This is a genomic window from Flagellimonas flava (assembly GCF_900129665.1).
GTDB lineage: Bacteria > Bacteroidota > Bacteroidia > Flavobacteriales > Flavobacteriaceae > Flagellimonas > Flagellimonas flava.
The window spans coordinates 519,045-575,754 of record NZ_FQWL01000001.1 but is presented as its reverse complement, the minus strand read 5'-3'; the positions used below and the strand labels follow the sequence as shown (position 1 = coordinate 575,754).

General features: G+C 42.2%; 60 protein-coding genes (2 of these 60 only partly in view). 31 read left to right on the top strand and 29 right to left on the bottom strand.

Annotated features, from left to right (window positions below):
* The 3 genes in view from BUC10_RS02625 to BUC10_RS02615 are tightly spaced (each overlapping or abutting the next) and all read left to right on the top strand, a layout consistent with a single transcriptional unit that may run on beyond the window.
* Window positions 1–521 carry the 3' portion of an HAD family hydrolase gene (locus tag BUC10_RS02625; RefSeq protein ID WP_073176342.1) on the top strand. Its footprint begins 82 nt before the window's first position, so 521 of the gene's 603 nt are visible here — the last part of the coding sequence; its start codon lies beyond the left edge, outside the window; the stop codon is at window positions 519–521.
* Window positions 522–1,385 carry an EamA family transporter gene (locus BUC10_RS02620; protein ID WP_073176341.1) on the top strand — a complete coding sequence of 288 codons (864 nt, stop codon included), beginning with the start codon at window positions 522–524 and terminating at the stop codon, window positions 1,383–1,385.
* Window positions 1,385–1,996 carry an IMPACT family protein gene (locus tag BUC10_RS02615; RefSeq protein WP_073176340.1) on the top strand — a complete coding sequence of 204 codons (612 nt, stop codon included), beginning with the start codon at window positions 1,385–1,387 and terminating at the stop codon, window positions 1,994–1,996. The genes BUC10_RS02620 and BUC10_RS02615 overlap by 1 nt, the downstream gene beginning before the upstream one ends.
* Here the strand turns inward: BUC10_RS02615 and BUC10_RS02610 are convergent.
* Window positions 1,993–2,391: an acyl-CoA thioesterase gene (locus BUC10_RS02610; protein ID WP_073176339.1), complete on the bottom strand. Its 399-nt coding sequence runs from the start codon at window positions 2,389–2,391 to the stop codon at window positions 1,993–1,995. The two genes, BUC10_RS02615 and BUC10_RS02610, sit on opposite strands and share 4 nt — an antisense overlap.
* A 204-nt stretch (window positions 2,392–2,595) precedes the next feature.
* Here BUC10_RS02610 and dnaA point away from each other — a divergent pair, with 204 nt between their 5' ends.
* From dnaA to BUC10_RS02595, 3 genes are read left to right on the top strand one after another with little or no spacing between them, the layout of a single operon-like run.
* Window positions 2,596–4,020 (top strand): chromosomal replication initiator protein DnaA, encoded by a 1,425-nt coding sequence (dnaA, locus tag BUC10_RS02605; RefSeq protein WP_073176338.1) that lies wholly within the window; start codon window positions 2,596–2,598, stop codon window positions 4,018–4,020.
* A 13-nt stretch (window positions 4,021–4,033) separates the two neighbouring features.
* The gene (locus BUC10_RS02600) at window positions 4,034–4,486 is read left to right on the top strand and encodes a low molecular weight protein-tyrosine-phosphatase (protein WP_073176337.1); all 453 of its coding nucleotides are present in this window, start codon (window positions 4,034–4,036) and stop codon (window positions 4,484–4,486) included.
* 31 nt (window positions 4,487–4,517) lie between these two features.
* Complete coding sequence (locus tag BUC10_RS02595; protein WP_417935123.1) at window positions 4,518–5,219, top strand: SAM-dependent methyltransferase; 702 nt, start codon at window positions 4,518–4,520, stop codon at window positions 5,217–5,219.
* Window positions 5,220–5,272: 53 nt separating this feature from the next.
* Here BUC10_RS02595 and BUC10_RS02590 read toward each other — a convergent pair whose 3' ends face one another.
* The 4 genes from BUC10_RS02590 to dapF all read right to left on the bottom strand — a co-directional run bounded on the left by BUC10_RS02590 (window position 5,273) and on the right by dapF (window position 8,411).
* Entirely contained in the window at window positions 5,273–5,917 is a 645-nt protein-coding gene (locus BUC10_RS02590) for a lysozyme family protein (protein WP_073176335.1), read from the bottom strand.
* 160 nt (window positions 5,918–6,077) lie between these two features.
* Window positions 6,078–7,121: an endolytic transglycosylase MltG gene (gene mltG, locus BUC10_RS02585; protein WP_073176334.1), complete on the bottom strand. Its 1,044-nt coding sequence runs from the start codon at window positions 7,119–7,121 to the stop codon at window positions 6,078–6,080.
* The gene (locus BUC10_RS02580; RefSeq protein WP_073176333.1) at window positions 7,111–7,644 is read right to left on the bottom strand and encodes a GNAT family N-acetyltransferase; all 534 of its coding nucleotides are present in this window, start codon (window positions 7,642–7,644) and stop codon (window positions 7,111–7,113) included. Before BUC10_RS02580 ends, mltG begins: the two co-directional genes overlap by 11 nt.
* Window positions 7,638–8,411: a diaminopimelate epimerase gene (gene dapF, locus BUC10_RS02575; protein WP_073176332.1), complete on the bottom strand. Its 774-nt coding sequence runs from the start codon at window positions 8,409–8,411 to the stop codon at window positions 7,638–7,640. Before dapF ends, BUC10_RS02580 begins: the two co-directional genes overlap by 7 nt.
* 133 nt (window positions 8,412–8,544) lie before the next feature.
* Here dapF and BUC10_RS02570 point away from each other — a divergent pair, with 133 nt between their 5' ends.
* From BUC10_RS02570 to BUC10_RS02515, 12 genes are all read left to right on the top strand, one after another.
* Window positions 8,545–9,936 carry a S1C family serine protease gene (locus BUC10_RS02570; RefSeq protein ID WP_073176331.1) on the top strand — a complete coding sequence of 464 codons (1,392 nt, stop codon included), beginning with the start codon at window positions 8,545–8,547 and terminating at the stop codon, window positions 9,934–9,936.
* A gap of 128 nt (window positions 9,937–10,064) precedes the next feature.
* A complete protein-coding gene (locus BUC10_RS02565; RefSeq protein WP_073176330.1) occupies window positions 10,065–11,513 on the top strand; it encodes a glyceraldehyde-3-phosphate dehydrogenase in 1,449 nt (482 codons plus the stop codon).
* A 105-nt stretch (window positions 11,514–11,618) separates the two neighbouring features.
* A complete protein-coding gene (locus BUC10_RS02560; RefSeq protein WP_073176329.1) occupies window positions 11,619–12,221 on the top strand; it encodes a tRNA (guanine-N1)-methyltransferase in 603 nt (200 codons plus the stop codon).
* 38 nt (window positions 12,222–12,259) lie between these two features.
* The gene (locus BUC10_RS02555) at window positions 12,260–12,700 is read left to right on the top strand and encodes a GNAT family N-acetyltransferase (protein WP_073176328.1); all 441 of its coding nucleotides are present in this window, start codon (window positions 12,260–12,262) and stop codon (window positions 12,698–12,700) included.
* Window positions 12,701–12,733: 33 nt separating this feature from the next.
* Entirely contained in the window at window positions 12,734–13,408 is a 675-nt protein-coding gene (gene trmD, locus BUC10_RS02550; protein WP_073176327.1) for a tRNA (guanosine(37)-N1)-methyltransferase TrmD, read from the top strand.
* Window positions 13,409–13,412: 4 nt separating this feature from the next.
* Window positions 13,413–13,733, top strand: a complete 321-nt coding sequence (locus BUC10_RS02545) for a hypothetical protein (RefSeq protein WP_073176326.1) — start codon at window positions 13,413–13,415, stop codon at window positions 13,731–13,733.
* A gap of 127 nt (window positions 13,734–13,860) precedes the next feature.
* Window positions 13,861–14,211, top strand: a complete 351-nt coding sequence (rplS, locus tag BUC10_RS02540; RefSeq protein WP_073176325.1) for a 50S ribosomal protein L19 — start codon at window positions 13,861–13,863, stop codon at window positions 14,209–14,211.
* A gap of 629 nt (window positions 14,212–14,840) precedes the next feature.
* Window positions 14,841–17,063: an NADP-dependent isocitrate dehydrogenase gene (locus BUC10_RS02535; protein WP_073176324.1), complete on the top strand. Its 2,223-nt coding sequence runs from the start codon at window positions 14,841–14,843 to the stop codon at window positions 17,061–17,063.
* An 89-nt stretch (window positions 17,064–17,152) separates the two neighbouring features.
* On the top strand, window positions 17,153–17,965 hold the full coding sequence (locus tag BUC10_RS02530; protein WP_073177078.1) for a DUF4249 family protein: 813 nt from the start codon (window positions 17,153–17,155) through the stop codon (window positions 17,963–17,965).
* Between the two features lie 60 nt (window positions 17,966–18,025).
* A complete protein-coding gene (locus BUC10_RS02525; protein ID WP_073176323.1) occupies window positions 18,026–20,425 on the top strand; it encodes a TonB-dependent receptor in 2,400 nt (799 codons plus the stop codon).
* 9 nt (window positions 20,426–20,434) lie between these two features.
* Window positions 20,435–21,298 (top strand): DUF4249 family protein, encoded by an 864-nt coding sequence (locus BUC10_RS02520; protein ID WP_073176322.1) that lies wholly within the window; start codon window positions 20,435–20,437, stop codon window positions 21,296–21,298.
* Window positions 21,299–21,312: 14 nt separating this feature from the next.
* Window positions 21,313–22,149: a DUF4249 family protein gene (locus BUC10_RS02515; RefSeq protein WP_073176321.1), complete on the top strand. Its 837-nt coding sequence runs from the start codon at window positions 21,313–21,315 to the stop codon at window positions 22,147–22,149.
* On the opposite strand, the gene BUC10_RS02510 is transcribed toward BUC10_RS02515, so the two are convergent.
* On the bottom strand, window positions 22,150–23,472 hold the full coding sequence (locus BUC10_RS02510; RefSeq protein WP_073176320.1) for a GntP family permease: 1,323 nt from the start codon (window positions 23,470–23,472) through the stop codon (window positions 22,150–22,152).
* Between the two features lie 58 nt (window positions 23,473–23,530).
* Between BUC10_RS02510 and BUC10_RS02505 the strand changes: the two genes are divergently transcribed.
* Window positions 23,531–23,764: a DUF6095 family protein gene (locus BUC10_RS02505; protein WP_073176319.1), complete on the top strand. Its 234-nt coding sequence runs from the start codon at window positions 23,531–23,533 to the stop codon at window positions 23,762–23,764.
* On the opposite strand, the gene BUC10_RS02500 is transcribed toward BUC10_RS02505, so the two are convergent.
* A complete protein-coding gene (locus BUC10_RS02500) occupies window positions 23,761–24,444 on the bottom strand; it encodes a DUF4294 domain-containing protein (protein WP_073177077.1) in 684 nt (227 codons plus the stop codon). The two genes, BUC10_RS02505 and BUC10_RS02500, sit on opposite strands and share 4 nt — an antisense overlap.
* A gap of 101 nt (window positions 24,445–24,545) precedes the next feature.
* On the opposite strand from BUC10_RS02500, the gene BUC10_RS02495 reads away from it, so the two are divergent.
* Window positions 24,546–25,634 (top strand): M42 family metallopeptidase, encoded by a 1,089-nt coding sequence (locus BUC10_RS02495; protein ID WP_073176318.1) that lies wholly within the window; start codon window positions 24,546–24,548, stop codon window positions 25,632–25,634.
* 50 nt (window positions 25,635–25,684) lie between these two features.
* Complete coding sequence (locus tag BUC10_RS02490; protein WP_073176317.1) at window positions 25,685–26,230, top strand: NUDIX hydrolase; 546 nt, start codon at window positions 25,685–25,687, stop codon at window positions 26,228–26,230.
* Here BUC10_RS02490 and hisS read toward each other — a convergent pair.
* Window positions 26,225–27,601 (bottom strand): histidine--tRNA ligase, encoded by a 1,377-nt coding sequence (hisS, locus tag BUC10_RS02485; RefSeq protein WP_073176316.1) that lies wholly within the window; start codon window positions 27,599–27,601, stop codon window positions 26,225–26,227. The genes BUC10_RS02490 and hisS overlap by 6 nt on opposite strands.
* Before the next feature lie 271 nt (window positions 27,602–27,872).
* On the opposite strand from hisS, the gene BUC10_RS02480 reads away from it, so the two are divergent.
* Window positions 27,873–28,643 carry a hypothetical protein gene (locus BUC10_RS02480; protein ID WP_073176315.1) on the top strand — a complete coding sequence of 257 codons (771 nt, stop codon included), beginning with the start codon at window positions 27,873–27,875 and terminating at the stop codon, window positions 28,641–28,643.
* 181 nt (window positions 28,644–28,824) lie between these two features.
* Here BUC10_RS02480 and BUC10_RS02475 read toward each other — a convergent pair whose 3' ends face one another.
* The 5 genes from BUC10_RS02475 to rpsF form a co-directional block, all read right to left on the bottom strand.
* Entirely contained in the window at window positions 28,825–29,295 is a 471-nt protein-coding gene (locus tag BUC10_RS02475) for a DUF6495 family protein (RefSeq protein WP_073176314.1), read from the bottom strand.
* A gap of 61 nt (window positions 29,296–29,356) precedes the next feature.
* Window positions 29,357–32,563, bottom strand: coding sequence for a TonB-dependent receptor (locus tag BUC10_RS02470; RefSeq protein WP_073177076.1), 3,207 nt, complete (start codon window positions 32,561–32,563; stop codon window positions 29,357–29,359).
* A 98-nt stretch (window positions 32,564–32,661) separates the two neighbouring features.
* Entirely contained in the window at window positions 32,662–33,114 is a 453-nt protein-coding gene (rplI, locus tag BUC10_RS02465; protein WP_073176313.1) for a 50S ribosomal protein L9, read from the bottom strand.
* Window positions 33,115–33,127: 13 nt separating this feature from the next.
* On the bottom strand, window positions 33,128–33,424 hold the full coding sequence (rpsR, locus tag BUC10_RS02460) for a 30S ribosomal protein S18 (RefSeq protein ID WP_055392375.1): 297 nt from the start codon (window positions 33,422–33,424) through the stop codon (window positions 33,128–33,130).
* Window positions 33,425–33,427: 3 nt separating this feature from the next.
* Window positions 33,428–33,766, bottom strand: a complete 339-nt coding sequence (rpsF, locus tag BUC10_RS02455) for a 30S ribosomal protein S6 (protein WP_073176312.1) — start codon at window positions 33,764–33,766, stop codon at window positions 33,428–33,430.
* Window positions 33,767–34,002: 236 nt separating this feature from the next.
* Between rpsF and BUC10_RS02450 the strand changes: the two genes are divergently transcribed.
* Window positions 34,003–34,695, top strand: coding sequence for a LytR/AlgR family response regulator transcription factor (locus BUC10_RS02450; protein ID WP_073176311.1), 693 nt, complete (start codon window positions 34,003–34,005; stop codon window positions 34,693–34,695).
* 6 nt (window positions 34,696–34,701) lie between these two features.
* On the opposite strand, the gene priA is transcribed toward BUC10_RS02450, so the two are convergent.
* Genes priA through nadC form a run of 4 tightly spaced genes read right to left on the bottom strand, consistent with a single transcriptional unit; the run spans window position 34,702 to window position 39,424 of the window.
* Window positions 34,702–37,158, bottom strand: coding sequence for a replication restart helicase PriA (gene priA, locus BUC10_RS02445; RefSeq protein ID WP_073176310.1), 2,457 nt, complete (start codon window positions 37,156–37,158; stop codon window positions 34,702–34,704).
* A gap of 2 nt (window positions 37,159–37,160) precedes the next feature.
* Entirely contained in the window at window positions 37,161–37,607 is a 447-nt protein-coding gene (locus BUC10_RS02440) for a DUF2147 domain-containing protein (RefSeq protein ID WP_073176309.1), read from the bottom strand.
* Entirely contained in the window at window positions 37,585–38,562 is a 978-nt protein-coding gene (locus BUC10_RS02435; RefSeq protein WP_073176308.1) for a YihY/virulence factor BrkB family protein, read from the bottom strand. The genes BUC10_RS02440 and BUC10_RS02435 overlap by 23 nt, the downstream gene beginning before the upstream one ends.
* A gap of 4 nt (window positions 38,563–38,566) precedes the next feature.
* Window positions 38,567–39,424 carry a carboxylating nicotinate-nucleotide diphosphorylase gene (nadC, locus tag BUC10_RS02430; protein ID WP_073176307.1) on the bottom strand — a complete coding sequence of 286 codons (858 nt, stop codon included), beginning with the start codon at window positions 39,422–39,424 and terminating at the stop codon, window positions 38,567–38,569.
* A gap of 90 nt (window positions 39,425–39,514) precedes the next feature.
* Here nadC and rlmH point away from each other — a divergent pair, with 90 nt between their 5' ends.
* Window positions 39,515–39,988, top strand: coding sequence for a 23S rRNA (pseudouridine(1915)-N(3))-methyltransferase RlmH (gene rlmH / locus BUC10_RS02425; RefSeq protein ID WP_073176306.1), 474 nt, complete (start codon window positions 39,515–39,517; stop codon window positions 39,986–39,988).
* Here rlmH and BUC10_RS02420 read toward each other — a convergent pair.
* From BUC10_RS02420 to BUC10_RS02405, 4 genes are all read right to left on the bottom strand, one after another.
* Window positions 39,954–40,883 carry a type IV pili methyl-accepting chemotaxis transducer N-terminal domain-containing protein gene (locus BUC10_RS02420; RefSeq protein WP_073176305.1) on the bottom strand — a complete coding sequence of 310 codons (930 nt, stop codon included), beginning with the start codon at window positions 40,881–40,883 and terminating at the stop codon, window positions 39,954–39,956. The genes rlmH and BUC10_RS02420 overlap by 35 nt on opposite strands.
* Before the next feature lie 124 nt (window positions 40,884–41,007).
* Window positions 41,008–42,900 carry a phosphoglycerate dehydrogenase gene (serA, locus tag BUC10_RS02415; protein WP_073176304.1) on the bottom strand — a complete coding sequence of 631 codons (1,893 nt, stop codon included), beginning with the start codon at window positions 42,898–42,900 and terminating at the stop codon, window positions 41,008–41,010.
* 130 nt (window positions 42,901–43,030) lie between these two features.
* On the bottom strand, window positions 43,031–43,810 hold the full coding sequence (locus BUC10_RS02410; protein WP_073176303.1) for an alpha/beta fold hydrolase: 780 nt from the start codon (window positions 43,808–43,810) through the stop codon (window positions 43,031–43,033).
* Between the two features lie 11 nt (window positions 43,811–43,821).
* Window positions 43,822–44,274, bottom strand: coding sequence for a methyltransferase family protein (locus BUC10_RS02405; protein WP_073176302.1), 453 nt, complete (start codon window positions 44,272–44,274; stop codon window positions 43,822–43,824).
* A gap of 62 nt (window positions 44,275–44,336) precedes the next feature.
* Here BUC10_RS02405 and BUC10_RS02400 point away from each other — a divergent pair, with 62 nt between their 5' ends.
* The 4 genes from BUC10_RS02400 (at window position 44,337) to BUC10_RS02385 (ending at window position 49,452) form a co-directional block, all read left to right on the top strand.
* Window positions 44,337–44,918, top strand: coding sequence for a non-canonical purine NTP diphosphatase (locus tag BUC10_RS02400; RefSeq protein ID WP_073176301.1), 582 nt, complete (start codon window positions 44,337–44,339; stop codon window positions 44,916–44,918).
* 140 nt (window positions 44,919–45,058) lie between these two features.
* Entirely contained in the window at window positions 45,059–46,816 is a 1,758-nt protein-coding gene (locus BUC10_RS02395) for a DEAD/DEAH box helicase (RefSeq protein WP_073176300.1), read from the top strand.
* 75 nt (window positions 46,817–46,891) lie between these two features.
* Complete coding sequence (locus tag BUC10_RS02390; protein WP_073176299.1) at window positions 46,892–47,668, top strand: carboxypeptidase-like regulatory domain-containing protein; 777 nt, start codon at window positions 46,892–46,894, stop codon at window positions 47,666–47,668.
* A 98-nt stretch (window positions 47,669–47,766) separates the two neighbouring features.
* Window positions 47,767–49,452 (top strand): alpha-amylase family glycosyl hydrolase, encoded by a 1,686-nt coding sequence (locus BUC10_RS02385; protein ID WP_073176298.1) that lies wholly within the window; start codon window positions 47,767–47,769, stop codon window positions 49,450–49,452.
* Between the two features lie 7 nt (window positions 49,453–49,459).
* Here BUC10_RS02385 and BUC10_RS02380 read toward each other — a convergent pair whose 3' ends face one another.
* The 3 genes from BUC10_RS02380 to BUC10_RS02370 are packed head-to-tail and all read right to left on the bottom strand — an operon-like array spanning window position 49,460 to window position 51,066.
* Window positions 49,460–49,840: a VOC family protein gene (locus BUC10_RS02380; RefSeq protein ID WP_073176297.1), complete on the bottom strand. Its 381-nt coding sequence runs from the start codon at window positions 49,838–49,840 to the stop codon at window positions 49,460–49,462.
* 2 nt (window positions 49,841–49,842) lie between these two features.
* On the bottom strand, window positions 49,843–50,373 hold the full coding sequence (locus BUC10_RS02375; RefSeq protein ID WP_073176296.1) for an SRPBCC family protein: 531 nt from the start codon (window positions 50,371–50,373) through the stop codon (window positions 49,843–49,845).
* Between the two features lie 39 nt (window positions 50,374–50,412).
* Window positions 50,413–51,066 (bottom strand): TrmH family RNA methyltransferase, encoded by a 654-nt coding sequence (locus BUC10_RS02370; RefSeq protein ID WP_073176295.1) that lies wholly within the window; start codon window positions 51,064–51,066, stop codon window positions 50,413–50,415.
* Window positions 51,067–51,111: 45 nt separating this feature from the next.
* On the opposite strand from BUC10_RS02370, the gene BUC10_RS02365 reads away from it, so the two are divergent.
* Window positions 51,112–51,813: an SIR2 family NAD-dependent protein deacylase gene (locus BUC10_RS02365; RefSeq protein WP_073176294.1), complete on the top strand. Its 702-nt coding sequence runs from the start codon at window positions 51,112–51,114 to the stop codon at window positions 51,811–51,813.
* On the opposite strand, the gene BUC10_RS02360 is transcribed toward BUC10_RS02365, so the two are convergent.
* Window positions 51,776–52,249, bottom strand: a complete 474-nt coding sequence (locus BUC10_RS02360) for a heme-binding domain-containing protein (RefSeq protein ID WP_073176293.1) — start codon at window positions 52,247–52,249, stop codon at window positions 51,776–51,778. The two genes, BUC10_RS02365 and BUC10_RS02360, sit on opposite strands and share 38 nt — an antisense overlap.
* Window positions 52,250–52,281: 32 nt before the next feature.
* Here BUC10_RS02360 and BUC10_RS02355 point away from each other — a divergent pair, with 32 nt between their 5' ends.
* Both BUC10_RS02355 and purB read left to right on the top strand, forming a co-directional pair.
* Window positions 52,282–52,854, top strand: a complete 573-nt coding sequence (locus BUC10_RS02355; RefSeq protein ID WP_073176292.1) for a hypothetical protein — start codon at window positions 52,282–52,284, stop codon at window positions 52,852–52,854.
* Between the two features lie 43 nt (window positions 52,855–52,897).
* Window positions 52,898–54,241: an adenylosuccinate lyase gene (gene purB / locus BUC10_RS02350; protein ID WP_073176291.1), complete on the top strand. Its 1,344-nt coding sequence runs from the start codon at window positions 52,898–52,900 to the stop codon at window positions 54,239–54,241.
* 21 nt (window positions 54,242–54,262) lie between these two features.
* Here purB and BUC10_RS02345 read toward each other — a convergent pair whose 3' ends face one another.
* The 4 genes from BUC10_RS02345 to BUC10_RS02330 all read right to left on the bottom strand — a co-directional run.
* A complete protein-coding gene (locus BUC10_RS02345; protein ID WP_073176290.1) occupies window positions 54,263–55,078 on the bottom strand; it encodes a mechanosensitive ion channel family protein in 816 nt (271 codons plus the stop codon).
* Between the two features lie 146 nt (window positions 55,079–55,224).
* The gene (locus tag BUC10_RS02340; RefSeq protein WP_073177075.1) at window positions 55,225–55,764 is read right to left on the bottom strand and encodes a DUF4252 domain-containing protein; all 540 of its coding nucleotides are present in this window, start codon (window positions 55,762–55,764) and stop codon (window positions 55,225–55,227) included.
* A 36-nt stretch (window positions 55,765–55,800) separates the two neighbouring features.
* Window positions 55,801–56,346: a DUF4252 domain-containing protein gene (locus BUC10_RS02335; protein WP_073176289.1), complete on the bottom strand. Its 546-nt coding sequence runs from the start codon at window positions 56,344–56,346 to the stop codon at window positions 55,801–55,803.
* A 69-nt stretch (window positions 56,347–56,415) separates the two neighbouring features.
* Window positions 56,416–56,710 carry the 3' portion of a DUF4252 domain-containing protein gene (locus BUC10_RS02330; RefSeq protein WP_073176288.1) on the bottom strand. The gene runs 245 nt beyond the window's last position, so 295 of the gene's 540 nt are visible here — the last part of the coding sequence; the start codon falls outside the window, past its right edge; its stop codon occupies window positions 56,416–56,418.

Sequence of the window (56,710 nt, the reverse complement as noted above, 5' to 3'; positions counted from 1 at the left end):
TTGGTTTTCAAGGCCTAACTCCCGAGCTGGACACTCTCTTTAAGAATTACGAAAAGGGATTGATCAGCTCTCCCAGCTTTCTAACCGAAGTAGGGCATCATTTTCCCAAAGCTAACGAACGACAATTGGTTGAAGCATGGAATGCCATCCTTAAGGACTTTCCAGACAGAAGATTGGACTTTATAGAAACCTTGGCAAAAGAAAGAACCCACAGATTGTTCCTATTAAGTAATACGAACGATATTCATATTGAGTTTGTAAAAGAACGGATGGGGAATGAGAAGTTCGGTCGCTTTAAAAACTCCTTTGAAGTGTTTTATCTTTCCTATGAAATGGGGATGCGCAAACCGGATACCGAGATTTTCGATTATGTACTACAGCAAAACAGCCTAGTTGCGGAAGAAACCCTTTTTGTGGACGACACCAAGGAAAATACGGACAGTGCCGCTGAATTGGGAATCAAAGTATGGACCTTGCAGGTAGGAAAGGAAGACATTACGCAACTTAAAACGTTTCTGTAAATGCTACACCTTCTCTTTAGCGTTCTCTGCACCACTTTGATTTTTATCATTTTTAAACTTTTTGATGTTTATAAAGTACAGACGCCTTATGCGATAGTGGTGAATTATGTGGTAGCCTTTACGGTCGGCATCTTACTCTATGGAGGTGAGGTCAATTTTACACAACTTAGCGGTTCTTCATGGTTCTTGGGGGCCATGGGCATGGGGGTGTTCTTTATCCTCATTTTTAATCTGATGGCCAAGGCTTCTCAAGTTGCCGGGGTGGCCGTAGCTTCTGTGGCCACCAAAATGTCTTTGGTCATTCCTGTAGTGATCGGGGTCATCCTTTACCAAGAGAAACTGAGTGCATTACAGATAACAGGAATTTTACTGGCACTTGCAGCTGTTTATTTTACCTCCATCAAAGAGAAATCTTTGACCATTTCCAAGAAGTCCCTGCTCCTGCCCATACTCGTTTTTATTGGTTCGGGAATTATAGACACCAGCATGAAGTACTTTGAGGAGCGTCATTTGGCGAAGGAGGAAGTCGCCATCTTCTCGGCCATGGTCTTTGTATTTGCAGCGCTTTCCGGTTTTGTTTTTATTGGCTTTAAGTCCATTCAAGGAAGATTCAAAATGAACATAAAAGACGTTTTGGCGGGGATTGTGCTGGGTGTACCCAATTACTTTTCCATCTATTTTTTGATCAAAGCATTGCAAAACGAAGGACTTAGCAGCGCAGCTATTTTTACCATTAACAATGTGGCCGTGGTTATGTTGTGCACTCTTTTGGGCATCTTGATTTTTAAGGAACGCTTGAGTCTCAAAAATTGGGGCGGCATAGCTTTGGCCGTGCTTAGTATTATTTTGGTCGCTTTGTTTTGATGGAAGGAAAGGATACCTATAAGACCATTGCCTCTCCTTCCGAGGAAGTTCTTTTTAAAGATCGGAAAAGCAAGTTTTATGGGTATGCTTTTCCAATAAGTTCCAAAGCAGAAGTGAAGTCATTGGTGGAAAAACTTCGGAAGCAATACCACACTGCCAATCATGTTTGCTATGCATGGCAAATTGGGGTCACCAGTCCTATTTATCGCGCCAATGATGATGGGGAGCCCAACAACTCGGCAGGGATGCCTATCTATGGTCAAATCCAATCCTTTGGAGTCACCAATGTCCTTGTGGCCGTAGTGCGTTTTTTCGGTGGAACCAAGCTAGGTGTGGGGGGATTGATCCAAGCCTACAAGGCAGCGGCCCAAATGGCCTTGGAGCATTCCGAAATCGTGGAGAAGGTACTTCAATCCAAGCTACAGTTGGATTTTGGTTATCCTCAAATGGACAAAGTTATGCGAGGTATCAAGCAACGTGGCCTATCCCTGGTTTCCCAAAATTTGGAATTAAATTGCTCCGTGATCATTGCCGTAAGGCAAAGTGAGGCGGACAATACTTTTGTGTTTTTTAACGAGATGGTGGACGTACAGGTCAGGCGATTGGATTAAAAGTCCAATTTCTCCAATATATAGTCCGGACATCGAGTGGGTTTGTTTTTCACTTTGTCCATAAATGCCAACACAGTTTTTGCCTCGGCTATAAGTTCTTGATTTTGATTGTAGATTTTATAGTCAAATTCTATTCGGACCATGGGCTGCTTTTTGATGGAGGTCTCTACCGTGAGAAGGTCATCGAACAAGGCAGATTTTTTATAATCGATTTGTAGGGAAATTACAGGTAGCATGATTCCATTTTCCTCCATGCTTCGATAAGACACGCCCAAAGCCCTCAACCACTCTATTCTGCCCATTTCCAAATACTGCGCATAGTTACCATGGTATACCACGCCCATCTGGTCTGTCTCACCATACCGAACCCGAAAAGAAAATGAATTTAATCGCATATTTTAACTGAAAAATTATATATTTAGAGGCTCGGTTATCGTTAGGGAAACATGCGAAAAAAAAACAAATTATTCAATGGCAAAATCATTTTTTTTTTCAAAGTTTTGTTCACATATTTGTCGCATCCAATGAGCATCCAAAAACCTTTTGATGCTTTAATCTAAAAGCTTTAAAGCTAACCATTAAACTAAGGAAAAACTTTTATGAGTGTTACTGCAAATTCCGTGTGGAACAACTGTTTGGCTTTTATCCAGGATAATATCCAACCGCAGGCATTCAAAACATGGTTTGAACCCATCAAACCCATTAAGTTGACCGATAAGGCCCTGAGCATTCAGGTGCCCAGCAAGTTTTTTTATGAATGGTTGGAGGAGCATTATGTAAAGCTTCTAAAGGTTGCCCTGACCAAAGAATTGGGGAATAATGCCAAGCTTATTTACATCATTAAGATGGAAAATAAGTACGGAAACAAAGAACCTTTTACAGAGCAAATTCCAAGTGCTAACAGAACTGCTGTTGGGCCACAAGAATTGGATGTCCCAATCACTTCAAAAAGTCCCGAGCTAAAGAACCCTTTTGTTATACCGGGTATCCGAAATATTAAGATTGAGTCCCAATTAAATCCAAACTACAATTTTGATAATTTTTTGGAGGGAGACTCGAATCGCTTGGCAAGGTCTGCCGGAATGGCCGTGGCGAACAAACCTGGAGGAACGTCCTTTAACCCGTTATTGGTCTTTGGAGGCGTTGGTTTGGGAAAGACCCACTTGGCCCATGCCATAGGAGTTGAAATCAAGGATAAGTACCCAGAAAAAACAGTACTTTACATTTCTGCAGAGAAATTCACCCAGCAGTATATAGAATCCGTAAAGAAAAACACCCGAAACGATTTTATCCATTTTTACCAACTGATTGATGTACTCATTATCGATGATGTACAATTCCTTTCCGGTAAATCTGGAACCCAGGACGTATTCTTCCATATTTTCAATCACCTGCACCAAAATGGGAAGCAGGTCATCCTCACGTCGGACAAGGCACCGGTAGACATGCAGGATATTGAACAGCGGTTGTTATCACGTTTTAAATGGGGTCTATCCGCCGAGCTTCAAAGTCCGGATTACGAAACCCGGGTATCTATATTAAAGAACAAATTGTACCGGGACGGGGTGGAAATGCCGGAGGACATCATAGACCACGTAGCCAAGAACATCAAGACGAATATCCGGGAACTTGAAGGTGCCATTATTTCGCTGATAGCACAGTCCTCATTCAACAAACGGGAGGTTACCTTGGAATTGGCGCAACAGGTCGTGGAAAAGTTTGTTAAGAATACCAAACGTGAAGTATCCATAGACTACATTCAAAAAGTGGTCTCGGATTACTTTGAGATGGATGTTGCCACCCTGCAGTCCAAAACCAGAAAGCGCCATATCGTTCAAGCAAGGCAATTGGCCATGTTCTTCGCCAAAAAATTTACCAAGGCCTCCTTGGCCAGTATTGGTTCCCAAATCGGGAAAAGGGATCACGCCACCGTTTTGCATGCCTGCAAGACCGTAGACAACTTGGCGGAAACCGATAAACAGTTCAGAAAGTATATTGAAGACCTGAACAAAAAATTCTCTTAAGCCTTAATATTTTATGAAGACCAAGGTGTTGATGGTTTGCCTGGGGAATATTTGCAGGTCACCCTTGGCAGAAGGCATCTTGCGTTCCAAAGTTGATCAAACTTCCATATTGGTGGATTCTGCTGGCACCGCTGGTTATCATATTGGCAATCCTCCTGACAAGAGATCTATATTGGTCGCCCAAAAACATGGGATAAACATCAGCCATCAACGGAGCAGACAATTCTCAACGTCCGATTTCAAGGATTTTGATCTCATCTTTGCGATGGATACTAGTAATTTTAGGAATATTTTGCGTCTTGCTACTAGTACAGATGACGAAAAAAAAGTAAAATTGCTATTGGATGAAGTGGATCTAGATACCAATGAGGTTCCCGATCCCTATTATGGCGGTACCGAAGGTTTTGAAAGGGTTTATGAAATGCTCGACAAAGCTTGTGAAGCCGTTGCCAAAAAACTGAACTAAATCCATGGAAGAAAGCAAACCTGGCCTTGTAATGGGCAAAGTTTATCTTATCCCAACAACCTTGGGCGATAGTGCTCCATTGGAGGTTCTACCCATTTCCATAAAGCGTGCTATTGAGAACATTGACTACTACGTGGTTGAGAACGAAAAGACGGCTAGACATTTCATAAAAAAAATTAGCCCGACCAAATCACAGCCCGAACTGCACATAGAATCCTTGAACAAGTTCACGGACCCGACTGTAATTCCCTCCTATTTAGATCCTTGCCTTAGCGGACACAATATCGGGGTTTTGTCCGAAGCCGGGTGCCCCGGAATTGCAGACCCTGGTGCCTCTGTGGTAAAAGTTGCTCACGAACGGAGGATACAAGTGGTTCCCTTAGTGGGTCCTTCATCCATTCTTATGGCGATGATGTCCAGCGGCATGAATGGCCAAAATTTTGCCTTCAATGGCTATTTACCAATTGATAAGGCGGAACGCAAGTCCACCCTAAAACGTTTAGAGCGTCTATCGCGCGAACAAGGGCAATCTCAAATTTTTATGGAAACCCCGTACCGCAATGATAAGCTACTGGCCGAGCTAAAACGTACCCTTCAAAAAAGTACACGTTTGTGCATTGCAGCTGACATTACCCTACCCACCGAATTCATACAGACTAAGATAGTGCACGAGTGGGGAGAAATAGCACTAGATTTGAACAAGCGTCCGGCAATATTCATTATCCAGGCATAAAAAAAGCCCAAGTCTAAAACTTGGGCCTTGGCACTTACTTATACACTTAACAACTATATTTTGGCATTTCTTTTTTGCTCAATTTCGGAAATATCAAAACCTGCAAACTTTCGCATGTAATAGGATATACTACTTCCATAAGCATCAGCAACATCGTTTTTACCATAGGAGCGTAGATATTTTTTCACGTTTCCGGCTCCTGCCAAATGCGCAGCGGCAACAATACCCGATTCGGTGATCTCCACACCTCTTATCCGCTTCCCGTTGAAACGTTTGATATCTCTACGTAAAATCCATTTATTGCGCGCCACATTGGTTTCAAAAACCTTCTCTTGTAGCACCGGGTCACTTAAGAAAGTATTGGTATTATTTACTCCCATAAGCTTAAGGGTACTTGTACCAAATTGGTATTTACCCATATATCCCAACGTATTTATCACGTTATATCTTCCTTGCGATTCCTTGAAGGCCAAAGCCTCTTTGAATCCATTATAAGCGTTCCCCAAAAAAGGAGGGGATACCATGTCATTTTCAAGAATTTTCGTTGACTCTGTGAGCACAACGAATTCCAAACTGCTCTCTACCTTTAACGAATCCGGAATCTTGATGTCCACCTTCTTATCTGAGGTATACGAAACAAAACTCGTTAAAATAACAATCATGGCAAGATGCAGTAAAAAACCTATCCATCTTTTCATAATTCACATATTTAAGGTTCCAAAGCCTCGACAGCTATGAATTTAAATTTGGCCGGCAAATATAGGGGGAGACTTTGTGATAACCGAGGTAAAGCTCATAAGATTTTCCTAAATGAGGCCCAAATTACGTTAAAGCGCTGGAAATTAACGGTAAGCAGTATTATCTGAGCACTTTTTGGGCATTTAGCCAACGTATGTATTGCACCTTATTTCGGTTGTGTTGCGCCAAAGTTTCGGCGAATTTATGGTATCCAAAGTTGGACACATCAGCAACAAAGAACAGGTAATCGTGTTTTTCGGGATTTAGTACCGCTTCAATGGAAGAAATATCGGGCATGGTTATAGGACCGGGGGGTACGCCACTGTACTTATAGGTATTATAGGGCGAATCCATCTCCAAATCCCTGTAAAGTACGCGTTTTATAATGGTATCGTAATTTCCTGTCTCCTTTTTTATGGCAAAAATCACTGTTGGGTCTGCCTGTAACAGTATCCCCTTTTTAATTCTATTAAGGTATACGCCTGCCACTCTAGGGCGCTCATCTGTTTTGGCAGTTTCCTTTTGAACAACCGCGGCCAATGAGATGACCTGATTTGGGTCTAAACCTTGATGTTTGGCCTTTTGCTTTCGCTCTGCGGTCCAAAACCTTTCATATTCCTTGTGCATGCGATCTCTGAAACCCTCTGCGTCCGTATTCCAAAAAAACTCGTAGGTGTTTGGCAAATACATGCCTAGCTTGGTATCCGAATCAAAGCCAGAATCAGAGAGAAAGGTCTTGTCGTCAAATGCATTTAATAAGGAGATACTGTCAGCTTCAATTTGCTCTGAGATCCTTCCGGCCAAAGCTGCTACCGATTCTTGATTATTAAAAGATACTTTGACCGGGATATTACCACTGCGAAGGGAATTGATTATCTCATTATTATTCATCCCTTTCTTGATACTGTATTTACCTCCCTTAATATTTGTAATGTATCCTTTGCGTTCCGCAACGGCTTCGAAAGAGGAAAGATCGGCCACAAGAGGTTCCAAATGCTCTTTTAGTTCATCAAAACCAACATCGGATGGAATAAAGACAAAGGCCTCTTCATTGTTAAAACTGGTGTTTGGGCTAAAAATCGCGCTGTAAATCTGATACGCTATAAAACCGCAGACCAAAAGACCCAAAATAGCTGTGGCCCAAAGTACTTTTTTAAGATGCATGTGAATTGATTTTTTGGAACAGGAATTCGTTTTTATAGCCAGAACTGGACCTTATCCAATCCTTTTTTAGACCCACTTTCACAAAACCAAGTTTTTCGAACAAATGGGTACTGGCCGTATTTTCCTCTAAAATATTAGCATAAAGTTGATGGAGGTTCAGCACCTTAAAGGCATAATCACAAAGTAGCTCTATGGCCTCGGCACCCCAACCTTTGTTGCGGTCTTCTGGATTCGAAATCACCAGACCCATTCCAGCTCTTTGGTTCTTAGGGTCGAAGTCAAACAAATCGATAAGTCCAACACAGCTGTCTTCTGGGGTACAGATGCACAATCGAAGTTGCTTCACGTCGTAGATATCCCGATGAGCATTTTCAAGATACCAACGAAGTACCTTTTTTGAATAGGGTTTCAGCGTTCCACTAATCTCCCATATGGAAGTATCATTCTCAAGTTTATACAGAAAATCCAGGTCTTTTGGTTCCAGGGCCCTCAAATAGATATGTTTTCCCTTGAGATTTACCATTCCACCTCTCCTGTAAACACCATTTTAGCCGGACCTGTCAGCATTACATCTGTATAAGACCCGTTTTGTTGTTGAAAACCTATTATCAGATTGCCACCAGGGGATTTAATGTGGACCTCGCTGGAATCGGTCTTGCCCAATTTGTGCATGGCAATGGCAACAGCGGTCACCCCCGTGCCACAGGAGAGGGTTTCGCCTTCCACACCTCGTTCATAGGTCCTAACACCAAATGAATTATTATCTACCTGCTCTACAAAATTGATATTGCTGCCTGTTTTTCCATAAAGCCCATAGCGAAGCTTGGCGCCCTCTTTGAGCACATCAAACCTCTCCAAATTATCCACCATCTGCACATGGTGTGGAGAACCCGTATCCAAAAAACTATAGGATGGTTTTTCCCTTACTTCGGAAACATCATGCATTTGCAGCGTCACCACATCGTCTATAATTTTTGCCTTATGCAATCCATCAATGGCTCTAAAGGTTGTTTCAGAATCTATGATTCCCAAAAACTTGGCAAATGCGACCGCACATCTTCCACCATTTCCGCACATGCTCTGACTTGCATCTGAATTGTAGTAATCCATATTGAAATCCGACATATTGTCATTTTCCAACAAAATCAACCCATCCGCTCCAACACCAAATCTTCGATCACAAAGTGTGGTTATCAATTTGGTATCGCTTTTGGGGAAAATGTCTTGGCGATTGTCAATCATCACAAAGTCATTTCCAGTACCCTGATATTTGTAAAACTGAAGTCGCATAGTTCGTTGCAAAAGAACAAAGATAGGGTATTCTTTAAGGATTTTTTTGTAGTTAAAAACGAGTTAAACCGACAAAGCCAGTACCGAATTCATTTAATTTTGTTAAAGCTTAATGTTAATTTTTTATTGAATTATGAAAAGAATAGCCGGATTATTCCTTGTTTCCCTATTTGCGGGTGCTATTACCTTGGGAGCATACAAATTATTTTTTGAAGATAATACCTATAAAGTGGTCACTGCAGAGCAGCAGGCCCCATTCTTAAGTACCAGCACACTGTCAACTTCGGCAAAAGGAGCTGGAATCAACGAAGTTGATTTTACCATTGCGGCCGAAAAAACGGTAAATGCGGTGGTGCACGTTAAAAATCTAAGCACCAATAAGGGTTCTAGCAGTCTTGCGGATTTCTTCTATGGATTTGAACGTCAGCAAACACCACAGGTGGGGACGGGTTCCGGTGTGATCATTTCTCCTGATGGATTTATTGTAACGAACAATCATGTGATTGCCAACGCCAATCAGCTTGAGGTTACCTTGAACAATAAGAAAACCTATGAGGCCAAGGTCATTGGAGCCGATGCTTCATCGGATATTGCCCTTTTAAAAATAGATGTGGATCAACCGCTACCCTATTTGGCCTTTGGCGATTCGGATAATTCCCGCGTGGGTGAGTGGGTACTAGCCGTTGGGAATCCGTTTAGCCTAACCTCTACGGTAACCGCTGGAATTGTTAGTGCAAAGGCAAGGTCTTTGGGGCGAAACCAATCCTTTATCCAAACTGATGCAGCGGTGAATCCTGGTAACAGTGGTGGGGCATTGGTAAACACTAATGGAGACCTCATCGGGATCAACACAGCTATAACCTCTCAAACGGGATCTTATGTAGGGTATTCGTTTGCGGTTCCCAGCAACATTGCAAAGAAGGTTGTGGAAGATATTATGGAATTCGGAAACGTACAGCGCGGGCTGCTCGGGATTTCTGCGGCAAACGTCAACTCCAAAGAAGCTTTAGAACTTGGGTTGGATGAGATTGAAGGGGTTTACATTTCCCAAGTATCCGAAGATTCGGGTGCTGAGGATGCAGGTCTTGCAGAAGGAGATATCATCAAACAAGTGGACAATATTGTTGTCAGCAAATTTTCCGAACTGACCGGATACCTTTCATCAAAACGCCCGGGTGATGTTGTTGATGTTACCGTAGACCGAAATGGCAAAAGACTCTCCAAGAAAGTAACCCTTAAAAAACAGCAGACCATCATTCTCCCAGCAACGGGTTTTATGGTAAAAAACCTATCTGCTGATGATAAAAAGAAATTTGGAGTGAAAAAAGGAGTGAAAATCATTGATGTCCCTGAAGGCTACGGAAGATATGACTTGAAAAACAAGGTCATAGTGGAGGTGGACGACAATGAAATCGATAATATAGAGGATGCAAGACAGCATTTCTCCGAAATCAAAAGATACGGTCGAACCAGTTTTACAATGATCAACGAAAACGGTGAAAAAGAACGTTTGATCTTACAATAAGAAACAGCTCTACAGAAAAGAAAAAAGGCACCTTATAGAGGTGCTTTTTTTATGCTGAATTTCTTTTACGAAAACGTTTGAAATATCTACTTTTGCCAAAAATTTTAAAGCAACCATAATCCATTAACATGAGCGACATTAAGTCCTACGAAAAAGAACTTGCGTTTCAAGCCGATAGAAGAAAGGCTACGACCGAATTCATTAAGATCATCAGCGATCTGTGGTACGACAAGGCCATAGAAGTGGTACTTTTCAAAAATCAAATCATAGACAAAAATGTGAGTGACATTATCAACCTGCATGAATATGCTGGGGAATTTGTCCAAAAGCCGATATCTATTTTTGATTCTGTTGAGATTCTTCGTGCCATCAATGATATCAGTCTACCTCCTGCAAAATTGGATATTGGCAAACTTACTTATGAATACCATTCCGATGATAACAACCATTTGAACGTAAAGGCCTTTGTCCTTGAAAAACTTAAAGATGCACAGTCCACCAAAGAAATCAAACCCAAGGATGTGGTGCTATATGGCTTTGGTCGCATAGGAAGGTTGGTTGCCAGGGAGCTTGTGGCCAAAACTGGTCGGGGCAGTCAGCTACGATTGCGGGCCGTTGTGGTGCGTGGCGAAATCAATGGGGATATCTTGGAGAAAAGAGCTGCACTCCTTAAAACAGATTCTGTTCACGGCCAATTCATGGGCACCGTGGATGTAGATGCGGAAAACGGTGCGCTAATTGTCAACGGAACAACCGTGAAGTTCATAAGTGCGGACAAACCTGAATCCATCGACTATACTAAATATGGTATTTTTAATGCCTTGATTATCGACAACACCGGTGCTTTTAGGGATAAAAAAGCACTATCAAGACATTTAGAGGCAAAAGGGGCCGGTCGTGTTCTACTAACAGCTCCTGGAAAGGAGGTTCCAAATATTGTTCACGGGGTCAACCATTCGGAATTTGACCCGGACAAGACCAAGATTTTTTCCGCCGCTTCTTGCACCACGAATGCCATTACACCGATATTAAAGGTAGTAGAAGATTCTCTTGGGATAAAAAAGGGGCATTTGGAAACCATTCACGCCTATACCAATGACCAGAATTTGGTAGATAATATGCATAAGAAGTATAGGAGAGGCCGAGCAGCTGCCCTAAACATGGTTATCACCGAGACAGGTGCTGGAGCAGCCGTTGCCAAAGCTTTGCCCGGACTTAAGGGCAAGTTGACATCGAATGCCATTCGTGTTCCCGTACCGAATGGTTCCTTGGCCATTCTCAACCTAGAGGTCAAAAACAAGACCACCAAGGAAAGCCTAAATACCATATTAAAGAAATATGCCTTGGAAGGCGATTTGGTGGAGCAAATCAAATATTCTTTGAGCAATGAGTTGGTCTCATCTGATATTGTTGGAGCTTCTGCCCCCTCAATATATGATAGCAAGGCTACTTTGGTTTCAGCCGATGGGAAAAGCGTTGTATTGTACATATGGTACGACAATGAATATGGGTATTCACATCAGGTCATCCGATTGGCCAAATACATCGCCAAAGTAAGAAGATATACCTATTATTAATTTTTTCTTTGCCGAATAGGGCAGCCAGACTGGATTTTCTTTTGATTTTTGGTTTATTGGTGTAATTTCGCCTTACCCTTAATCTAAATTTAAAGAACATTGACCATGAAAATTATACGAGTTTTTATCACTCTTATCGTATTGACCCCATTATTTACGCTAAACGCCCAAGACAATGCACAAGCAGAGTCTGACCAAACCTTGGTGGGCCAGTTTCAGCAATTGGAGAAAAAATCTGGAAATTATAGAGCAAACGGTATTCGCTACGAAGTAATTCGTCTGGTGGACTTAAACCGTATAAAGGGCAATGTTTTTGATTCCATCAATACCGCAAATTCATCCATAAAGGATTTAACGGCAACCATTACCAGCAACAAAGCCGAGATTGAAGGTTTAAACACCAAATTACAGGAAACCACGAACAATCTTAAAACAGTTACCAATGAAAAGGATAGTATGTCCTTTTTTGGGGTGTTGGTGAGCAAAGGCACCTACAAGCTTATCTTGTGGTCCATTATATTGGGATTGCTGCTGTTTCTATTACTGTTCATTTATAAATTTAGAAATAGCAACGTGTTGACCAATCAGGCCAAAACGGCCTTGGCCGATGTTGAAAAGGAGTTTGAGGAGCATCGCCGCAGGGCACTGGAGCGCGAGCAAAAAATCAGTCGACAATTACAAGACGAATTAAACAAGAATAAAAAATAAAGCAAGCTCCCTGATTAGGGAGCTTTTAGTTTTCGTTCATGATAAAACAAGCCACACTGCAAGATTTGGATTTAATTGCTCCGCTGTTTGACGCTTACCGTGTCTTTTATGGGCAAAATTCCGATTTGAATGCAGCTAAGGAGTTTCTAAGAGAGCGCTTTGACAAGCAGGAAAACATTGTTTTGCTTTTTTTTGAAAATGATCAACCAGTAGGGTTCACACAACTGTACACCACATTTTCCTCGGTCTCCATGGAAGCCTTCTATATTCTGAATGATTTGTTCGTGGTGCCAGAACATCGGGGAAAGGGGATTGGAGAAGCCCTTTTGAAGCACACACAAGATTTTTGTGGTAATCAGAAATTTAAGGGGCTGGCGTTGGAAACTGCCATGGACAATCCCGCGCAACGCCTTTATGAGCGATTGGGTTGGAAAAGAGATCAAGAATACTTGCATTATTTTTGGAAGAGTTCAGAATAATCCCATTGTATCGTTATAATCAGTTTTGAAATTATGCGGATAGATATCATTACGGTCCTGCCGGAACTTTTAAAAAGCCCCTTTGAAGCTTCCATTCTTAAAAGAGCCAAGGAAAAAGGCCTTGTAGAGGTGTATTTTCATAACTTGAGGGAATATACCACCGGCAACTACAAACAGGTAGACGATTACCAATTTGGAGGTGGAGCTGGTATGGTACTCATGGTGGAACCCATAGACAAATGTATTACCCAATTAAAGGCCGAACGCGATTATGATGAAGTCATATACATGACTCCAGATGGGAATACTTTAACCCAAGGCATTGCTAACGAAGTCTCACTTAAAAAGAACTTGATAATTCTTTGTGGACATTACAAAGGCGTAGACCAAAGGGTAAGGGATATGTTCGTTACCCGGGAAATCTCCATTGGGGATTATGTGCTCTCAGGAGGCGAGCTGGCTGCCGCGGTACTTTGCGACTCCGTTATCCGTCTATTGCCGGGAGTGTTGAACGATGAAACTTCTGCACTTACCGATACCTTCCAAGATAATTTGCTGGCACCTCCGGTATATACCAGGCCTTCCAATTATAAAGGAGTGGAAGTACCAGATGTTTTACTGAGCGGAGACTTTCCAAAAATTGAGAAATGGCGGGAAGAACAGGCTTTGGAACGAACTGCAAAAAAAAGACCTGATTTATTAGAATAATATTATGGACGATTCTCAGACATTGATTTTTGCACTTGGTTCCCTTTTGGGGACACTGGGTCAACTCGCTGTAATTATAGCTTGCATCATTTTGGTGAGCAAAAGAAAAAACACAGCAACCATTTTAATGCTTGTTGGAAGTGTTTTGGGTCTGGTCTTTACCGTCCTAAATCTTTCAGGGAACATATTGGCAGCCAATGGAGGCGTGGAATCCTTAATGACATGGACCAAGATTTTTGCCCTTTTAGGGCCTCTCCCCTATATTTTATTTGGAATTGGGTTATTGTTCTATGCTATTAGTTTTGTCAAAAAGGGCAATGGTTGAGCTTACTAGCTTCAAAAACCAAAAAATGCCTTGTCAATTCTAAATATTGCACTACTTTTGCAATCGCAAATTCAACCTCTGACGAAATCCGTGAAAGTTGGTTTTGTAAAACATAAAAAAACAGACCATGGAATCTTTAATAAAATTTGTTGAAGACGAATTTGTTCCTAAAAAAGAATTTCCAAAATTTTCAGCCGGTGACACCATCACTGTGTATTATGAAATTAAGGAAGGTGAAAAAACGCGTACCCAGTTCTTCAAAGGTGTAGTAATCCAACGAAGAGGAACAGGTGCTACTGAAACCTTTACTATCAGGAAAATGTCTGGAACGGTTGGAGTGGAAAGAATTTTCCCAGTCAATATGCCAGCACTTCAAAGAGTCGAGGTGAACAAAAAAGGTAAGGTACGTAGATCAAGAATTTTCTATTTCCGAGAACTTACCGGTAAGAAAGCACGAATTAAGGAAGTTAGGGGATAATCCCTCCTCCTTTTGGCAAAAAATAAAGCATCCTTGTAAAAGGGTGCTTTTTTTATGAACAATTGTTAATAACGATGGTTCATATTATGTTGATTTTTAATCGCTTACAAAATTTGCAAATCTGGATGTTTATCCTAATTTAGTCGAAGAAATAAGAAGGAGAAGCAATTCAACTTCGAATTTCGGATTTAAAGTTGACGTTCTTTAAATACTGATGTTTCCCTTTAAATTGGTAACACTACTAATCACAAAAGGAATTTCGAAGCGGGGAAAGTTTCGGCAGAACCCAGAGAGAAATAATAAATTCTATGTGCGGGCGGAAGAGCAATTTTTCGTTTTGATAGAATTTAGGAAACCATTAGGATGCTTTGCAAGATGTTGTTTAGTTGTATAATTAAAAGCATAGTGTTGAGTAAACGTCAAAGGAGCAACGGATGCAATCAATGGTTGCAATTCTGTGGCAACACAGAATAAAATCTTTTAGCTCTTTTCAGAAAGCCATATCAATGTTTCGACATAGATATGGCTTTTGTTTTTTCCATCGTATATTATCACACTTTTAGCAGAATCGCTTGGGATAGCAACAGCCATAAATTGTATATTTGCTCCGCTCAAATAAAAACACCTAGATGGCTAAGATTTTCTACACCAAGACCGATGAAGCACCCGCTTTGGCAACCCAATCTTTTTTACCAATCGTTAAAGCCTTTACAAAACCCGCGAACATTGAAATTGAAACCAAGGATATTTCCTTGGCAGGCAGAATAGCAGCGGTCTTTCCGGAATATTTGAATGACAACCAGAAAATCGAGGACGATTTGACCCTCTTAGGGGATTTGGCCAAGACTCCGGAGGCCAATATTATAAAACTACCCAACATTAGTGCTTCCATTCCACAATTGAAAGAGGCCATTGAAGAGCTTCAGCAAAAAGGATATCCACTACCGGATTATCCAGATGAACCCAAAACTGATGATGAAAAAATCATCAAAGCCAAATACGACAAAATCAAGGGAAGTGCTGTGAATCCGGTTCTTCGAGAAGGAAATTCGGACCGACGTGCCCCCAAAGCCATTAAAAACTACGCCAAGAAAAACCCACATACCATGGGAGCATGGTCATCTTCCTCCAAAACCCACGTGGCCACCATGGAGCACGGGGATTTTAGAAGCAATGAAAAATCACTTACAATAGAAAATCCTGGAAATGTCCGGATAGAGCTGGTGGACACTCAAGGATCTACTACCCTTCTCAAAGAGAAAGTCGCGCTCCAAAAGGATGAAATTATTGATGCAACCGTAATGAGCAAAAAGGCACTGGTCAACTTCCTTACAGAGGAAATTGCTGATGCCAAAAAGAACGACTTGCTGCTCTCATTACATTTCAAGGCCACCATGATGAAGGTATCAGACCCCATTATTTTCGGTCATGCCTTACAAGCATATTTTGCTGATCTATTTGAAACTTACGCCGATACGTTTGCCTCGTTGGGCATTAATCCGAATAATGGATTGGAAACCTTGTATGACAAACTTCAGGCGTTGCCAACTGAAAAAAAAGAAGAAATCGAGAAAGCCATCAAAAACGCCATCGAAAATGGCCCCGATTTAGCGATGGTCAATTCGGATAAGGGTATTACCAACTTACATGTCCCAAGTGATGTCATTATAGACGCCTCCATGCCAGCCATGATCAGGACTTCCGGTAAAATGTGGAACAAGGATGGGGAATTGCAGGATACCAAGGCCATTATTCCCGATAGTAGTTATTCCGGAATTTATCAAGCAACCATAGATTTTTGTAAGGAAAATGGTGCTTTTGACCCCACAACAATGGGAACGGTTCCCAACGTAGGCCTTATGGCCCAAAAAGCGGAGGAGTATGGTTCTCATGACAAGACTTTTGAAATTCCAACAAATGGGGTTGTAAGAGTAGTGAGTACCTCTGACAATAAAGTGCTATTGGAGCATACAGTGGAGGCAGGTGATATCTGGAGAATGTGCCAAGTCAAGGATGCTCCCGTACAGGATTGGGTAAAGCTGGCCGTTTCCCGGGCCAAGGCAACCAATACGCCCGCGGTATTCTGGCTTAACAAAAATAGGGCCCATGATGCCCAACTCATTACCAAGGTTGAGGAATATCTAAAATTACATGATACAGAAGGTTTGGATATCCGAATCCTCTCACCGGTTGAAGCCACCAAATTTACACTTCAGCGTGTAAAGGATGGAAAAGATACAATTTCAGTCTCCGGAAATGTACTCCGGGATTACCTTACGGACCTCTTCCCAATCTTGGAAGTTGGAACCAGTGCCAAAATGCTTTCCATTGTCCCCTTAATGAGCGGGGGCGGCCTGTTCGAAACAGGTGCGGGTGGTTCTGCTCCAAAACATGTAGAGCAGTTTTTGGAGGAAGGGCACTTACGATGGGATTCCTTAGGTGAATTCCTGGCCCTGGGGGTTTCCTTGGAATTCTTCGGTGAGAAGAACCAAAACAAAAAGGCCTCGGTATTAGCCGAAACACTTGACGTTGCTACGGAAAAGTTCTTGGATAACGACAAATCCCCTTCTAGAAAGGTCAATGAATTGGATACTCGCGGAAGCCACTTTTATTTGGCCTTGTATTGGGCCGAAGCTTTGGCCAAACAGGATGAGGATGCTGAATTGAAGTTGCTGTTCTCCAACATTTCCAGCCAGCTTACGGAAAATGAGGATACCATTGCCCAAGAGCTGATCGATGCCCAAGGCTCAGCGGTCGATATTGGCGGATATTACCTTCCGGTTGCAGATTTGGCTTCTTCAGCCATGCGTCCAAGTGCAACGTTTAATAGCATTCTTTCGCAATTGGCGTAGTCTACAGCTTCCGGTTTAAAAACTGTTAAACCATACCATGTTTTTGGATAATTGTCTATTTTAGATTTTTGTCCCTAACTCGCTATGGTTTGAAAAACAGCGTTTGCCTAGCTTTTCTTTTGCTCCTCTGCCTCTCGTGTGAGGATGTAATTAGCGTGGATCTTCCTACTTCAGACACTCGATTGGTTATTGATGCCCTAATTGGTTACAACGATAACAACGGGGATATACTAACGGCAGGTCAGGTTAAATTGACATTGACAGCACCCTTTTTTGAGGAAAATGTACCTCCAGCTGAAAATGCTACCGTCCACTTGGTAGATGAATTCAGCGGAAATACATACATATTATCCGAAAGTGAGCCTGGAATGTTTACCATTGGTTTTCCGGATCTGCAGTTTGGAAGGGATTACACACTGGAAATCAGTTATGAGGGCGAAACTTATAGGGCCACAGAACGGCTGATGCGTGCGCCGTTAATAGACAATTTGGAACAAGGAGATGGGTTTTTGTTCGATGAGGAGGAAGAAACCGAAGTGAAAATCACGTTTACGGATTTAGCAGGAGAAAGAAATCGATACCTTTTCTCCTTTGGATTCAACAACTTTCTTGTCATTGATGATGAGTTTTTCCAAGACCAACAACTCACCTTTTCCTATTTTTATGAGGACATTCAACCCGGAAGGTTAATTGCGGTAACAGTTTTTGGGATAGACCAACAATTTGCCAATTATGCTGAGCAAGCACTTGCGCAATCGGGTGAAAGCGATGGAGGTGGTCCATTTGCAGCGCCATCCGCGACCATCAGGGGTAATTTGGTGAATACCACAAATCCAGATAATTTCCCCTTTGGTTACTTTGCCATTAGCGAGTTTGATACGCAACTATTGACTATCGAATGATAATAGCAATACTAGTTTTTTTATTGCATCAATATATCTAAATTTAAGAAACTCAAATACATGCCAACAAGACGACTCACCTTCTTGCTACTGCTTCTTTTTCCCTTTTTTATTGTACATGCACAACAGAAATATACCCTTAGCGGAACTGTTTCCGAAGGAAAAAGTAATGAAACGCTGATTGGGGTGACCATTGCCTTCCCGGAGCTGAAGACCGGGGCCACCACTAATGAATATGGGTTCTACTCCATTACCCTACCCGCCGGTGAATACGATGTAGTGGTTAGTTACCTCGGTTTTGGTGACCTACGGGAAACCATAAACCTGAACAGGAATGTAAAAAAGGACTTCAACCTTTTTGAGGATGTGGAAGAACTGGATGAGGTGGTGGTCACCGATGACGCCGAACGTCTAGATATACGAAAACCTCAAATGAGTGTCAACACCCTTGCCGTCCAGACCATAAAGCAAATTCCTGTGGTCCTGGGAGAAGCAGATGTTATCAAATCCTTAATCCTCCTTCCCGGAGTCACCAACGCGGGAGAAGCTTCCTCTGGTTTCAACGTCCGGGGTGGTGCTGCCGACCAAAACCTTATTCTGTTGGATGAGGCTACCGTTTTTAACTCCTCGCATTTATTTGGGTTCTTCTCGGTTTTCAATCCAGATGCCATCAAGGATGTCAAGTTGTTCAAGGGAGGAATACCAGCACGATACGGTGGTAGGGTTTCCTCGGTGTTGGAAATATTTCAAAAAGAAGGGAACAGTAAGGAGTTCAAGGTAAGTGGCGGAATTGGCGCTGTTGCAAGTCGCTTACTCGTAGAGGGGCCAATTGTTCAAGATAAAACCGCTTTTTTGGCTGGAGGAAGAGCATCCTACGCCCACTTGTTTCTTCCACTCTTTGATATTGACAACAAAGCCTATTTCTTTGATTTAAATACAAAGCTCAATCACAAAATAAATGAAAGAAATAGTATTTTCCTATCCGGATACTTTGGACGCGACCTCTTTAGTATTAATGATAGTTTTGTGAACACCTATGGCAATGCTGTAGGGAATTTTAGATGGAACCATTTGTTTTCGGACAAGCTCTTTTCCAATTTGTCCCTGATCTATTCCGATTATTTCTATGGATTGGAACTGGACTTTGTGGGATTTGAATGGGATTCGGGAATCCAGAATTTCAACCTCAAGTACGACTTAAAGCACTATATCAACGACAAGGTCCAAATCAACTATGGCCTGCACAATATTTACTATGTTTTCAATCCCGGGAAGATTACACCCAATAGTCCTGAATCTGGCATTGTTGAGGAACAACTCACTAAAAAGTATGCCAATGAAAATGCCCTTTATGTTGATGTGGAACAAAAGGTATCCGAAAACCTAAGTGTAGAGTATGGTCTTCGCGTAAGTCAGTTCAATAGGTTTGGACAGGATGAGTTCTTTGTCTATGAAAACAACGACCCGGTCTTTTTTGATCCATTCACCTTGGTTTATACCGAAGCGGACCCTATTGATACCATAAGTCCGGGAAGAGGTGGAACCTTAAAGAAATTCTTCAACTTTGAGCCCAGGGTCTCCATGTCCTACAATTTCAACGGCAAAAGTTCTGTAAAGGCCAGCTACACCAGACTAGCTCAGTACCTGCACTTGTTATCCAATACCAGCTCCCCTACCCCATTAGATGTTTGGACGCCAAGCGGTCCGTTTATTGAACCTCAACTGTTAGATCAATATGCAGCAGGTTACTTCAGGAATATTAATGGGGGTGAGTATACCTTTGAAATGGAGGCATTTTATAAGGACATCCAAAATCGCATAGACTATATAGACGGAGCCAACCTTATAGCCAACAACGCTATAGAACAGGTCATATTAAATGGTGAGGCCAGAGCCTACGGACTGGAACTTTTGATTCGGAAAAATGAAGGTCGCCTAAAAGGATGGTTGGCCTATACGCTTTCCCGATCGGAACAACGAACTCCAGGTAGAACCCCAAGTTTTGACAATGGACGCTCGAATCTGGAAACTGGAATCAATTTGGGGGAATGGTATAGTACACCTTTTGACAAGACTCATGACCTGGCCTTGTATGGGAGTTATGATTTGAACGATAAATGGAATTTCAATGCAAACTTTATTTATCAGACCGGTCAGCCCACCAACTATCCAATAGGTCAATTTGAGTTTCAAGGATTGGTCATTCCGTATTACGGGCTTCGAAATGAAGAACGCCTTCCCGATTACCATCGCTTGGACGTTTCCGCAACCCTCAAACCTAAAACCAATAGGTCCAAAAGCTTCCAATCCGAATGGGTTTTCAGCATTTATAATGTTTATAGCAGGCAGAATGCGGCCTCCATCAACTTTAGGCAAAACCAGGACACCGGAAGAAACGAAGCAGTACGTACATCCATTTTTGGAATTGTACCCGCCATAACCTATAATTTTAAATTTTAAAGCAGTCATATGAGAAGGATAACCCCATACCTATGTATTCTACTTGCACTGTTTTCCTGTGAAGATGTGGTGGAAGTTGATGTCCCAGAAGAAGAGCCTCGACTTATTGTTGAAGCCTTGGTAAGAATTGATGAGAGTCAAGCCTTGTTCCGTCCAATAGTTAAGGTCTCTCTTACCAGTTCCTTTTTTGGCTCTATTCCAGTGACTGGATTGACCGATATCAGCATCCTCAACCTGGCCCTGTCAACATCAGGAGAAAATAGTTTCATAGTACTTGAAGAAATAGAAGAAGGCTCCGGGCTCTATCAAGACCCTGACCCTGTAGGGCTCGACTTTTTTGCAAATGGAGAACTTATTTTGCAGCTAACACATGAGGGGAGACTCTATTTTGCCCGGGCGGAGTATGCAAGAGCAGTCCCTATTGATAATCTACAGCAAGGTGATGAAACCCTGTTTGACGATGATGATGTGGAATTGGAAATTACCATTACCGACAGGGGTGATACAGATGATTATTATGTCATGGATTTTGGAGAGGGGGAATTTTTGGCTTTGGAAGATGAGTTTTTTAACGGACAGGAGTTCAATTTCTCCTATTTTCCTGAAAGAACGCTCGAGCCGGGAGATGAGATTACGGTAAGTATATTAGGTGCCGATCGCTCATTTTTTAACTATATGGACTTGCTTGTAGAGCAGACTTTTGACAATCAAGGCGTGTTTGAGACCCCAGTGGCTACAGTACGAGGGAATATTTTTGATGTTACCGACCTGGACAACATAGATGTTTTTGATAATGTGGAACAACCCGATCTTTTTCCCTTGGGTTATTTTGCAATTGTCCAGGAATACAAACAAACCATAACTATAGAGTAGACCAATTTTTTAAGATGGACTCATTAAAGTACATCTCGCTTTGTATCCTCATGTTTTCAGCATTGTCCTGTGAAGATGTGGTGGACGTTGATGTACCTTCTGAAGATCCAAGGCTGATAATAAACTCCTTGGTTCGCGTTGACCCCAGTGTTAACATAGTTAATATTGAAGTGGAAGTCAGCCTTACAGATTCCTTTTTTGGGGAAACTCCAGTGACCAATTTGAAGCAGATCACCTTAGCTGGCGGAGTACTTGTAGATATCGAAAATCCGGGTTCCGGCGTCTACAAAGGTGTAAGATCAAGAGAAACCCTTGCAGCAAGCGAAGAACTTTTATTGCAAATTAGTTGGGAGGACAAACGCTATTATGGAAGTACAGCCTACGTTCCAACGGTGCCTATAGATAGCCTGCAGTTGGGAACCAACACACTTTTCGATGAAGATGAGACTGAACTAATCATTACTATTACCGATGATCCAAACAGAAACGATTTCTATGTTTTTGATTTGGGCTTCGGAAATTTTGTCACTTTGGAAGACCAATTTTTTCAAGGGCAGCAGTTTAGTTTTTCCTACTTCTACGATGAAAAATTTGAGCCGGGTCAAGAACTTACGATAAGCGTCCTAGGTGCAGATCTTGAGTTTTATAACTATATGAACAAGCTACTTGAACAAACCGAGGAAGATTTTGGTGTTTTTGAAACCCCTGCAACCACAGTTCGAGGGAACATTTTTGATATTACGGAATTGGATAATATCGACTTTTTTGACAATTTGAAAATACCAAACCGATTTCCGTTGGGCTATTTTGCTGTTGTGGAAGAATACAAAAAAAGTATTGTCATTCCCTAATTAGAGAAAGGAGTACAGCAATAAAATAATCAGGATTCCTGTAAGCCCCTGAACCAAGCTTGCCATGGTATGGCCTTTTAAGGCCGTTTTCACATTGATATTTGAAAACTGGGACACGACCCAGAAATAACTATCATTTACATGAGATACGGTCATGGCCCCTGCTCCAACGGCCAATACCGCCAGTGCTTTATCCGTTAGATCGATTAGGCCAAAGGTATCCAACAAGGGGGCTAAAATCGCAGAGGTGGTAATGATGGCAACTGTGGAAGAGCCTTGTGCCGTTTTTAAAAAAGCTGCGATTGCAAAGGCTATAAGTAACCCACCCACACCGGAGCTTCCGGTTATGTTAAATATTTCGGCAATATCGAGTGTTCGCAGAATGGCTCCAAATGCACCCCCGGCCCCTGTGATCAAAACAATGGAGCCAGCTTGTTTAAAGGCCTCTGCCACCCAGCCCTTACGTTCCTTTTGCGGGATCTTCCTAGCCAGTAAAAAGGCCAGGAGCACGCCTACCATTAGCGCTATTATAGGACTTCCCAAAAAGTCCAGGACCGCAAAAACAGGACCTTTACCCAATGGAAATGTGGGATAGTTGGCGATGGACTTTAAGGCTATCAAAATGATGGGGGCCAACAGGGGTAAAAATGCAGATATTGGCTTGATTTCTGCAAGACTTTCTTCTTCCTCGGATACAGGTTCAACATCCTTTGCCTCCTGAGTTAATTTACGCCCAATAATTTGCGCCCATACATACCCCATCAACGATACGGGAATGGAAACTGCCAACCCTAGTAATAGCACAGTTCCCAAGTCAGCCTCAAGGATGGCCGCAGCGGCAAGCGGGCCCGGGGTTGGTGGCACAAAAACATGGGCAGCATATAATCCGGAGGCCAGGGCAATTGCAAAAACCAGAACCGGAATCCCAGTTTTTTTACTAATAGCTTTATTTAATGATGACAAAATGATAAATCCCGAATCGCAAAACACGGGAATAGAAATCACATAACCCGCCAGATTCATCGCCAAGGGAGAGCGCTTCAAGCCTATTACGTTTAAAATGGAACGTGCCAGGACCTTGGTACTCCCTGTCTTTTCCAGATAGATACCGATAACCGTACCAAACGCAATCACCAATCCAATTCCCGAAAGTGTTTTCCCGAATCCTTCCCCAATACCTTTCATAATCTCTGCAGGGGTGAGACCAAGTAAAAATCCGGAAAATATGGCGGCAATAACCAAAGAGAATACTGGATGCATTTTAAATCGGACCGTAGCTACGATAATGAACACAATCACAAGAATCAAAACGAGGATTTCCATCTTAGATATTTAAAGGGACCACCTCTAAATATAAGCTAATATTCCTATTTTAGTAGCGATGCATACAGACAAAAAACTATTGGTGAAAGGGCTTAAGTTTGTGGGCTATACGGTAGCGCTCATGTTTCTAGCTCCGGTGGTTATTTCCCAAGCATTTAAGAACGAAGAACATCCGGCCTACATACCTGTTCTTGTCATCGGAATCCTTTTGGCCGTAGTGGCCATTTCCTTTGGGTTCTACACGATTAAAATCTTTATGGATGCGCTATTCGGGAAAAAGAAGAAACTTTAGTTATTCTTGGCTTTTTCCTTTTTCCATTTATTGCTCAATTGGGCATAATCATAATCCAGCACGGATTTCTGTCGCTCCAATTTTTTAGCTGCAAAAGCACGCTGTAAGATATCTTCAATGAGATAATCTTCATGGATTTTCTCTGGATGAAACTCCTCTTTAATACTTATTTTAAAAGCCTTGGCCGTGGTATTGTACCAGAATGCACGCCAACCGTTCCGAAGCTCCTTGACGAGGTCAAAAGCCGTTTTACCAGTTTGTCGGTAGATGAGTTTAATCAGAATCTGGCCTTCAGTGCGGGTAAGCTTTTTAAGCTCATCCGAAAATTCGCCCTCTACATATTTTTGAACGGTCTTTGTGTATTTTTTGCGATGTCTTCTTTTCTTGATTTTTAGAAGGCTATCGTTCATCTCCTCTAGCCGCTCTGCGGCCAGCTTAGCGTAGGGATATACCTTTAAAGTTTTTCTGCGGAGTATATAGTAGCGAAGCTTTTCTTTCCTGTCGGCAAATTCCAACTTGCCAAAAAGATACACTTCATCCAAAGCAATGGAACTGTACAAAATGGAATCCCCTTCAAACCTAACATAATAATCGGCTACGGAATCCTTTGGTGTGGTTTCTTGGGAAAAGCCAAGAATTCCCAACATTAAAAAACCAAACAAAACGCAATAACGCAACATGCTTTCCATTTCTCAAAGTCCTGCCAAAATTAAGGATAAAGCTAACAATTGGCTATTAAATAAAAGTGAATATTGTTATGTTTGTGGACTAAACCACGTACATGGCAACATCCAAAATTATCACGGCAAAGTCCTTAAAATTCTTTGAAAAATATCTAAACAATGCATCCCCAACAGGTTATGAATGGGAGGGGCAGAAAATTTGGATGGAATATCTAAAACCCTACGTTGATGATTTTATCACGGATACCTATGGCACCGCGGTTGCGGTCATTAACCCAAAAGCCAAGTACAAAGTGGTCATTGAGGGACATTCGGATGAAATCTCTTGGTATGTCAATTATATTACGGACAACGGATTGCTCTATGTTATACGCAATGGTGGAAGTGACCATCAGATAGCTCCTTCCAAGTGGGTGAACATTCACACCAAAAATGGAATTGTAAAAGGTGTATTTGGTTGGCCGGCAATACACACCAGAAATCGTGCTAAAGAAGAGCCTCCTAAATTGGATAATATTTTTATCGATATAGGAGCCAAAGACAAGGAGGAAGTGGAAAAAATGGGAGTGCATGTGGGATGTGTTATAACCTATCCCGATGAATTTCAAGTTCTTAATGAGAACAAATACGTCTGTCGTGCTTTAGATAATCGTGCGGGTGGTTTTATGATTGCTGAAGTGGCCCGTCTACTTCATGAAAACAAGAAGGAACTACCTTTTGGCCTATACATTACCAATTCCGTGCAGGAAGAAATTGGGCTTAGAGGTGCCGAAATGATTACGCAGACCATCAAACCAGATGTGGCCATAGTTACCGATGTGTGTCATGACACCACTACTCCTATGATCGATAAAAAGAAAGAAGGGGAAACTTCCATTGGCGCTGGCCCCGTTATATCTTATGCCCCAGCAGTGCAGAACAAACTACGGGAGCGTATCATTGAAACCGCAGAAGCCAACAAGATTCCTTTCCAACGTTTGGCTTCATCCCGCTATACGGGAACGGATACAGATGCTTTTGCCTATAGCAATGGTGGAGTTGCCTCCGCTTTGATTTCCTTGCCCCTTCGTTACATGCATACCACGGTTGAGACGGTTCACAAGGATGACGTGGAAAACGTGATTCGTTTGATTTACGAAACACTTCTCACTATCAAAGAGGGGGAGACGTTTAGTTACTTTGACTAAGTTATCATTCCCTCAAAAGCGGGAATCTTTTACTACTGACCAATAGATTCATGGATGAATTGGTGGACATTCTCGATGACTACGGAAATTATACAGGACATACCTGTTTAAAATCCGAAGCCCATTTGAAGGGATTGTTCCACCCTACCGTTCATATTTGGTTCTATACTAACAAAGGGCAAATACTTTGGCAGCAAAGAGGTGCACAAAAAGACACACATCCCTTACTATGGGATGTTTCCGTTGCAGGACATATAGGAGCTGGGGAAGACATGGCTATTGCTGCTGTTAGAGAAGTTCAGGAAGAAATCGGGTTGGAAATTTTACCATCGGAGTTACATGAAATTGGATTTTTCAAATCCGTTCATAAGCACTCGGATACTTTAATAGATAAAGAATTTCACCATACTTTTTGCTGTGAACTCAAAGTATCTCTTCACAAGCTTACGAAACAGGAAACAGAAGTGGAAGACCTAAAATTTATCGAAATAGGAACCTTTGAAAAACGTGTTGAACAAAATGAGCTGGAAGGTTTTGTTCCACATGATTTAAGTTACTACCAAGTTATAGTCGGAGCACTAAAAAAACGATTATAGGGTATGGATAAAAACCTCCGGTTTTGCCAATTCAAAGGTCTGCTGTTCCCCACTGGCCATGTTTTTTACCACGAACGTACCATCTGCCAATTCTTGCTCCCCTATAAGTACCACAAAAGGAATATTGCGGTTATTAGCGTACTTCATCTGCTTTTGCATCTTGGTACTCGTAGGAAACACCTCGGATTTGATTCCTTTGCCCCTCAGCTGATTAACCAACTTTAAGGCCGCCGTGCTTTCACGTTTTCCAAAATTGACACATAATACCTCAACCGATTTGCTCAAGCTTTCAGGAAAGAGCCCCAATTCTTCCAAAACCAGATAGATTCGATCTAGACCAAAAGAGATTCCCACACCGCTGATGTCTTTCAAACCAAAAATCCCTGTAAGGTCATCATAGCGTCCGCCGCCGCCGATGGAGCCCATTTTCACACCTTCTGGCGCGCTGACCTCATAAATGGCACCTGTATAGTAATTGAGCCCACGGGCCAAGGTAACATCCAATTGAAGTTTGGCAGATTCCAATCCCAAAGCCTCCACGCCATCAATAATTTCCTTTAACTCGGCGATTCCTTCCATACCGATCTCGGATTCCACCAACAGGGACTTCAATTGCTCCAATTGTTCCAAGCTGTTACCCGACATTTCAAACAGGGGGGATGCCTTAGCTATGGCATTTTCCGAGATGCCCTTGGCCAACATTTCCTTTTTAACACCTTCCTCCCCTATTTTATCCAATTTATCGAGGGCTACCGTGAAATCAATTAGTAGATGTTTGGCTCCGATAGCCTCAGCTATGCCGGACAGTACTTTTCTATTGTTAAGTTTGATGGTGGTTCCTTTTAAGCCCAAGTCGGTAAAAACAGCATCGTACAAGCGTACAAATTCCACTTCTTGCAGTAAGGATTTAGCCCCAACCACATCTGCATCACATTGATAAAACTCCCTAAAACGCCCCTTTTGAGGCCTATCCGCCCGCCAAACCGGTTGAATTTGATACCGTTTAAACGGAAAGTCAATCTCGTTTTGGTGCATCACCACGTAACGGGCAAAAGGTACCGTAAGATCGTAGCGAAGTGCCTTTTCCGAAATCTTTGGAATTAAGGAATTGGAATTCTTAGAACTATAGGTTACATCATCCACCTTGGAAATGAAATCTCCTGAATTCAGAATCTTGAATATAAGACGATCTCCCTCATCCCCATATTTTCCCATTAAGGTTTCCGAGTTTTCAAATGACGGAGTTTCTATAGGTTGAAACCCAAACACCTCGAAGTGCTTTTTAATCGTCTGAATGATATAGTTGCGTTTGGCAACCTCGGTTGGTGAAAAATCGCGTGTTCCCTTAGGAATGGATGGTTTTTGTGGCATTAACTTTAAATTCTCGTGCAAATATAAAGGGTTTGCCGTTCAATGAAGAATGGATAATGCTCAATAATTGGGTATTAGATGTCAGGCATCAGATGTTGGATGATGGCAATTAGGGTTTGCGATTGAACTTTTATTTGAACTTGAGTTTAAGGTTTGATAAAAGGAAAAGGTATAACCAAAATTATTAAATCCGTCAACTCAAATGGGCCATTCGTCAATTTGATAGCAACAAAACGCTCTTTTAAAATACATTGAGATCAAAACAGATGTCATGCGCATACATTGGACTTGGTTTCTTGGAATTTTGTTGATTTCCTGTTCGGGTGAGGATGGGGCCTTGGGACCGCAAGGGGAGCCCGGTGAAAATGGCTATCATTGTTGGGATTTAAACTTAAATGGGATAAATGACCAGAGTGAAGATGTTAATGAAGATGGTACGTGGAACGGTTTGGATTGTTTGGGGCAAGATGGACTAAATGGCGCCAACGGAATTAATTGCTGGGATTTGGATGGTGATTGGTTCAATGACGAAGACGAGGACATTAACAGTGATGGCCAATGGAATGCTCTGGATTGTCAAGGAAAGGACGGGGAGAATGGTGAGGATGGGAATGCGAACGTGCAAAAAATTGTATTGGACTTTGATGATGCATATTATAATGAAAATACTGCCTTATTTCTTGCACCAGAATTGTACTTGGAAGTTATGCAAACTCACGTTTTGATTTTCACCTTGGAAAATGTTCAAAACGTAAACTATTCTACTTTTCTTGCAGTGCCCGGTGGATTATCCGAAATAGATAGAAAATATGATGTTCTGCTATTTTCAGACGGAGGAGTTCATATTATAGTTTCCAATTTTGATGGAACCAATAGCAATCCGGGATGGACTGGCACCTGGGAGTTTCTCCATGTAACCCTCATCAAAATTTCAGCATTAAACGACAAGAATGGACTGCCTGCCATTAAAGCCAGTCTAAAAAAGTCTGGTATTGACGTTCATGACTTTGATGCCCTTGCACCATACTTTGACGATGAATAACTTGGGGTCTAGGAATTCCAATGGTTTGACACTAATTACGCGAATTTGCCGAAGGTCGTTGGTAGAACTCAAACATTCAACATTAAAAATCAAGAATTGAGCATCGGGCATCCAGCATCAAACCCCATGCCCTAGCCCCTTGTAGTAAAAACCTCTCGACTACGCTCGAGGTGGCATTTTATTATTCCATAATCCGCTCAAACCATTGGTAAAGCTCTCCTTTGGTTATGGCTGCCCCTTGCTGAATCAAATCAAATTTGTCCTTGTTTTTATCGTCGGAATACGCCTTTGAGGCGGTGAGGTATTCCACGTAATCTGATTGGAAATTGCGCTTGAACCAATCGAAACCTACTTGGGTGCGTAAATCAATCTCAGGGTTAAGGACCTTCACGGAAAAGAGCTTCATTTCTTTCTCCGTTAAATGAAACAGGTGCATGTGCATTTCCGAAATGTTCTCAAGGTATTCCACCTTGGCCAGCACTCCTTCCCAAACCAAGTCGCTGAAAACATCCAGTTCCTCTTCCGCTACCGCCGGTTTTTCCTCCTTGATGCTTGCCCATTCCTCAGCCGTTATGGATTGGGTGGCCAAAAAATTGATAAACTCGGGATGTAGCTCTTCCAACTGCTGCTGCGTAAGTCGTGTATATTTCATCGCGCAAAAATAAAAAAGGCCGCGCTTTTTGCGCAGCCTTTTCCACTATAATTGTTTGCTTTTAGTTAAAGATATAGCGAACTCCAACCTGTGCCCTCCAACGTGAACGCTCAAAGGTATTGGCCGTAAAGGTTTCCCTCAGGTTTGGATCAAAAGTAAAGGTGGGTTCGTTTGTATTTGGATCTACGGTTACGCCCAAAAGCTGGTCAAATGCCTGCACATCCACAACGCCCCAATTGGAATTGATCAAGTTTCCGATATTCAACACATCCAAGCTCAATTGAAATTTATTCTTATCATTCAATTTGATATCCTGTAGCACCTTGACATCCCAGCTGCCTCTCCAAGGTGCTTTAGCACCATAACGTTCTGCATATTCTCCCCTGCGATCGGACAGATAATCATCTTGCTGGATAAAGGCCTCAAAAGCAGCGGCCTGATCGGGTCCAGTAAAGTTCATTTGGTTGACTTCCGAAGCTGTTGGGATGTACAACAAATCGTTAATTCCTGACCCATCATTATTGATATCGCCCCCATAGATATAGTTATAACGGCCACCCTGGGCATATTCAAAGAAGGTGGAAATGGTAGTTCCCGTTTTGAACACCTTGGATAAAACCCCAATAAAACGATGTGTATCTCCGTATCTAGAGTTGGACAATACATCAGTATTTGCATTGCCCACAACAGCATTGGCATTGAATGCGTCCCCCGTGATTTCAGCATCAACGGAATTTACTTCTTTCGCATCTAAATAGCTATAGGCCAACTGCCCGTACAAGCCATTGTTCCATGTTTTTTCAGCTTTAACCGACGCATTTATTATCCGACCCTTGTCTGAGTTGGTGAAAACGTATGCATTGGTTGGTCCGCCGAATATCTGGGCCTTATCGCCAGCGGTATAAATGGCTCTGTTATCCACTCCGCTAAGTGTTCCTGATGGAGTTCCCAGACCCCAGTTCTGCACATGGGCGGCATTTAGGTCTTTGGTGTAGGACAAATCAGCTGTTAAAACCAAACCATTCTCCAAACGCTTATCCACCCCGATATTGGTTCGCCATACTTGCGGCCATTTGAAATCAGGGTCGACTACTTGGTAGAAGAAGAAATCTGTTGCCTGCACTTGATTGCCCAACCAAACGAATGGGAATCGACCTGTGAAAACTCCGGAACCTCCGCGTAATTGAAGGCTGTTATCACCGTTCACATCCCAATTGAATCCCACTCTAGGTGATATCAACCATTGATTTGTTGGAAGAGTTTCTGAATCAATAAGAATGTTTTGGTTGTTTTCTGGATCAAAATATTGAATATCCGGAGCATAGGTACCACCATCGGCAAGCAACCCGCCCTTACGTGCTATATTCTCACGAACTTTCTCAGCGGTATCAAAATACAATGGTCTGTCAAAACGAATTCCGTAAGTCAACTTAAAATTGTCCGTGGCATTCCATTCATCTTGCACATAGAAAGACAATTGACCCACATTCAACTCTGAAAGCGCCCATCCGCCAGGTGTGCCATCAGGGAATTGATTGTTATTGTTAAAGGTATTGCGTGCAAAATCAAAGGATCCGCTGTACCTGTTGACCAAAAACTGTTGAAACGCTTGTAAATCTGTTTCTCCAGTTGCATCATTGACATAGTTTGTATCTGGAGTTCCATCGCCATCCAAATCGGTTTCCTGATCGATAGCAACACTGCCGAATAAATCAAAACCATAAGCTGTTAGGTTAAAGGAATTATCAAACTGAAACTTTTCAAAAGCAAAACCAATGGTATAGGTGTGGTTTCCTTTAAAGTAGTTTAGGTTGTTTGAGATTTGAAACACTTTTTGGTCCAACCTATTGTTCACAGAGAACGGCTCGTGCCCCGCTATAATATAATTGGTTCCACCTTTTGTAATATTGATGGAAGGTGCGGGAGTAGAAAATGGATTCCTAAAGTCATCAAAATGGGTATAGCCCATCTGCAACTTGTTGATCACTTCCGAAGATAAGGTGGAGTTCAGCTCCAACTGCACGGATTTGATATTGTTATTGATTTCGTATCCCGAATTCTCGAACTGAAGTGTGGTAACACTTGGTCCTCTAAAGGTAATTGCATTCCGGTTTGCCGGCAACCCTCTTGAGGCATTCAAAAAGTTGTAGATAACGGCCAAACGATTGTTATCGTTAATATTCCAATCCAGTTTAAGGATTCCCTTGGTGGATTCTTGGTCAAAGTTGAAGCCTTCATATCTTCCAGTATCATAGCCCAAAGTGCCCAATGCGCTCTGAACCGCCATCAAATCAGCTTCAAATACCCTGGATTCGTTAATGGCGCCCGTGCCCCTATTTGGTACAAAGCCATCGGTTCCCAGGGAAGTGAGCTCATCTTTTTCAAAATTCGCAAAGAAAAACAATTTGTCCTTCACAATAGGTCCACCAATACTAAAACCGTATTGGTATTGTTCCAAACCGGTTTTGGCAACATCGTCCCCATTGATCTTTCCACCTGTAAGGTCATCATTCCTAAAAAACCCATAGGCAGTTCCGTATAAATTATTTGTACCGCTTTTGGTTACCGCGTTTACGGAAGCTCCCGTAAAACCAGCTTGGGTAACATCATAGGGGGCGGTACTTACCTGTATTTGGTCAATAGCATCAATGGAAATCGGGGTTGCATTTGCCTGCCCACCTGGCTGTGCCGCATCCAGGCCAAATGGGTTGTTGAAAATAGCCCCGTCCAAGGAGAAATTGTTGTATTGATCATTTCTACCTCCAAAAGAACCCGCACTTGCGGTCGGTTCCAATCGGGTAAAATCATTCGTAGACCTTGAAATAGTTGGCAAGCGGGTCAATTCCCGTCTTCCCACACTAGTCTCTGCACCTGTTCTGTCGCTCCCGAACGTTCCTGACTGGCTGGATACCACCACCACTTCATCCAACGCTTGACTTTCTGACAGTAGCGCAACATTTTGGTTAAAAGTTTTACCCAAAGTAAGGAAGATGTCGTTCCTTATGTTATCCTTAAATCCAACATAGGAAACGGTAACCTCATAGGGTCCTCCGACCCGCAGGTTGAGAAGATTGTACCTTCCTTCTTCATTGGTAATAGCTCCGTAGCGTGTGCCGGTTGGCGTGTGCACAGCAACTACATTGGCCCCTAAAAGTGGAGCTCCTTGGTCGTCAACAACAGTTCCCCTAATGTTGGAAGTGGTGACTTGCGCAAAAGCGGAGGCGCACACCATAAGAAACAGTGCGCCCAACAGTAAAGTTTTCTTCATATATGAGTTAGTTTTTTGAGTATCTACAAACATATATAAAAAAAAGAGCTATGCACGCATAGCTCTTTATAACTTATTAACTAAAACTTAGTAGTACTTTACTTCGCTTCAGCTATCACTTCAAATGGGAAATCCACGATTACTTCGCGGTGCAATCTGATTTGCGCATTGTATGGTCCAACACGTTTTACAGTTCCTCCTTTGATGTTAATAAACTTTCGGTCTACCTGATGACCTGCCTTATCCAATGCAGCGGCCAAATCAATATTGCTGACGGATCCAAACAATTTATCTCCATCTCCTACTTTTGCAGGAATTCTGATTTCCAATTGTTTTAGGGCCTCTGCTTTTGTAGTGGCTTCATCAATAACCTTCTTTTCTTTATGGGCTCTTTGCTTTAGGTTCTCTGCCAATACCTTTTTTGCAGAAGGGGTTGCCAAAGTAGCCAAACCTTTAGGGATAAGGTAGTTTCTTCCATAACCGTTCTTAACTGTTACGATATCGTCCTTAAAACCCAAATCCTGTATATCTTCTCTTAGAATAAGTTCCATTCTTCAGTATTTTTTATTTCAACATATCGCCAACGTACGGCATTAAGGCCAAATGACGTGCGCGTTTTACCGCTTGGGCCACTTTTCTTTGATACTTCAAGGAGGTTCCCGTCAATCGTCGTGGAAGGAGTTTACCTTGCTCGTTTACCAACTTCATCAAGAAATCTGGATCTTTATAATCAATGTACTTGATACCTGATTTTTTGAACCTACAGTATTTCTTTTGTTTGTTGGTTTCAATATTCAATGGGGTCAAATACCTGATCTCCCCATCTTTCTTTGATTTTGCTTGTTGCTCGATAGATGCCATACCCTATGCGTTTGCTTTTAATTTGGTTCTTCTTTTCTCTGCCCAAGCAATTGCATGCTTGTCCAATTTAACGGTCAAAAAACGCATGATGCGCTCATCTCTTCTAAATTCCAACTCATAGGGACCAATAGCCTCACCTGGAGCTGTGAATTCGAACAAGTGGTAAAAGCCACTTTTTTTGTGCTGAATGGGATAGGCCAATTTCTTAAGTCCCCAGTTTTCCTTGGAGACCATTTTGGCACCATTCTTAATCAAGAAATCCTCAAATTTCTTGACTGTTTCCTCTATCTGGGTCTCAGATAGAACGGGATTCAAAATGAAAACAGTTTCGTAATGGTTCATACATTATATTTTTAAAGGAGCGCAAAATTAGCAATAAAAGCTTACCTCCGCAAGAAAAGCGAAAATTCTTCGTTTAAAGACCAAGAGTTATTAACATTAATGAACCTTTTAAACCTACGTATCGTATATGGTAATATACACAACAAAATAGACCATGTTTACATCTTTTGTTGCAGTTAAACGTCCTTTTTGTGTAATTTGCCGATGATTTAAAACCCTACAAATCACCCCATTCTATGAAATTAAAAAGTATAATTGTAGACGACTCCTCAATGCAGCGGATGGCCGTTGCGAAATTGGTCAACAATCACCCTCATCTTGCCTTGGTAGCCGAATATAGTAATGCTATTGAAGCCAAGAACGGACTGAAGAACCATGACATCGATTTGATCTTCCTAGATGTGGAGATGCCGATCATTAGTGGTTTCGACCTTTTGGAGGCCTTAGAAAACCCACCACAGGTAATTTTAATCACCGGAAAGCCTGATTACGCACTCAAGGCTTTTGATTATGACGTAACCGATTACCTTCACAAACCCATCACTTTAGCCCGATTTGAGTCTTCTGTTAAGAGAGCAGTTGCCAAATACGAGCAAATGAACAGGGTAGATGAGGACGAAGAGCACATCTTCGTAAAAAGTAACCTTAAGAAACGTAAGGTTATCTTAAACGATATTAAATGGATCGAAGCTTTGGGCGATTACATTAAATTGGTAACCGACGAAGCCAATATTGTAATCCTTTCCACTATGAAGGCTTTTGAAAAGCAATTGCCAGCGGAAAAATTCTTGCGAATCCATAAATCTTACATTGTAAATCTGGAGAAGATTGAAAAATTCAATAGTAAGAACGTAGAGGTCGGTGGTAGACAAATACCACTTAGCCGAAACAAAAAGACCGAATTGGCCGAAGCATTGGCCAACGTATAATACAAGTTATATATGGTCTACATTGTAGACCAGTCGTACACTTTTATACTTGGAAATAGCATTAAAAGATTTTTGAATTCTTTTAATGCTATTTTTTGTTTGCCCAATGGATTGGTTCTTGGGCATTTTTATTAGAATGTTTTTTAGATAGTCCCTTCGAATTCTGGCCACAGGGGGATATTCCGGCCCTAAGATTTGTGACCCAAGAACATTTCGCAACGAGGTGGCGAACCATTCAGAAGCCTCGTTTAACTTATTAAAATCCTTATCCTTTAAAGTAAGTTTAATGATTCGCACCAAAGGTGGGTACTTAAATTGCTCCCGCTCGTAATACTGCTCAGCAAACATCTTTGCATAATCGTTTGTGGTGACTTGCTGTAAAATCTGATGATACGGATTGTAGGTCTGAATCAAAACCTTGCCTCTTTTTTGGGTACGCCCTGCCCTACCCGCCACTTGGGTCAACAATTGAAAGCTGCGTTCGTGGGCACGGTAATCGGGAAAGTTCAATAGTGTATCCGCATTCATGATTCCAACAAGACTCACATTTCTAAAATCCAATCCCTTGGTCACCATCTGGGTACCAACCAGAATATCCGTTTCTTGCTGTTCAAAGGCTGTGATAATTTTTTCATAAGCATACTTTCCCCGTGTGGTGTCCAAATCCATTCGACCCACCACAGCATCAGGAAACAATTCCTTTAGTTCCTCCTGTATCTGCTCTGTACCGAATCCCTTCTTATCCAAAGTATGACTTCCGCAGGCCAAACAAGCCTCCTGCAAAGCCATGTGATATCCACAATAGTGACATCGCAATTGATTTCTAAATTGATGATAGGTAAGACTTACATCGCAGTTTGGACATTGGGCGGAGTGGCCACAGGTAGTGCATTCCACAATGGGTGCAAATCCTCTGCGGTTTTGGAACAAAATAACTTGCCCCCCTTCTTCCAGTGTTTCCGAAATCGCCTCATGCAGCTTTTCCGAAAAATGTCCTTTCATTTTCTTTTTTCGCGTGGCTTCCTTGATATCCACCAAATTGATATCCGGCATCAGTACATCGCCGTACCTATAGTTCATTGAAGCATAGCCATACTTGTTTTTTTTGGCATTGTCCATACTCTCAATACTTGGGGTAGCCGACCCCAAAATACAACTGGCACCATGCAACGAAGCCAAGACTATGGCGGCATCCCGAGCATGATACCGGGGAGCTGGATCAAACTGCTTGAATGAACTCTCATGCTCCTCATCAACAACAATTAAACCCAAATCAGAATACGGAAGGAACAAGGCTGAACGCGCACCAATTACAATCTGCGCTTTTTCGGCTTTGCCCAAAACATTGTTCCAAACCTCTACGCGTTCATGAATACTGTATTTTGAATGATAGACGGATACCTTCGAACCAAAAAAATATCTAAGACGATTGATGAGCTGGGATGTCAAAGCGATCTCCGGAAGTAAATAAAGAGCTTGTTTTCCATCGTTAAGGCAATCTTGTATCAGTTTGAAGTATACCTCTGTTTTTCCCGAAGCCGTAACCCCGTGCAACAGGGTGGTCTTATCATCAGAAAAGCTGGCACGAATGGACTCAAGAGCTTTTTCCTGATGGGAATTCAAAACAATATCCTCCACGGAACCTGACGCTGATTCTTGTGCAACCCGATCGGTTCGAATATGGTATTCCTCCAACACACCTTTGTCCACCAATGTTTTAATGACGGCTCTGGAACCTCCGCTCTCTTTTTCCAAATTGGATACGGGAATAGGTTTTTGATTCTGTGCTTGCAACTGAAAAAGAGAAAGTACTACTTGACTTTGCTTGGGCGCCCTTGACAAATCCTTGAGCAATGCTTCCAATTTGTCTTCGTCAAGATATGCCTCACCCAACTTCACATAGCGAACCAATTTGGGCCTATATTGTTCATAGAGTTCTTCCTTTTGCAGCACCACCCCTTTTTGGACCAAACGATTGACCAATGGCAGGACATTTTTCTTATCGACAATGCCACTGATCTCCCCGATTTTTAATGCCGATTGGTGCTGTAGCGCCTCAAAGATCAGAAATTCATCATCCTTAAGTCCCATTTCATCAACCTCTGCATCTTTGTTGGGCAATACCAAGGTCTCACTTTCTAGTAAAAAGGCACTTGGCAAGGCACTTCGTAAGACCTCGCCCAGTGTGCATAAATAGTATTTGGCAATCCACTCCCAATGTTTGAGCTGATAACTATTTACCAAAGGGGTTTCATCCAAAATCTGATAGATTTCCTTGGCTTCGTAGGCCTCTGGGGCCAGCTGATGCGTTCTATAGGCCAGGGCAGTGTATATCTTGGATTTACCAAAGGGCACCGCAACACGCATTCCAGGACGCATAAAAGCAGCCTCTTCAGCGGAAATCCGATAGGTGAAAAGCCGCTCCAGCGGAATGGGCAGCACAACATCCAAAAAATACTGCATAGTTATTCCTTTACACGATGCCAAGTTTGGGTCCGATAAAAGAATGCCAAATACCCCCTTACTTTTAAGCGGTCCGGATTATCAGGATCTAACCAAACCCTTCCCCTGAAGGTCATGGCCTGCTCGGGGTCGAATAGTCGGTTTCCCCGATATTCTCCCTTGGCATTTCTTTTAAAATCATCCATTATTTTCATGCCAGTGACCGGCTTATCCTTCAAATCCCCTTTGCATTTAATACAGCGTGCATTCTCTTTTCCCTTTTCCAATATTTTAAGGATTTTGGCCTGTAAAAGGCCATTTTCCTCATATACTTCCACAATCGCCTTGGTAATTCCATTACGGTCATCAATCGTTTTCCACTTTCCAAATACGGTTTGGGACCAGGCTATGGGGCCAATCAAAAAAAGTAGGATAACAATCCATCTACTATACTTTTTTCCGTCGTTCATGCTTTTTCTTTAAAGAGTTTAGGGTTGCATTGAGCTCAAAGCCCAACAGCAGAATATTGGAGTTCAACCAGATAAACACCATCAAAATCAGTAAACCTCCAAGCGCACCATAAAGTTCATTGTATCTGGCAAATTTTTCAACGTAGACTCCAAAAAGATAGGATGTGAGCACAAATAATAAGGTGGTCATCAGCGCTCCCGCCGAAAAGAATTTGGCTTTCCTACCCTCCGCGGTTCCAAAATAATATAGGATTGCCGTGGTGAGGTAGGACAAGACCATAAAGAATAGAATTTTTGTCACCTGTACACCCACTGTATCGCCTTTTTCCACATCATAGCCCAAGGTTTTGCCCAAATATTCACTAGTGTATTCTACGATATAAAATTCGAAATAAACAAAGGCCACTGCGCCCAATATCAGTAGTATGGACAAAATCAACCCCACTACCAAGGCATAGGCATACTGGCGCAAAAAGTTTCGTGTCAGCTCCACATGATATGAATTTTCAAATCCACCAAATATGGAATTCACCCCGTTGGCCACTAAAAATATGGAAAGTAAGAAGGCAGAAGACAACAACCCTCCCCGTTTTTGGTCTTTGATTTGCTGATAGATGTCTCCAAAATAGTCACTCGTGGCGGAGGGCAAAAAAGATTCCAAAAAAATGAGAAATTGGGCATCAAAATTTTCATTGCCCACACTGGCGTACGGAATTATAAAGGGTATAAGGGTCACTAAAAAAATAAGCAATGGAAACAGGGCCATAAACAAGCTAAAGGCTATGGAACTGGCCCTAGCGGATAAAGTGCCCTTTACAATCCCCAGGAGATACATTTCCAAAAGATCGTAGAACGAAAGCCCTTCAAAAGCTTTTAGTTTAATGCTCTTGAGCAGGCGAACCAGCCAGTTCACCACGGGTATTTTTTCCAATCGCTCTTCTATGGCTACCGACATAATGCTACACTGCTTTTAAGCTCAAATCCATGTTGTACACCGAATGGGTCAACGCCCCTGATGAGATATAGTTCACACCACATTCCGCATACTGGCGTATGGTTTCTTCATTAATTCCGCCGGATGATTCCGTAAGACATTGATCACCTATCATCGCAACCGCTTTTCGGGTATCCCCATAATTAAAATTGTCCAAAAGGATGCGGTATACCCCATCAGACTTCAGGATTTCCTGAACTTCTTGCAAGTTCCTAGCTTCCACAATGATTTTTAAATCTCTTTTGGAATCTACCAGATATTGCCTGGTTTTCTGAATTGCCTTTGTTATCCCACCGACAAAATCTATGTGATTGTCCTTCAACATGATCATATCGTACAAAGCAAACCTATGGTTCTCCCCACCTCCAATTTTAACCGCCCATTTTTCCAAAGCCCTAATCCCAGGTGTGGTCTTTCTCGTATCCAATATCTTGGTTTGGGTCCCTTCCAACAAAGAGACGAAATGCTTAGTTTTTGTGGCAATGGCACTCATCCGTTGTATGGCATTCAACACTAGACGCTCTGCCTTTAGAATGCTTTGGGAACTTCCTTCAACATAAAAAGCCACATCTCCGTGCACCACTTTGGAACCGTCTTTTATGCATACATCCATCTGCATCCCAGGATCCACATAATGGAATACCTGTTGGGCAAACTCCACCCCGGCTATAATACCTTCGTCCTTAACCAATAATTTGGCTTTGCCTTGGGCCGTAGCAGGGATACAGGCCAGCGAACTATGATCACCATCCCCTACATCTTCCCTTATGGCGTTGGCAATTATGAGAGCTATTTCCTTATCGAACTGGTCTTGGGCGATCATGCAAATGGGGTTTTGACGAAAATACTAAAAACATTACTCCCCCTCCAATGCACTTTACCATTGTTTGGAAGGAAAAATTTACTTTTGGACATGCAGATCACCATCCTCGCCATTGGAAAAACGGACAGCTCAGAGCTTTCCAAACTTGTAGCTACCTATGAGGCAAGACTTAAGCATTATATCCGTTTCGAATTCAGGGTCATACCTGACATCAAAAATGCCAAAAACCTTTCCACCCAACAACAAAAAGAAAAAGAGAGCGCTTTAATTTTAAACCACCTAAAACCTTCGGACGTTTTAGTGCTTCTTGATGAAAAGGGGAAATCCTACTCCTCGATGGAGTTTTCCAGGTTTCTCCAGAAAAAAATGAACGGTGGAATCAAAAATTTGGTCTTGGTCATTGGAGGTCCCTATGGGTTTAGCGAATTATTGTACCAAAGAAGCAACGATAAACTAAGCCTCTCCAAAATGACTTTTTCCCATCAAATGGTTCGCCTTTTTTTATTGGAGCAATTGTATAGGGGCTTTACTATTCTGAGGAATGAACCGTATCATCATGAATGAGTTCCTTGTTGGAGGGCATAAGGTGGTATTTTTCTAGAAAATCCTCCACTTTTTTGATAACAAAATGATGTGGCCTTGTCTCTTGCGAAGTCTTTTTTAAGGATTTCACCATACGCTTGGAAACCTTCTTGAGTTCATCGAGTTCTTCCCCAATAAAACCATAGATCTCCTTTTGACGTTCTGGATTCTTTTCCACTTTTAGGACATACTGCAGGTCGGAAATGTTTTTCATATGGGACGTAAACACATGCGACTGGTGCCAGGCAATTTCTGAAAGCCGCTTCTTTTGATCCATAATCCGATTGATAATGGGATTCACAATAAAGAAAATTTCAAAGAAAATGATGACAATCGAAAAAATGGCTAGTTCCAACTCTATGACCATCATGGTCTTGATGTCTTTTTCGGCCTTTTTCTGGAAAAGCAGTACAATGCCATCCATTATATGGGTGAAGCGATCTACCCGGTAGCGGACGTCATTAAAAGAAATGTTCTTAAAGTTTTGAAAGTCTCTAAGTTCCGCGTACAACCATTCCAAATGGGGCTCCAGCCTATCGAACTCCCGTCGGATCTGCGCATCGTCCAAGGGTTCTATCTTTAAAGCTTTGTTCCCATTTTGTAAAAAGCCGTTCATCTGATATAATTTGGTCAGGGCGAGCTTCATTTCGGCATAATCACAATTGTGATATCTACAGGAATACAATTCATTCAATACTCGCTGGGTCAACATCCGTTGTCTTCCGGACAAATTCACTATTAGCGCTGTGGAACGCTGTTGGTTCAGGGAATACTGTGTCATAGATTGGATCACGATGGTGAGTACAACAATGGAAATCACCAGTAAATAGTAGGCCCTAAATCCTTTTTTGAAAATTTGCAGCTTTCCAATCTTCATTGAAATCTAATTGTAGTCAGAATTAGATTACAATTTAATTCGAAAAATAGGGTATTTACCAAAAATGTTGTGAAACAAGCTTTTCAGAATGTGAAATCCTGAAATAAAAGAAATCCTAGAGCATTTAGTAGAGTACCCTAAACTTAATGGTGTTTTCCACGTTCTTAAGCGCCTTCACCACTTCCTTGTTGTATTCCTTATCCAAATCGGTAATTACATACCCCACCTTATCGTCCGTGGATAGGTATTGTCCCGTAATGTTCATCTCATATTTGGCCAAAACTTCATTGATCTTGGCCATGATGCCCGGAACATTGTTATGGATATGCAGGAATCGGTGTGCCCTGTTTTGTTTGGGAAGTCTTATGTTGGGGAAATTTACCGCATCTACAGTGTTGCCCGAGTTGATGTAATCCATAATCTTGTTGGGGACGAAGTCCGCGATATCCCGTTGAGCCTCCTCCGTACTTCCGCCAATATGTGGCGTTAAGATTACATTGGGTAAACCTTGAAGGGCAGTTTCGAAACTTCCATTACTTCGAGGTTCCGTAGGATATACGTCTACTGCAGCACCGCCCAATTTACCGCTCTTTAAGGCGGCAGCAAGTGCTTCTATATCCACCACAAACCCTCTCGAAAGATTGATTAAAATTGCACCATCCCGCATTTGGTTGATTTCCCGTTCACCAATAAAGTCCTTGTTGGCCTTGTTATCATCAACATGAAGGGTCACCACATCGGAAACGGAAAGTAGATCTTCCAAGCTATTGCACTTAATGGCATTTCCAAGCGCCAATTTATCGGATACATCATAGTAATATACCCGCATTCCCAAGGCCTCGGCAAGAACGGACAATTGCTTCCCAATGTTGCCATAACCGACAATACCAAGATTTTTTCCCCTAACCTCTCTGGAATTGGCTGCGGTTTTGTTCCATTGTCCTTGATGGATTTCCGTACTGCGCGTGAAAATATTCCGTTTGAGCATAACAATCTGCCCTATGGCCAGCTCTACCACAGATCGGGTATTACTGTAGGGAGCATTAAAGACCACAACACCTTTCTTCTTGCTGTAGTTCAAATCTATCTGTGTAGTTCCAATACAAAAGGCCCCAATGACCATAAGTTTGTTGGCGGCGTCCAATACTTTTTGGGTGACCTGGGTCTTGGAACGTATGCCCAGTACATGCACCCCCTTAATGCGTTCAATAAGCTCTTCCTCTGGAAGGCTGTGCTTGACCAGCTCCACAGAAAAACCATCTTCTGAAAGATTTTCGAAGGCGTCAGGATGCACATTTTCCAACAAAAGAATCTTGATTCGGTTCTTTGGATAAGAAATATTCCTGGGTAGGTCGTTTACAAAGAGAAATTCATCCAAGTTTGGGGTTACATGGTCCGCATTGTTCGCCGCTTTTTCCCTATGTACATTCTCTGTATACGCGAAAAACTTATCAGCAATTCCCGCTTCACGCATCACATAATCACTGTATCCATCGCCGATTACCTGAACCTCTCCATCAAGATCCAAATTTTTTAGACATTCAATTTTTCCATTATGGGAAGCCAAGACATTAGCTTCGTCAAAACCGGTAATGTTTCCTTCGCCATCAAACGTAAAGGTATTGGCGTACACCCTTTCGGATGGGATGTTGTATTCCTCCACTATCGGGTCTATAAACTCTTTAAAACCGCAGGAAATAACGTAGATATCATCTGAAAATTCTTGAAAAAACTCCTTGTTAGAGGCGATGGACTTGGATATTTTCTGGCGTAGCTCCTCCACAAGGCCATCCAAATCCGATTTATTTGCATTCAACAACTTAATTCTCCGTTCCAAAGATTCCGTAAAAGAGATATCCCCGTCAATACCAAGATTTGTGATGTTTTGGATTTCCCGGATAATCTCATCTTTGTTTGATTTCCCTTGCAGCGTCATCTCCGCTAAAACATCCAAGGCCTCCACCCTGGTCAGGGTACTGTCAAAATCAAAAACGTACTTGCGTCCCACCTCTACCATGAATTTTTCAAAAAAATTAAGCCATAAAATTAAACATTAATTCCATCCATCGAATTATAACCCTACGAAATCAGTATACATTTAAGGATATATCAAAAAACAGTGGGAAAATGTTCGAAAATGTTGATTTTTAGTTCAAAAACCGCACTACGGATTTCGAAAAAGATTCCGTTTTGTAAGTGTTATTGTGTTCCCCTGGAGTTATTTGGAGTATGCTATGGGGAATAGCCTTGTTAAGTTCCTTTGGGTCTCCATTGTCCAGGTCCAAGTCCCCAGCAATAACCAATACCTCTGCCCTAATCTTTTTTAATTCTGATCTACTGGGCGAAGGCTGGTATTTTTGGAGTAAATGAAGTGCCTTGAGGTTGGCCCCAACTGAATTGGCATAATCCACTGCTCCAATCGTTTCCTCATTTACCTTACCGTCAAAGGCATTCATGAACATAATCCTCCTATCCCATTTTGGGTCCACAAAGTCAATCCCCATTCCACCAAGAACTGCCTTTGTAATCCGATCATCTTCCGTAAGCAGCTCCGCAAGTAAAATACTTCCGCGGGAATAGCCTACGGCATAAAGATGGCTTAAACCAAGATGTTCAATTAGTTGCTGCAAATCTCTTATCTCGGAATTGTTGTCATATGCCTCATCCTCTTCGGGTCTATCCGATTTTCCGTTACCTCTTAAATCTGGAACTATCACCCGGTATCCAGACTCCAAAAGAGCTCCCTTTAAGATTGATTTATTCCACATACTGCCATCGTTGATAAAACCATGAATCAAAAGCACTGGCATACCCCTACCTTCATCGGTATAGGCAATTTTTGTCTTGTCGAAGGAGGTCATGTACTGGGTCTGCGACCGTATTTCATTCACCATCAAAAGAAGGAGCAAACAAAAGGTATATTTCATGCTGTCAAAAATTAAAACCATCTACGTGTGGCCTTGTAATAATTGGTGTATGTTTTTCCAAAAAGTGAGGTCAGGGCCTCTTCTTCCTTTTTTATCTGGAAATGATTCATATAATACACAAATCCTGCGGCTAGCAAGGTGTTAAAAGCATTTCCCAATTTCAGCCCAAACGCCAACAACAAAAGCAACATGCCCAAATACATGGGGTTTCGTGAAATTTTAAAAATTCCACTGGTGACCAACGTACTACTTTTGTTCAGGTTGATGGGATTAGTCGTCGTTTTGACCAAAAGAAACTGGAAAATTGCCCAAAACACTATGAAAAGGCCAAGTGCAAAGAGCCCAATGGCCAGTTCCTTTCTCCCAAAGAAATCGAATTCGCCCACTGGTAAAAAAAGGTCCAATAGGTACATCAGTCCTCCAAAGAAAAGCATGACCAAAGGTGGGAGTATTTTCAACTTCATTGCAATCTAGGTTATAGGCCTAAATTACTACATTTGGCCATTACCTAAAATAACAGAGGCTCTTGAAGATTGTTTTTGCCACCCACAATGCACATAAACTTAGAGAAGTTCAGCAACTTCTTCCTGAGCACATTCAGTTGCTGTCGTTAGAGGCTATTGGTTGCATGGAAGAAATCCCGGAGACTGGGTCTACCTTGGAGGAAAATGCCAAAATCAAGGCGGATCACATCACCAAAAAATATGGATTGGACTGTTTTTCCGACGATACAGGCCTTCTCATTGACGCCCTTGAGGGCGCGCCAGGGGTATATTCGGCTCGTTATGCCGGGGAACAAAAAAATGCGGCGGACAATATGTCCAAAGTACTGCATGAACTCCATGGTAAGACTGAAAGGTGCGCTCACTTCAAAACGGTTATATACTTGAATCTAAATGGACGGAGTCATGTATTTGAAGGTAAGGTCCATGGAACCATAACAGAAACTGCCAAGGGCAACCAGGGATTTGGCTATGACCCCATTTTTAAACCAGAGGGCTACCAACATACCTTCGGCGAGCTTTCTTCTTCCACTAAAAATAGTATCAGCCATAGGGGGCGTGCCATTCAGAAGTTGGTAGCCTTCCTTAAAAACCAAGATAAATAGCTCCCGCTAAGTAAATTGGTGTACCTTTGCGCCTTTAATAACGCCGCCGGTATGGGCATGGTGTTGCGCGGGGCTCCAGATGGGTAGTATATATCGCTCTATGCAACACAACATATTTGCGAAATAAGGTATACACCGCTATGACAAAATTTGAAGCCTTGGGGTTGGACAAACCCCTATTGGATGCTATTTCCGATCTTGGATTTGAAACTCCATCCGAAGTACAAGAAAAATCAATCCCAATTTTATTACAGGAAGAAACCGATTTGGTAGCACTTGCCCAAACGGGAACAGGAAAGACCGCTGCATTTGGATTTCCCATGATTCAAAAAATCCATGCAGAAAGCAGAACCACGCAGGGCCTTATCCTATCCCCTACCCGTGAACTCTGTTTGCAAATCACCAATGAACTAAAGCTTTACTCCAAATACGTAAAAGGGCTAAGTACCGTGGCCATTTACGGGGGTGCAAGTATCACCGAACAAGCCAGACAAATTAAACGTGGTGCCCAAATTGTAGTGGCCACTCCGGGAAGGATGAAGGATATGATCGGACGGGGAATGGTGGATATTTCCAAAATCGACTACTGCGTCCTGGACGAGGCGGACGAAATGCTCAATATGGGCTTTTATGAAGATATCAAGGACATCCTCTCCAATACACCGGAAGAAAAGTTCACTTGGTTGTTCTCAGCTACCATGCCCAAAGAGGTAGCTACTATTGCCAAAAAGTTCATGCACAAACCCCAGGAAATCACCGTTGGCACAAAAAACGCAGGCGCTTCGACGGTACAGCACGAATATTATGCTGTAGGCGGTAGAGACAGATATGCCGCACTTAAGCGACTTGCGGATGCAAATCCGGGGATTTTTTCGGTGGTTTTCTGCCGAACCAAAAGAGATACTCAGCGTGTTGCTGAAAAACTAATTGAGGATGGCTACAATGCTGGGGCACTTCATGGCGACCTGAGTCAGAACCAAAGGGATTTGGTCATGAACGCTTTCCGAAAAAAACAGGTGCAAATGTTGGTGGCGACGGATGTTGCAGCCAGAGGAATTGATGTGGATGACATTACCCACGTAATCAATTATCAACTTCCGGATGAAATTGAAACCTATACCCACAGAAGTGGCCGTACAGGTCGTGCCGGGAAATCTGGAATTTCAATGGTGATTATTACCCGCTCCGAACAACGCAAAATAAAAGCCATTGAGAAGAAAATCCAACAGCAATTCATCTCCAAAAAAATACCAACGGGCATTGAGATTTGCGAAATCCAACTCTATCATTTGGCCAATCGCATCAAGGACACCAAAATCAATCCTGAAATTGATAATTACCTCCCCGCCATCAATGATGTTCTGGACGGCATTGATCGTGAAGAGTTGGTGAAAAAAATCGTATCCGTAGAATTTACCCGCTTTTACAATTACTACAGCAAGACCAGAGACTTAAACTCTTCGGATAGCGGAAGGGAACGCAATGAAAAAGGAGAAGGTGGCAGAGGAAACAAACCTTCCGATGGTTCGGTACGCTATTTCATCAATGTTGGAGAGCGCGACGGTTATGACTGGATGTCGTTAAAAGACTTTTTGAGGGACACATTGAACCTTGAGAAAGAAGATGTTTTCAATGTGGATACCAAAGACAGTTTTTCGTTCTTCAATACCGAGGCCCGATTGACGGACCTTGTACTCCAAACCTTCACCGAGTTTAAGGTTAAAGGTAGATTCATCAACGTGGAAGTGTCCAAAAACCCACCAAGTTCAGGAAAAGGAGGGCGAAAGCGAGACAGAAAGCGAGGGCATCGAAAAGGTGGGGACAACCGCTCATTTAAAGGTGGCCGCAGAGGCGGTTCTGGAAAAAAAGGAGGTAAACGAAGACCAGGCTTTTATTAGTTAATTCTATATTAAATCGTAGTGGACTCCTATTTATTTTTGTTTGTTTAGTACTTTTACGACTACAAAGATTGCATGAAAAGAGTTCTACTAATATTTTTTTCCTTCGTTTTCCTAAATGGTTTTTCCCAAAGCGAGGACACTACTGCTGTGGAAGGTGAATTGGTAGCCAAGGTAGTCAATGCGCAGAGTGGATTTCCCATGGAAAGCGTACACATTATCAACCTAAACAAGGTAGTCGGAACCATTACCAACCAGGAAGGTAAGTTTACTATTCCAGCGGCCGTTAACGATACACTATACTTTACTTTTCTAGGTTTTAAGTCTGAAAAGGTTCGGGTAACCAGTGATATGTTCAAGTTTGAGGATACCGAAATTGCCTTAACTGAGCTTGCCTACGCCCTTGAAGAGGTTATTGTAAGACCCTACCAACTAACGGGTTATTTGGAGATTGATGTTAAAAATCTACCCATCAACAATGCCTACCAGTACAGTATTTCAGGCCTTCAAAAAAGTTACGAAGGGGGCAGCAAAAGCCCGAGTGCCGTGACCAAGGTGCTGGGTGCCATTCTCAATCCTGCGGACCTACTGCGCAACCTTTTTGGCAAAAAGCCGAGGCAGATGCGGAAGCTACAGCAGATGAAACAAGATGATGATATCCGCAATCTATTGGCTTCCAAATTCGATAGGGAAACCCTTACCGAATTGTTGCAACTAGAAAAGGTGGATATTGAGGACATCCTGAACAACTGTAACTATTCAAGATCCTTTATCAATACTGCCAACGACCTTCAAATTTTAGATGCCATATCCAGTTGCTACGAGGAGTACCGCGTCCTCAATAGAAGATAATGCGCATCGGGATTTACCTGCAACTCCTTTTCTTATCGGGATTAAATAAATTTTATTAATCCCAATGCATTTTATAGCTTTAGCTAAAATCCCAAAAAATGAAAAAACTACTTGCTATTATGTCCATCATGTCCTTTTTGTTTGGCTGCAAGGAAACGAAAAAATCTTTGCCCAAAAATGAGAATGTAACTGTGGAGGAAGTACAGAAAAAAGAGGTGCCTTTTGTATGGGAGGGGGCCAATGTTTATTTTCTCTTAACGGACCGTTTCAATAATGGTAATCCTGAAAAAGGGGTTCAGTTTGATCAAACGGAAGAAACCGCAGTGCTAAGGGGTTTTGAAGGGGGTGATATTCAAGGTATAACACAAAAGATTGAAGAGGGATACTTTACCGATTTGGGAATCAATGCTATATGGTTCACCCCGGTAGTGGAGCAAATACATGGAGCCACTAACGAAGGAACAGGAAACACCTATGGCTATCACGGTTATTGGGCCAAGGACTGGACAGCTATCGACCCCAATTTTGGAACCCGAAAAGACTTGGAAAAATTAGTGAAAACAGCTCACTCCAAAGGAATTAGGGTACTGCTGGACGTTGTGCTCAACCATACTGGGCCCGTGACCGATATAGATCCTGTTTGGCCAGAAGAATGGGTGCGGACAGGACCTAATTGTGAATTTACCACCTATGAAAATACCACCGCCTGTACCCTAGTGGAAAATCTTCCGGATATTTTAACAGAGTCGGATGCCCCTGTGGAGCTTCCGGATGCCCTCTTGGCGAAATGGAAGGATGAAGGAAGATTGAGTCAAGAGCTGGATGAGCTACAATTGTTCTTTGAGCGTACCGGATATCCGAGGGCACCACGTTTTTATATTATCAAATGGCTCACCGATTACATCAACGATTTTGGCGTTGATGGTTTTCGTGTGGATACCGTAAAGCATGTCAACGAGAATGCGTGGTCCGATTTGTACAAGGAAGCTACATATGCCTTTGAAACTTGGAAGAAAAAACATCCCGATCAAATATTGGACGACAACCCATTCTATATGGTGGGAGAAGTTTACAACTATGGGATTACCGGAGGTCGTGAATTTGATTTTGGCGACAAAAAAGTGGATTTCTTCAATTTTGGGTTCAAAAGCTTGATCAATTTTGATTTAAAGGTCGATGCCAAGAAGGAATATGAGACCATCTTTAAGAAATACAGTCGGTTGCTCAATACCAAATTAAAGGGAAAAAGCGTCCTAAATTACCTCACATCCCATGATGACGGGAGTCCGTTTGACAAGGAGCGAAAAAAACCCATGTTTTCGGCCAACGTTTTATTACTAACTCCAGGTGCTTCACAGGTATACTATGGGGACGAAACATCTAGAAGCTTAATCATTGAAGGAACCGAGGGCGATGCAACTTTAAGGTCATTTATGAACTGGGAAGAATTGGATAGTCTACCAGAAATACAAAATGTTCACAAGCACTGGCAAAAATTGGGACAGTTTAGAAGAAATCACCCAGCCATTGGGGCCGGGAAGCACAAGAGATTGGCCAAAACACCTTATGTATTTTCCAGGACCTATACGAATGGTGACTATAAAGACAAGGTTGTGGTTGGATTGGATTTACCCAAGGGCAAGAAATCACTCTGGGTAAAGGGCTTCTTCGGTGATGGCACAAAATTGTACGACACCTATTCCGAAACGGAGGTTATGGTGACCAAAGGCCGGGTGACCCTGGATAACGATTTTGATGTAGCTTTATTGGAACTGGCTGAGTAGCGATGTCCTAACTGCGGGAATGCAGGGCAATCCTGTTACCTTCAGTATCTACAAAAAGGGCCATATAGCCGACCTCAGGGCTAATTTGAGTCTTAGGTTTTAGGATTTGACCCCCTGCCGCTTCAATGCGGTCCAGCTCAGTTTGCACATCTTCACTAGAAAAATAAACCAAGACCCCATCTTTTTTGCTTGGGGTATACCAGTCAGGTTGTAGAATTAGAGAACCACTAGCCCCTGTTTTCCCTTCTGCCCATGGGAACCAACCCATGAGGGTTCCGCCAAAATCCTGAACTTGAATCCCTATTTCAAAAACGGTATCATAAAATGTTTTGGCCCGATCCATATCCAATACGGGAATCTCGAACCAGCCCACCATGTTCTGTTTCATCTTTATTGTCTTTCTAAAAGTGTTTTTAGACTCGAAAGCCCTTCTTCAAAGTCACCTCCAACGGCCTTATCCATATTCATGAAAAGCATCATAATGCTAACTGGAAATTTGTTTTTTCCAGAAAAGCCCCAGGTAACCTTGGTTTGGTTATCCCCGGTTGCTTCGGTAGTCAAATAGGCGTCAGATGTGGATTTCCATGGTTTAAGAAATCGAAGTTCAGACTCGATTCGCTCACCATCCACAATTTTCTTGAGTTCTTGTTCCCCTTCGCCCACATCTTTATTACCGTTCCAATAACTTGTTGCCCCAACCTCACCGTCAGTTCCAGTGAATTTTTTTTCCATATTTGGGTCTTTCTTGGCCCACGGTGACCATTCATCATGATTTTTCAGATATCTGAGATTATCAAAAACCACCGCTTTGGGCTGGTCAATTTGAATAGATCGGGAAACATTATAGGTTTTGGGCGCAATCATGGCCAAAATAAGTACAAGCAGGACCAATCCTGCCAAAATGTAAAGTAGTGTGGTCATTTTGTTTTTATTTGGTTACCCTACAAAATACAAAAAACTTTATTTGTCAGGGTATCTACTGATAATACCTTCCACATCCTTAATGGACTTTTTAGTCCAATCTAACCGTTTTTCCAAAATTTCAATGTCGGATAACTGCCACTCCAAATTCGAGTTTCTAAGCTTTTTGGTCAATTCTTGGATAATGATGGCAGCACAAACCGAAATATTTAAACTCTCGGAAAAGCCTACCATCGGAACTTTTAGAAATCCATCTGCCTTTTGCATCACCTCTTCGCTCAATCCTTCTTTTTCTGTACCGAAGAAAAGGGCGGTTTTGGAATTTATTTCGAAATCACCCAACATACTCGAATTTGTATGTGGCGTTGTTGCTATGATTTTATAACCTCGGTGTTTCAGTTCGGTAACACAATCCGAGGTATTCCTATAACGGTAAACATCCACCCACTGCTCTGCTCCCACCGCAATATTTTTGTCCAATCGTTGTCCAAAACGATCTTCCACCACATGTACCTCCTGGATACCAAAGGCATCGCAACTGCGAATAACCGCGCTGGTGTTGTGCAATTGAAATACATCTTCAATAGCTATCGTTAAGAACTTGGTGCGATTACCAAGCACGTCCAAAAAACGTTGCTTTCGGTCCTTGGTCAAAAAGGTCTCTAAGTATGTCAGTAAATCATCCTGAAACATCAAGAACAAGATAGCAAAATTTGAATTTCATATTTTTAGACCTATATGGAAAGAAAACAAAGGATTGTAGTACTGACCGGAGCTGGAATGAGCGCGGAAAGCGGATTAAAAACCTTTCGTGATTCCAATGGATTATGGGAGGGGCATGATGTCATGGAAGTGGCTTCCCCTCAAGGTTTTGCAAAAAATCCGGAACTGGTGTTGGAATTTTACAACCAAAGAAGAAGGCAACTTCTGGAAGTGATCCCAAATGAGGGGCATAAGGCCTTGGTGACCCTTGAAAACAATTATAACGTGGAAATTATCACACAGAACGTAGATAATTTGCACGAACAGGCCGGAAGTTCTAAGGTGCTTCATTTACATGGAGAGTTGTTTAAAGTCAGAAGTACCGTGAATGAGGATTACATTTTGGACTGGAAAACCGATTTAGTCTTGGGTGATTTGGACGAAAACGGGCACCAACTTCGACCACATATTGTCTGGTTCGGGGAAATGGTCCCCAAGCTTCAAAATGCGGTTGAAATTACTGTGGCCGCGGATATTTTGATTATTATCGGCACCTCTATGCAGGTGTACCCAGCTGCAAGTTTGATCGATTATGTTCCCAGCGGAACCCCTATCTATTTTATTGACCCCAGACCAAGTGTAGCATCCGGCAGTTATCCAAATCTTAAGGTGATGCCCATGACGGCCACCGAAGGAGTGCCTATTCTAGCTCACCAGTTGCTTGGTAACCTTCCCTAACCTTTTTGGCCCACTCCATTAGCAGGTGTTTTTGCTCTTCCGTCAATCTAGCATCACCATGGGTCCAAGTATATTCGTTCAATGGCATTTCCCCTTCCTCAACTTCCTCAATCAACTCATCCATTTTGTGGTCTTTCTTCTTCAAAGAGTAGTTTTCCCAATCAGAGAAATCCAAATGTTCCTTTCCCTCTTCAACATGATGATCTATCCAATAGGATACTGGAGCGATGTTATTGTACCATGGATATTCCGTATGGTCACTATGACAATCATAACAAGCGTTTTCCAGAATTTGGGTAATTTGGGCATCTGGTTTTGTATCCGCTTTAAAAGCCGTTATATAATCCCCCGAAGCCGTATTCTTTTCTGGCCTATAGAACTGCATTGCAACGAGAATCACCAACAGTGCAATTGCTATTTTTTTTGCTATTTTCATCCTATTAGGTGTTTTTGTAAAAATAACGTTTTGTGACAGAAGGACAACTGCATACCGAATTAAATTCAGGTCGGCTTTCCAAAGAACGAATCTCTGGGCTTGTAGCCATTTTGGAGGTGCACCCTAAACTTACCGGGAATGTATTGCAGGAGGTTTTTCTTCAGGATAAATCCGAATCCTTTAATGCCAGCTGGGTGTTAGATCATTTGATGCGAAAGCGATTGGTTTATCTCTTGCCCCATATGGATGCGTTTACGAAGGGATTGTCCACCTTGACCAACGAGTCGGCCATTAGGCCTATGGCCCATACCTGTGAAATGCTGTGCGAAGCCTACTTCAAGGTCAAAGATCCGGTTTTTATAAGAACTATTTCTGATGCTCATTTAGAGCGAATTATGACTGCTTGTTTCGATTGGTTTATTGGTCCCCACAAGGTCGCTGCCAAAGTCTTTGCGATGAGTAGTCTGTATTATTTGGGAACCAAGTTCAGTTGGGTTCACCCCGAATTGAAGCAGATTTTGGAGGATACCATTTCACAAGGTACGGCCGGTTATAAAAATAGAGGTAAAAAAACCTTGGACAAGCTGATTCAATTAGGACATTAAACTTGGGGAGTTTAAGTATCTTTGCCCTTTCAAAAAATAGACCATGCCAGTAAATCAACTCAACGCCATTTCGCCCATTGATGGACGATATCGAAACAAAACAGAATCCTTAGGGGATTATTTCTCGGAAGAAGCCCTGATTAAGTATCGGGTGCGCGTTGAGATTGAGTATTTTATTGCACTTTGCGAAATTCCCCTTCCACAACTAAAGGATTTTGACACCTCCCTTTTCCCAAAACTCCAAAACATTTATTTGGATTTCTCGGAAGGGGATGCTTTGGCAATAAAGGAAATTGAAAAAACCACCAATCATGATGTCAAGGCCGTAGAGTATTTTATCAAGCAAAAGTTTGATGAACTGGGACTCCAAAAGTTCAAGGAATTTATTCATTTTGGGTTGACCTCCCAGGACATTAACAACACCGCTATTCCGCTTTCTATAAAAGAAGCAATGAACGATGTTTATGTGCCCCTTTATTTTGAGGTTTTTGAAAAACTAAAGGCTTTGGCCACTCAATGGGCCGACATTCCAATGCTGGCCAGAACCCACGGACAACCCGCCTCCCCTACTCGTTTGGGCAAGGAAATCGATGTTTTTGTGGAGCGGTTGAAGGAGCAGTTCAATCTACTCAACGATATCCCAAGCGCGGCCAAGTTTGGAGGGGCTACAGGGAATTACAATGCCCACAAAGTGGCATACCCCAATACGGATTGGAAAGCCTTCGGACAAAAATTTGTTCAGGAAAAACTGGGCTTGTACCATTCTTTCCCAACAACCCAAATAGAGCACTATGATCATATGGCCGCCCTTTTCGACTGCTTGAAACGGATCAACACCATTTATATTGATTTGGACCGGGACATATGGACTTATATTGCAATGGATTACTTCAAACAAAAAATCAAAAAAGGAGAAGTAGGCTCTTCGGCAATGCCACATAAAGTAAACCCCATCGATTTTGAAAATTCAGAAGGTAATTTAGGGTTGGCCAACGCCCTTTTTGAACATTTATCGGCTAAATTACCCGTATCCCGTCTGCAGCGTGATCTAACGGATAGTACCGTGCTTAGGAATGTCGGCGTTCCTTTTGGCCATACCCAAGTGGCACTACTTTCCACGCTCAAAGGGCTAAACAAGTTGGTTTTGAATGCCCAAAAATTTGAACAGGACTTGGAGGACAATTGGGCCGTAGTAGCAGAGGCCATTCAGACCATCCTTAGGAGAGAAGGGTATCCCAATCCCTATGAGGCGCTAAAAGGATTGACGAGGACGAATGAGAAAATCACTCAAGCTTCAATTTCGGATTTCATAGACACTTTGGAAATATCACATGAGATCAAAAATGAATTGAAAAAAATAACCCCAGCAAATTATACCGGGGTTTAGATTCTTTTTTCTTAAAATGTCTTATCCTTCCTTATGGATTTCCACGGAATGTGGGTAAGGAATTTCAATTCCAGCCTCATCTAGGGCCAATTTGCAATTCTCATACGTTGAGAAGTAGACATCCCAGTAATCCTCTGGTTTGCAAAACGGGCGTACCGCAAAATTGACGGAGCTATCTGCCAATTCCATCACGTTAACGGAAGGTTCAGGGTCCCGTAGGACCTGAGGATTGGAGGTAAGCACATTCAACAACACCTCTTTGGTCTTTTTGATATCTTCCCCATAGCCAACGCCCACCACAGTATCAACTCTTATCTTTCCTTCGGCCGTATAGTTCACAATGTTGCCATTCGCCATGGCACCGTTTGGCACAATGGCCAATTTGTTTTCCGGTGTAGTCAGTTTCGTAGTAAAAATTTCTATTTCCTTGACTACCCCCAAGACACCTTGCGCCTCGATAAGGTCCCCAATGCGATAAGGCTTGAATATCATCAGCAGTACACCCCCGGCAAAGTTGGAAAGCGAACCTTGCAAGGCCAAACCTATGGCCAAACCTGCCGCCGCAATAACTGCTGCAAAAGTGGTTACATCCACACCCAATCTAGAAATAACTATGATGATGAGGAATACTTTAAGTGACCATGAGATGAGGTTGAGCAAAAACCTCTGCAAAGACTCGTCATACTTGCTCTTTGCCATAACCTTCCTAGTACCGGAAGTAATTCTTTTAATGACCCATGAACCCACAATATAAATGAGGATGGCCGTCACCAGTTTGGGACCAAACTCTTTGGCAAGATCCAAACCATAGTTAATCCATTCTTGTGCTTTTTCCATTTGATTTAATTGATTTTGTTAGTGTTTCCCTTGTGAGACACTAAGATAGCAAGAAGGTCACAAAATTGGCAGATCGCGAATTCTTTGGACAAAAAAAATCCCAATGAACTCAATCATCAGGATTTTAATATAAAACTGTGGATCGTTTAGCCCTTCAAAAAATCACCTATTTCCCCTAGGCCCTCTCCTTTATAATCGGACTTCTGAATGGCCTGCATCAATTGCACAATATGGGCCGGGTTCATATCCTTCCCCAACACACGGACCAGGGCAAAGCCTTTATCGCTACTGTCACCATAAATGATCACCTCGTCTATGGCATCTTCATCACCAATATACTTGATTACTCCTTTGCCGTATTGCGAGTTGATTTTCATCAATTCCACAAAATCGTCCCCTTTTAAAATTTCCTTCACCTTCGTTTTTTCAGCCTTGTACTCAGCCTCATTATCGACCGTCTTTTTGAAGGCCAACAGATTAAACTTTCGTAAGGATTCTATAGCTTCTGACTGGGTTTCGGTCAAATCCACCCCATCCATCTTCAAAATGCTGGCGGGCACATCAATGGCAATAAAATTGGGGTTCTCTGAATTGTCCACATAATATTCCTGCAGGCTTTGTTGGGAAGAACAAGACGCAAGAAGTACCGCAGCTGCTACCCAAATACTTTTAATGATATGTTTCATTTGTTCAATTTTAAGTGACTTTCGTCTTAAAGACATTTACTCTCTTTCTTCAATTTTGTGCAGTCCCTTGTGTAGATCCATTTTTTTGGTCAAAGCACCCACCTTGGTAAGGTCTATATCTCCTGTCATGGTGAGTAATACGGTTTCAAAATGGTAATCGTGCTTCCGGTGCTTCTTCTCTTCAATACCGGTAACAAACATAAGCAACTCGGCCACATGATCATCATCCTTTCCATTCCTCACATAAAACTTAAGGTTGGTATCCCCATCCCTTACTTTCATGAGCTCTTCCAATTTGGATGACCGGACATATTGCTTCATGGTTGCCGCCATATCGGCTGCCGCTCCTTCATCCTCGGACATAAAAACCTTTATGTTGTTGATGCTTCTAGCAATATCAACACATTCTTGGCTATCCACATCATCGTCATACTCCATCATCTTTGCGACAATGTTCAACATTCCTTTATTGATGGTAACGGATCCAATTCTTTCCGAATCCTCGAACTTGTCAAATATCGATTGAGAGGTTCCTAAATAAGGTAGCATCGCCACCATTATTAACATAATTATTCTTTTCATTCTAATTGTTTTTGATTGATGTTGTGGTTAAAATAGTGGCCGAGAGGAAATTCTCGGCCACTTACCACTTTATTGTTTCTTTCCTGCTTTGTTCAATTCCTTAGGCAAATTCATTTTATTGGTCAATGAATTGATCTTGTTCAGATCGATATCACCTGTAAGAGATAGCAATACAGTCTCAAACTTTCTGCCATCGGCCTCTACATCTTTCAAACCCGTAACGAACATCAGCAATTCACTAACATGGTCGTCATCCTTTCCTTCCTTTATATAGAACTTTACATTGGCGTCCTTGTCCTTAACTCGCATCAATTCCTCCATTGTAGCGGACTTCAGATAACGCTGTACCGATGATTTCATGTTA

Bases quoted from the DNA above. Each gene is read 5' to 3' on its own strand.
- BUC10_RS02620 (WP_073176341.1), top strand. From the start codon at position 522: ATGCTACACCTTCTCTTTAGCGTTCTCTGCACCACTTTGATTTTTATC.
- BUC10_RS02615 (WP_073176340.1), top strand. From the start codon at position 1,385: ATGGAAGGAAAGGATACCTATAAGACCATTGCCTCTCCTTCCGAGGAA.
- BUC10_RS02610 (WP_073176339.1), bottom strand. From the start codon at position 2,391: ATGCGATTAAATTCATTTTCTTTTCGGGTTCGGTATGGTGAGACAGAC.
- dnaA (WP_073176338.1), top strand. From the start codon at position 2,596: ATGAGTGTTACTGCAAATTCCGTGTGGAACAACTGTTTGGCTTTTATC.
- BUC10_RS02600 (WP_073176337.1), top strand. From the start codon at position 4,034: ATGAAGACCAAGGTGTTGATGGTTTGCCTGGGGAATATTTGCAGGTCA.
- BUC10_RS02595 (WP_417935123.1), top strand. From the start codon at position 4,518: ATGGGCAAAGTTTATCTTATCCCAACAACCTTGGGCGATAGTGCTCCA.
- BUC10_RS02590 (WP_073176335.1), bottom strand. From the start codon at position 5,917: ATGAAAAGATGGATAGGTTTTTTACTGCATCTTGCCATGATTGTTATT.
- mltG (WP_073176334.1), bottom strand. From the start codon at position 7,121: ATGCATCTTAAAAAAGTACTTTGGGCCACAGCTATTTTGGGTCTTTTG.
- BUC10_RS02580 (WP_073176333.1), bottom strand. From the start codon at position 7,644: ATGGTAAATCTCAAGGGAAAACATATCTATTTGAGGGCCCTGGAACCA.
- dapF (WP_073176332.1), bottom strand. From the start codon at position 8,411: ATGCGACTTCAGTTTTACAAATATCAGGGTACTGGAAATGACTTTGTG.
- BUC10_RS02570 (WP_073176331.1), top strand. From the start codon at position 8,545: ATGAAAAGAATAGCCGGATTATTCCTTGTTTCCCTATTTGCGGGTGCT.
- BUC10_RS02565 (WP_073176330.1), top strand. From the start codon at position 10,065: ATGAGCGACATTAAGTCCTACGAAAAAGAACTTGCGTTTCAAGCCGAT.
- BUC10_RS02560 (WP_073176329.1), top strand. From the start codon at position 11,619: ATGAAAATTATACGAGTTTTTATCACTCTTATCGTATTGACCCCATTA.
- BUC10_RS02555 (WP_073176328.1), top strand. From the start codon at position 12,260: ATGATAAAACAAGCCACACTGCAAGATTTGGATTTAATTGCTCCGCTG.
- trmD (WP_073176327.1), top strand. From the start codon at position 12,734: ATGCGGATAGATATCATTACGGTCCTGCCGGAACTTTTAAAAAGCCCC.
- BUC10_RS02545 (WP_073176326.1), top strand. From the start codon at position 13,413: ATGGACGATTCTCAGACATTGATTTTTGCACTTGGTTCCCTTTTGGGG.
- rplS (WP_073176325.1), top strand. From the start codon at position 13,861: ATGGAATCTTTAATAAAATTTGTTGAAGACGAATTTGTTCCTAAAAAA.
- BUC10_RS02535 (WP_073176324.1), top strand. From the start codon at position 14,841: ATGGCTAAGATTTTCTACACCAAGACCGATGAAGCACCCGCTTTGGCA.
- BUC10_RS02525 (WP_073176323.1), top strand. From the start codon at position 18,026: ATGCCAACAAGACGACTCACCTTCTTGCTACTGCTTCTTTTTCCCTTT.
- BUC10_RS02520 (WP_073176322.1), top strand. From the start codon at position 20,435: ATGAGAAGGATAACCCCATACCTATGTATTCTACTTGCACTGTTTTCC.
- BUC10_RS02515 (WP_073176321.1), top strand. From the start codon at position 21,313: ATGGACTCATTAAAGTACATCTCGCTTTGTATCCTCATGTTTTCAGCA.
- BUC10_RS02510 (WP_073176320.1), bottom strand. From the start codon at position 23,472: ATGGAAATCCTCGTTTTGATTCTTGTGATTGTGTTCATTATCGTAGCT.
- BUC10_RS02505 (WP_073176319.1), top strand. From the start codon at position 23,531: ATGCATACAGACAAAAAACTATTGGTGAAAGGGCTTAAGTTTGTGGGC.
- BUC10_RS02500 (WP_073177077.1), bottom strand. From the start codon at position 24,444: ATGTTGCGTTATTGCGTTTTGTTTGGTTTTTTAATGTTGGGAATTCTT.
- BUC10_RS02495 (WP_073176318.1), top strand. From the start codon at position 24,546: ATGGCAACATCCAAAATTATCACGGCAAAGTCCTTAAAATTCTTTGAA.
- BUC10_RS02490 (WP_073176317.1), top strand. From the start codon at position 25,685: ATGGATGAATTGGTGGACATTCTCGATGACTACGGAAATTATACAGGA.
- hisS (WP_073176316.1), bottom strand. From the start codon at position 27,601: ATGCCACAAAAACCATCCATTCCTAAGGGAACACGCGATTTTTCACCA.
- BUC10_RS02480 (WP_073176315.1), top strand. From the start codon at position 27,873: ATGCGCATACATTGGACTTGGTTTCTTGGAATTTTGTTGATTTCCTGT.
- BUC10_RS02475 (WP_073176314.1), bottom strand. From the start codon at position 29,295: ATGAAATATACACGACTTACGCAGCAGCAGTTGGAAGAGCTACATCCC.
- BUC10_RS02470 (WP_073177076.1), bottom strand. From the start codon at position 32,563: ATGAAGAAAACTTTACTGTTGGGCGCACTGTTTCTTATGGTGTGCGCC.
- rplI (WP_073176313.1), bottom strand. From the start codon at position 33,114: ATGGAACTTATTCTAAGAGAAGATATACAGGATTTGGGTTTTAAGGAC.
- rpsR (WP_055392375.1), bottom strand. From the start codon at position 33,424: ATGGCATCTATCGAGCAACAAGCAAAATCAAAGAAAGATGGGGAGATC.
- rpsF (WP_073176312.1), bottom strand. From the start codon at position 33,766: ATGAACCATTACGAAACTGTTTTCATTTTGAATCCCGTTCTATCTGAG.
- BUC10_RS02450 (WP_073176311.1), top strand. From the start codon at position 34,003: ATGAAATTAAAAAGTATAATTGTAGACGACTCCTCAATGCAGCGGATG.
- priA (WP_073176310.1), bottom strand. From the start codon at position 37,158: ATGCAGTATTTTTTGGATGTTGTGCTGCCCATTCCGCTGGAGCGGCTT.
- BUC10_RS02440 (WP_073176309.1), bottom strand. From the start codon at position 37,607: ATGAACGACGGAAAAAAGTATAGTAGATGGATTGTTATCCTACTTTTT.
- BUC10_RS02435 (WP_073176308.1), bottom strand. From the start codon at position 38,562: ATGTCGGTAGCCATAGAAGAGCGATTGGAAAAAATACCCGTGGTGAAC.
- nadC (WP_073176307.1), bottom strand. From the start codon at position 39,424: ATGATCGCCCAAGACCAGTTCGATAAGGAAATAGCTCTCATAATTGCC.
- rlmH (WP_073176306.1), top strand. From the start codon at position 39,515: ATGCAGATCACCATCCTCGCCATTGGAAAAACGGACAGCTCAGAGCTT.
- BUC10_RS02420 (WP_073176305.1), bottom strand. From the start codon at position 40,883: ATGAAGATTGGAAAGCTGCAAATTTTCAAAAAAGGATTTAGGGCCTAC.
- serA (WP_073176304.1), bottom strand. From the start codon at position 42,900: ATGGTAGAGGTGGGACGCAAGTACGTTTTTGATTTTGACAGTACCCTG.
- BUC10_RS02410 (WP_073176303.1), bottom strand. From the start codon at position 43,810: ATGAAATATACCTTTTGTTTGCTCCTTCTTTTGATGGTGAATGAAATA.
- BUC10_RS02405 (WP_073176302.1), bottom strand. From the start codon at position 44,274: ATGAAGTTGAAAATACTCCCACCTTTGGTCATGCTTTTCTTTGGAGGA.
- BUC10_RS02395 (WP_073176300.1), top strand. From the start codon at position 45,059: ATGACAAAATTTGAAGCCTTGGGGTTGGACAAACCCCTATTGGATGCT.
- BUC10_RS02390 (WP_073176299.1), top strand. From the start codon at position 46,892: ATGAAAAGAGTTCTACTAATATTTTTTTCCTTCGTTTTCCTAAATGGT.
- BUC10_RS02385 (WP_073176298.1), top strand. From the start codon at position 47,767: ATGAAAAAACTACTTGCTATTATGTCCATCATGTCCTTTTTGTTTGGC.
- BUC10_RS02380 (WP_073176297.1), bottom strand. From the start codon at position 49,840: ATGAAACAGAACATGGTGGGCTGGTTCGAGATTCCCGTATTGGATATG.
- BUC10_RS02375 (WP_073176296.1), bottom strand. From the start codon at position 50,373: ATGACCACACTACTTTACATTTTGGCAGGATTGGTCCTGCTTGTACTT.
- BUC10_RS02370 (WP_073176295.1), bottom strand. From the start codon at position 51,066: ATGTTTCAGGATGATTTACTGACATACTTAGAGACCTTTTTGACCAAG.
- BUC10_RS02365 (WP_073176294.1), top strand. From the start codon at position 51,112: ATGGAAAGAAAACAAAGGATTGTAGTACTGACCGGAGCTGGAATGAGC.
- BUC10_RS02360 (WP_073176293.1), bottom strand. From the start codon at position 52,249: ATGAAAATAGCAAAAAAAATAGCAATTGCACTGTTGGTGATTCTCGTT.
- purB (WP_073176291.1), top strand. From the start codon at position 52,898: ATGCCAGTAAATCAACTCAACGCCATTTCGCCCATTGATGGACGATAT.
- BUC10_RS02345 (WP_073176290.1), bottom strand. From the start codon at position 55,078: ATGGAAAAAGCACAAGAATGGATTAACTATGGTTTGGATCTTGCCAAA.
- BUC10_RS02340 (WP_073177075.1), bottom strand. From the start codon at position 55,764: ATGAAACATATCATTAAAAGTATTTGGGTAGCAGCTGCGGTACTTCTT.
- BUC10_RS02335 (WP_073176289.1), bottom strand. From the start codon at position 56,346: ATGAAAAGAATAATTATGTTAATAATGGTGGCGATGCTACCTTATTTA.